This is a genomic window from Allobosea sp. TBD101, from assembly GCF_059817965.1.
Genome location: NZ_CM187543.1, coordinates 57672 through 113504, shown reverse-complemented (window position 1 = coordinate 113504; position 55833 = coordinate 57672). Strand labels below are relative to the sequence as shown.

The window sequence follows — 55833 nt, the reverse complement described above, 5'->3', positions numbered from 1 at the left end:
CGTCCTGAAGCGCACCCGCTTCGGCCTACGCATCCGTGCCGTCGGCGAGAATCCGGCAGCGGTCGATACCGCCGGCATCTCGGTCGCCGGCCTGCGCTATGGTGCCGTCGCGATCTGCGGCGTGCTCTGCGGCATCGGCGGCACCTATCTCGCGGTGGCGCAATCCGCCGGCTTCCTGCCGCATATGACGGCGGGGCGCGGCTTCATCGCGCTCGCCGCCGTGATCTTCGCCAATTGGCGGCCCTGGCCGGCGCTTGGAGCCTGCCTGCTCTTCGGCCTGCTCGATGCGGTCGCGATCCGGCTTCAGGGCGTGACGTTGCCCGGGATCGGACTGGTTCCAGTGGAAGCGATCCAGGCCTTGCCCTATCTGATGACCATCGTCCTGCTTGCCGGTTTCATCGGCAAGGCGACGCCGCCCAGGGCCTCCGGCCTGCCCTATGTCAAGGAACGCTGATTTGCCGGCCGATCCCGATTTCGAGGCCCTGTTCGCTGCCGCCGCCGCCATCCAGCCGCGCGCCTACGCGCCCTATTCGCGCTTCAAGGTCGGCGCCGCGCTGCTGGCCGATGACGGCGCGGTCCATGCCGGCTGCAATGTCGAGAACGCCGCCTATCCGGTCGGCTCCTGCGCCGAGGCCGGGGCGATCGCGGCGATGGTCGCGGCCGGTGGCCGGGCGATCCGCGCCGTGCTCGTCTTCGGCGAGGGCTCCGAGCTGGTCACGCCCTGCGGCGCCTGCCGCCAGCGCATCCGCGAATTCGCCGCGCCTGAGACGCGCATTGCGATCGCCGGCCCCGAAGGCATCCGGGCGCATTTCACGCTGGAGGAGCTGTTGCCAGCCTCCTTCGGACCGGCCAATTTGCCGCGGTGATTTGGGGCCGCCCGCTGCGGCCAGGGGAGAGCATGCATGGCGGCCGATCCGGCCCTTGACGCGGTGGCGTCCATCCTGACGGACCGCGGCGTCGATGCGATCGACTGCGCGATCGTGCTCGGCACCGGCCTTGGCGCCGTCGCCGAGGATATCGAGGATGCCGTGCGTATCCCCTATGCCGAATTGCCCGGCTTTCCGCGCGGCGAGGTCTCCGGCCATGCCCGCCAGCTCCGCTATGGCACGCTGCATGGCCGCAAGGTCCTGATCTACGAAGGCCGCGCGCATTATTACGAGGGCGGCGATTCCGCCGTGATGCGCGTGCCGCTCGGCGTACTCACCGCCTTCGGCTCGCCGCCGCTGATCCTGACCAATGCGGCCGGCTCGCTCTCGCCGGAGATGCGTCCGGGCAGCCTCGCGCTGATCACCGACCACATCAACCTGAACGGCCCCAATCCGCTGATCGGTGACACCGGCGACGGTCGCTTCGTGCCGATGGTCGACGCCTACGATCCGCATCTGCGCGGCCGCTTCAAGCGCGCGGCCCAGAGGGCGGCGATCCCGCTCGGCGAGGGCGTCTATATGTGGTTCACCGGACCGAGCTTCGAGACGCCGGCCGAGATCCGCATGGCGAAGATCCTCGGCGCCGATCTCGTGGGCATGTCGACCGTGCCGGAGGTGATCCTGGCGCGCCGTCACGGTCTGCGCGTCGCCGGCCTGTCGATCGTCACCAATATGGGTGCAGGCCTCCTTGGCGGCACGCCGCACCATGCCGAGACGCGCGATGTCGCGGGCCTCGCGGCGGGCGCGCTCAGGCGCCTGCTGCGCGCCTTCCTGTCGGAGTTGTAAGTCATGTCCGATGCCGATCTCGCCAGGCGCGCGCTCGCCCTGCTCGATCTCACCGATCTCGCCGACGATGCCACCGAGGAAGGCACGCGCGATCTCTGCCGCCGCGCCGTCTCCGGCCCCGTGCCGGTCGCTGCCGTGTGCCTGTGGCCGCGCTTCGTCGCGACAGCGCGAGCGGAACTCGGCGACGGCCCCGTCCGCATCGCGACGGTCGTTAACTTTCCCGATGGCGACACGCCGATCGCCCCGGCGATGCGCGAGACGGAAGAGGCACTCGCCGCCGGCGCCGACGAGATCGACCTCGTCCTGCCCTGGCGGGCCGTCCTTGCCGGCCAGACCACGGCGGCGGCAGCGATGATCCGCAACGTCAAGGGGCTTTGCGGCGAGCGGCGGCTGAAGGTGATCCTGGAGACCGGCGAGTATCCCGATCTCGACAAGGTCAGGACCACCTCGGAGCTGGCCATCGCTGCCGGCGCCGATTTCATCAAGACCTCGACCGGCAAGACCGCGCATTCGGCCAGCATCCCCGCCGTGCGCGTGATGCTGAGCGTCATCGCGGGAACTTCACGCCCCGTCGGGCTGAAGCCCTCGGGCGGCATCCGGACGCTCGCCGACGCCAGAAGCTACCTCGATCTCGCTGACGCGATCATGGGGCCCGACTGGGCCTCGCCGACAGCCTTCCGCTTCGGCGCCAGCGGCCTCTACGGCGCGCTCGTCGCGGCTATTGATGGCGCCGGGCCCGATGCCGCGCCGCGTGGGAGCTATTGATGCGCCTGACCCAGGAGATCATCGCCGCCAAGCGCGACGGGGCGGAACTGTCCGAGGCCGATATCCGCCAGCTCATCGCCGGTTTGCCGGACGGTTCGGTCAGCGAGGGCCAGGCCGCCGCCTTCGCCATGGCGGTCTATTTCAACGGCATGAACGAGCGCGAGCGCGTGGCGCTGACACTGGCCATGCGCGATTCCGGCACGGTGCTGCGCTGGGACGACCTGCCCGGTCCCGCCCTCGACAAGCATTCGACCGGCGGCGTCGGCGATACCGTGAGCCTGCCCTTGGCGGCGGCGGTCGCGGCCTGTGGCGGCTATGTCCCGATGATCTCAGGCCGCGGCCTCGGCCATACCGGCGGCACGCTCGACAAGCTCGACGCGGTCCCGGGCTACGTCACGCAACCGGGCATCGACCTCTTCCGCAAGGTGGTGCGGGAGGCGGGTTGCGCCATTATCGGCCAGACTGCCGATCTCGCCCCGGCCGACAAGCGCCTCTATGCCATTCGCGACGTCACCGCGACGGTCGAGACGATTCCCTTGCTGGTCTCCTCGATCCTGTCGAAGAAGCTCGCCGCCGGCCTGCACGGCCTCGCCATGGACGTGAAATTCGGCTCCGGCGCCTTCCTGCCGGATTACGGCAAGGCGCAGGCCCTGGCGCGGGCCCTGGTCGGCGTCGCCAACGGCGCGGGCCTGCCGACCACTGCGCTCCTCACCGATATGAGCGAGCCGCTCGCCTCCGCCGCCGGCAATGCGCTCGAGGTCGCCTATGCCCTCGACCATCTCACCGGGCGCCATCGCGAACCGCGCTTCCACGAGGTCACGGTCGCGCTCGCAGCCGAGATGCTGCTGCTCGGCAAGCTCGCGCCGGATCTCGACACCGCCCGCGCCAAGATCGAGCAGGCTTTCGCCTCCGGCGCCGCGGCCGAGCGCTTCGCCCGCATGATCGTGGCGCTCGGTGGCCCGGCGGACCTGCTGGAGGCGCCGCAGAAGCACCTCGTCGCCGCGCCGGTCGTGAAGCCGGTCCATCCCGAAACGGCCGGGACGGTCGCGTCCGTCGACACGCGCGCCGTCGGGCTTGCCGTCGTGGCGCTCGGCGGCGGCCGCGTGCGCCCGCAGGACCCGATCGACCATGCCGTCGGCATCGTCGGGCTGGCGGGGATCGGCGATGCGGTGGGGCCGGGTCGGCCACTCGGCATCGTCCATGCCCGCAATGAGGCCGGTTACCAAGCGGCGAGCGAGCGCTTGCGCAAGGCCTATCGGATCGGAGACGGTGCGGCGCGCGGCCCGCTGGTCGCGGAACGGGTTACGGAGAGGGTTACGGGATGAGTCTGCTTCTGGCCATGACGGGCTGGCATGTCGAGGATTGGCGCGCGCGCTTCCAGGCGCTGCTGCCGGATATGCCGATCGTCGTCCTCGGCGAGCCCTTCGACCGTCGCGCCGTCCACTACGTCGCGAGCTGGAAGCACCCGCCCGGCAGTCTGACGGGCCTGCCCAATCTCGCCGCGATCTTCTCGCTGGGCGCCGGCGTCGACTTCCTCTTCGCCGACGACAAGCTGCCCGAAGTGCCGATCGCGCGCATCGTCGACCCCGACCTGACGACGCGGATGAGCGAGTACATCGTCCTGCATTGCCTGAGCTACCTGCGCCAGCAGCGCCGCTACGATAGCCAACAGCGCGAAAAACGCTGGGACGACGACCGCAACCAGCCGGCCGCCCGCTCGGTCCGCGTCGGCATCATGGGTCTGGGCGAGCTCGGCCAGGACGCGGCGCGCAAGCTCGCCGTCATGGGTTTCGACGTCGCCGGCTGGAGCCGTTCGCCCAAGACGATCGAGGGTCTCCAGACCTTCTCCGGCGAGGACGGCATGAAGGCTTTCCTGGGCCGTACCGACATCCTCGTCAGCCTGTTGCCGCTGACCCCGGACACGCGCGGCATCATCAATGCCGGGATGCTCTCGGGCCTCGCGCAGGACGGGCGCCTCGGCGGGCCGTTCCTGATCAATGCCGGGCGCGGCGGCCTGCAGGTCGCGGACGATATCCTCGCCGCGCTCGATGCCGGCACGCTCAAGGGCGCGACGCTCGATGTCTTCGAGGTCGAGCCGCTGCCGGTGGAATCGCGGCTCTGGAGCCATCCGGGCGTGACGGTGACGCCGCATAACTCGGCGATGTCGGAACCCGCCGCGATCGCCACGGCGATTGCCATGCAGGTCGGACGTCTGGAAGCCGGAGAACCGCTGATCAACGTGGTCGATCCGGCGCGGGGCTACTGAGCGCTAGGGCATCGGCCCGAAAAGTGGGGCCCGGTTTTCGGAAAATGCCGATGCAAAAACGAAAAACCAGATCATCAGACTGAATATCTCATTCGGTCTGATGATCTGGTCCGGCAACCGTCACGGAACGGTCGCCGAGCTGTCGTCGCAGCGCAATCGAGACGGGCGAAGCGAAGGCTTCGCTTCATCCCGGAGTATTCCATGCGCCTGCCGATCATTGCCACCCTGTTGCTGTCCTCGACGATTCTCGCCGGAGCCGAGGCGCCCCAGAAGGAATTCCCCGCCAAGCTCGTCGGCCAGGCCCTGCTGCCGGCGAACACCATCATCCCGGCTCCGGCCGATGCGCCGGCCGATCTCAAGATCTCCGGCAAGTTCGTCACGCCCGGCAAGCGCGTCGAGGCGGTCGGCACCGTGATGGGCACCTCGGGCGGACGCCCGACCGGGCTCTCCACCCCCTTCGCCGGCCAGCCCGTGCAGGGTTTTTCCGGCATCCGCTCGCTGGGGAATGGCGAGTTCCTCGTGCTGACCGATAACGGCTTCGGCGCCAAGGCGAATTCGCCGGACGCGATGCTGTTCTTCCATCGCCTCAGGGCCGATTTCGGCAAGGGCGCGGTCGAGCGCCTCTCGACCACCTTCCTGCACGACCCCGACAAGAAGGTGCCGTTCCGCATCGTCCAGGAAGGCACGGAAAAGCGCTACCTGACCGGTGCCGATTTCGATCCTGAATCGATCCAGCCGATCGGCGGCAAGTTCTGGATCGGCGAGGAATTCGGCCCCTATCTCATCCGCGTCGACGCCACCGGCAAGGTCGAGGCGGTGTTCGAGACACAGGTCGACGGCAAGCCTGCCCGCTCGCCCGACCACTATGCCATCACCACGCCCGGCGCGCCCGACGCGCCGATGCCGGCTTTCAACGTGCGCCGTTCCAAGGGCTATGAGGGCATGGCGCAGTCGCCGGATGGCCGCTTCCTCTATCCGCTGCTCGAAGGCCCGCTCTGGAACGCCGAAACCAAGGGCAACGAGGAGGTCGATGGCAAGGAAGTGCTGCGCATCCTCGAATTCGATGTCGCGGGCGAGAAGTGGACCGGCCGCTCCTGGTTCTATCCCCTGGAGCAGAAGGGCAATGCCATCGGCGATTTCAACATGATCGACGGCTCTACAGCGCTGATCATCGAGCGCGATAACGGCGAGGGCACCGCCGACAAGGCTTGCGCTGCTGGCCAGAAGGGCTCCGACTGCTTCCACGACCTCGCCAAGTTCAAGCGCATCGTGAAGATCGAGTTGACCGAGGTGAATGTCGGCAAGCCCGTGCGCAAGATCGGCTTCATCGACCTCATGAAGATCGCCGATCCCGACGGCAAGGCGAAGCAGGGCGCCATCGACGGCGTGCTGCCCTTCCCGTTCTTCACCATCGAGAACGTCGACGTGGTCGATCGCGCCAATGGCATCATCGTCGTCGGCAACGACAACAACCTGCCCTTCTCCTCCTCGCGCGATCCGAAGAAGGCCGACGACAACGAACTGGTCCTGCTTTCGGTCAAGGACCTGCTCGACGCGAAGTGAATTCGCTCACCGCGGTTCGGTCGTGCCGCCGCGCAGAAGACATCGCTGGACAGGTGACGGGCTTCGGTCGGTCACCTGTCGTTCCCAATATGTTCTTGAAATATTATCGACCTGATCGTATAATAATCGGGACCTGGCGCCTCATGCGCGAGGCGTAGTGGTTGGATGATCGTCACCGATGGAGGTGATCATGATGACCTCGAATATGAAGACCGGACGGACGCAGGACTGGCTTAACCTGATCCTCGCCGCGCTGCTGTTCTTCTCACCCTGGTTCATGGGCTATACCGGCGATGTGATGCCGGCGCGCAATGCCTGGATCGTCGGCGCTGTGCTCGCATTGATCGCGATCGCCGCGATTTCGGCCTTTGCCGAATGGGAAGAGTGGCTGAACCTCGCGCTCGGGCTCTGGTTGGTGGCCTCGCCCTGGATGCTCGGCTTCACGACCCATCTCCACGCGTTCTGGAGCCATCTCGTGGTCGGTTTGCTGATCGCGGGGATTTCGGCCTGGGCAGTGTGGGATTATCGGCACGAGCCGCACGCGACGGCCTGAGGAGCACGCTCTGCTCCGATCCGAAGGTTCCCGGCGCGCCCGAACTCCGCTGTGCGCCGGGGGCTTTGTCTGCGCGGAAAGCTCAAGCGATCCGCTTGTCGGCGGAATCGCAGAGGTCGTTCTGAATGCAGCGCAGGCATTCCGGGCGCAGCGCCTTGCAGGTGTAGCGCCCGTGCAGGATGAGCCAATGATGGGCATGCCGTCCGAACTCGGGCGGCACGGCCTTTTCCAGCCCGAGTTCGACCTGCAGCACGTTCTTGCCCGGCGCGATGCGCAGGCGGTTGGCGATGCGGAAGACATGGGTGTCGACGGCGTGGGTGATCTCGCCGAAGGCGATGTTGAGCACGACATTGGCGGTCTTGCGGCCGACGCCGGGCAGGCTCTCCAACGCCTCGCGGGTCGCCGGCACCTCGCCGCCGAACTCGGCGATCAGCCTCTCGCAGAGCGCGATCACGTTCTTCGCCTTGGTGCGGAAGAGCCCGATCGTCTTGACGTACTCGCGCACGGCCTCCTCGCCGAGCGCGAGCATCTTCTCCGGCGTGTCGGCGATGGCGAAGAGGGCGCGGGTGGCCTTGTTGACGCCTGCATCGGTCGCCTGTGCCGAGAGCACGACGGCGACCAGCAGCGTGAAGGCGTTGGTGTGGTCGAGTTCGCCCTTGGGCTCGGGATTGGCGGCCTGGAAGCGGCTGAAGATCTCGCGGATCTCCGCCGGCTTGCGGGCGCGCGGCAACGTGATGCGCTTTGCCGGCGCAGCCATGCGAGGGGGCCTGTTCCGCTGATCCATGACGGCGTTATAATCGTCGCATGACCACCGGCAAGAGCCTTGGCAGCGAGATCGCGGACGCGTCGCAGCGGCCGGTCTTCGACGCCACGATCACGCCGCATCGCTCGCTCGGCCGGAACGGCTTCCGCATCGTGATGACGCTGGTCTGCCTGGCGAGCGTGATCTCCTCGATCCCCTTCGTCGTGCTCGGTGCCTGGCCGGTCGCCGGTTTCTTCGGGATCGATGTCGTCGCGCTCTTTGTCGCCTTCCACGTCAATTTCCGGCATGCGCGCGCCTTCGAGCGCATCGTGGTGACGCCGCTGGAGGTCTTCCTGCGCAAGGTTTCGCATCACGGGCGCGAGACGGTCTGGCGCTTCAATCCGATCTGGACAAGGCTCGAACGCCAGACCGACGAGGATTACGGCCTGCTCGGCCTGAAGCTGGTCTCGCGTGGGCAGAGCGTCGCGGTCGCCGCCGCGCTCTCGCCGCATGAGCGCGCCGGTTTCGCCGATGCGCTGGGTTCCGCCCTGTCGAGCGCCCGCCGCGGGCCGGATTACGGGGCGCCCTGAGCTGTCTCCGCCTTGGCGAGCCAGATCGTATGGCCGCCACAGCTCGGGTCCTCGACGACATGGTCGATGACCGCAAAGCCGTGCTCTGCCAGCAGTGACCGGTATTCCCTTGGATCGAGGCTGCCATGATAGAGCGCCTCGCCCTCGAAGCTGCCGATCGCTTCGCCATGCGCCGGACCGCTGGTGAACATCAGAGCCGCCCCTGGTGCGGCATGGTTCGCGAAGACCTTGAACATCCCGCGCTGATCATCGGGCGTCAGGTGGAAGAACGAATCCCAGGCGATCAGTCCGCCGAAACGGCGTCCAAGTGCGAGCTTGCGCATGTCGGTGACCTGCCAGTCGCCCTCGGGAAAACGCTCCCGGCACAGGGCGATCATCGCCGCGGCGGAATCGACGCCGGTGACGGCATGGCCCTGTTCGCTGAAATGGCGAGCGATCGGCTGGCCTGTGCCGCAGCCGATATCGAGAATCGCCGCGTCGGGTGCGAGCAGGGCCCGGAAACGCGCGAGCCAGGGGCCTTCCATCAGCAGCTTGCCGCGCAGGCCGTCATAGGTGGCGGCATGGCGCTGGTAGAGATCGATGATCGCGTCGGCGGGAGAAGTCATGGCCCTATCAGCCCTCATCCTGAGGAGGCCCGCAAGGGCCGTCTCGAAGGATGTTCCCGGAGGCTCCTGAACCATCTGGACCATCCTTCGAGACGCCGCTTCGCGGCTCCTCAGGATGAGGCTGATCAGTGAGGACGATGTGGAGGGCAACCCCGCCCTTGCCAGCTTTCGGGTGGGAACGGCATGGTGGAGACCCTAGATTCGCATCATGACGAATGATGCGAGGCTCCCATGAACGCTCATGCTTCCATGAAAACGGCGATGACCCCGACGCGCTTCTCCAATGCGGTGCTGGCGCGTGCCGCCGAGGCCATGCCGAGCGAGGCCGATTTCCCGGCCGTCGCGCCCGGCTCGGATTACGACACCGTCCGGCGTATCCTCTCCTTCATCACCCATAACTGGCGCGAGCAGCCGACGATCGAGGCGATCGCGGAGGCCGCCGGCGCGACGCCGACCGATGTCCATCATCTCTTCCGGCGCTGGTGTGGCCTGACGCCGAAGGCCTTCCTGCAGGCGATCACGCTCGATCATGCCAAGGGGCTGCTCTCCGCCTCGGCCAGCATCCTCGACACGGCGCTCGAGGTCGGCCTCTCCGGCCCCGGCCGCCTGCATGATCTCTTCGTGACGCATGAGGCGATGTCGCCCGGCGAATGGAAGACCGGTGGCGAGGGCTTGAAGCTCTCCTACGGCTTCCATGTCTCGCCCTTCGGCGAGGCGCTGGTGGTGATCACCGATCGCGGCCTCGCCGGCCTTGGCTGGGTCTCGAACAGCGCCGATGGCGGCAAGGTCGTCGGCGGCCGGGCCGAGGCGCTGGCCGACATGATGCGGCGCTGGCCCCATGCCGATTACCACTATGATCCCGCGCTGACCGCGCCCTATGCCGGCCGCATCTTCGAGCCCAAGGCCTGGTCGCCGGAGACTCCGCTGCGGGTCGTGCTGATCGGCACCGATTTCGAGGTCCGGGTCTGGGAGACGCTGCTGCGCATTCCCGTCGGCTGCGCCACCACCTATGGCGAGGTCGCCAGCCATATCGGCAAGCCCAGCGCGGCGCGGGCGGTTGGCATGGCGGTCGGCAAGAACCCGATCTCCTTCGTGGTCCCTTGCCACCGCGTCATCGGCAAGTCCGGCGCGTTGACCGGCTATCACTGGGGCCTGACGCGCAAGCGCGCCATCCTCGGCTGGGAAGCCGGGCAGACGGCGGCCGGCTGATATATAGAGCGTGCCCGTGTTTCTCCGAAACCCAGGCACACTCTAGTTCTTTGTTTTATCGCATTTTCTTCACGCGAGCCGGTATCCACTTCGCTCGAAAATGCTCTACCGCCTACTTCCTGAGATACATGTCCCAGCAGGGCGCGAGCGCGATCCGCTCGCGCCCTTCGAGCGCGGCGGCGAAATGGCTGCGGATCATCTCGCGCGGCGTCGTCACCGGGCATTTCGGCATCAGCATCGCATCCGTCTGCCGGAGGGCCTCGATGGTCCCCGGCTGGAGGTTCGGCGTGCTGCGGCCGGGGTCGACGCCGACGGGCACGACGCGCGGCGGTGAGCGCTCCAGCAGGCGGTTCAGCGGATCGACGAAATCGAAGGTGAAGAAGCCGTTGAGCTCGCGCTTGTTGGCGGCTTCCCAGGCCTTGATCGCGGTGATCGCCTGCTGGATCTCGAGCATCCAGGTCGCCTGATAGTCGATCTCCGAATAGAGGATATAGGAGGGCAGGATGTCGCGCTGGATCAGGTCGCGATAGCCTTCCGGCTGCGTCGCATAGTGGTCGAGCATCGCCGCGGCGCGCGCGGCGATGTCGCGCTTCACGCTGATGCGGCCGAGGGGGCCGAGATCGGGCACGTCGAGCGCGACATAGGTCGCCGCGCCCATCACCGCACGCATGCCCCGCTCCAGGCAGATCACGGCACTCGGCAGCGTAACCGCGAGCGTCAGGACGAGAACCACGGGCCGCATGCGGTCCTCGCGCCGCTCCCACCAGTCGAGCAGCAGCGGCAGCAGGATCGGCCACAGCCCGATGAATTCGAGCGAGCCGGTGTTCTGCGTCTCGAACAGGGCGAGCGCGAACAGGCCGGCCGCGAACCAGCCGATCGGTGCATCGGCCAGCGCCCGCCAGCTGGTGAGTGTCGCCGGCAAACCATCGCGCCAGGAGGCATAGGCCAGCACGGCGAGCAGCAGCAGCGACGGCCCGATCACGTTGAACTTGACCGAGGCCACGGTCAGGAAGCGCGGCAGCAGCGTATCGGTGTTGAGGCCGAGCAGGGTCAGGATATCGATGACATAGGCGGAGCTCAGCCCCGTCGCGAGCTCCAGCACGCCCAGCGCGAGGATGACGAAGCCGGCGGCGATGACCGCATCGCGGAAGCGCATCCGCCCGCTGAGCGTGGCATAGCCGACGAGCAGCGTGCCGGAGACCGCGCCGGTGATCTTGGTCAGGAACAGCGCCAGCATCAGCGCGGCCACGAGCCCGACCTGCAAGCCGCGCCGCTGCACGAAGATCAGCGTGGCGATCAGCAGGTAGAGCAGCAGGGCGACATGGCGGTTGTAGAAGCCGTAGCCGTCGAAACCGGGCGAGGGATAGAGCCCGTGCAGGTTGATCGGCAGCGCCGCGAACAGCAGGAAGGGCAGGACGAGCGCCAGCGCCTGCGGCCGGGAGCGCCGGGAGACCTCGCGGGCGATCAGGGCCAGCACCGGCAGCATGACCGGCAGCAGTGCCCAGTTGATCAGCAGCATCGGCTGCGCGTTGGGGAAGAGAATGTCGAGCGCCGCGGCCAGGTAGAAGCCGAGCGGGCCGATCGGCGCGAAGAAGTCGACAGTGGGGACCTGGCCGAGCTCGATGCGTTGGATCGCGTCGAGATAGACGACCGTGTCCCAGGCATTCGGCCCGAGCGGCAGGCGCAGGGGCAAGATCAGGCCGGCGATGGCCGCCAGCGCGAAAGCCATGATCCAGGCGAGAGGCGAGCCGGCCACGCGCACCCTCATCCCTTTGCCGTCGACAGGTTTGCTGTCGACCTGGGAGTTCTTCCTCCCGATCTCGCTCATCGCCACGCCGAACCCTCCTGGTCCAGCCCGCTCTGTGGCAGAAAAAACTTACCAGCTACCTGACGGAAAGGCAGGCTCTCGCCGGATTTCGGCAAGAACCTTGACCTAAAGGCCTCGGCTTCAAGACGTGGTTACGCTTTGGCTTACCCGTCCCGGCATTGGCTCAGAGCAACCCGCGCCCGGCGAGGTAACGCATCAGATGCGAGGCGCCATAGGTCCAGGGCGCGCAGGCGTCGGTGCGCTTCATCCGGTTGACGAGGCTGCCGAGCTCGAGCGCGGCGATGGTGACGATGTCCCCGTATTTATGGGTGAAGCCGCCGCCGGGCGCGTCGCGATCCTTGATCGGCGCGAACATGGTGCCGAGATAGAGCGCCGCCCCGTCCGGATACTGATGATGCGGGCCGATCATCTGCGCGGCGAGATCGGCCGGGTCGCGGCTAATTTTTGCGATCGAGGAGGAGCCTTCCAGCCGGAAGCCGTCTTCGCCCTCGACCGTCAGCGTCACCGTGGTCTGGCGGACATGGTCGAGCGTGAAGCCGGCATCGAACAGGCGGATGAAGGGGCCGACCGCGGCAGCGGCATTGTTGTCCTTGGCCTTGCCGAGCAGGAGCGCCGAGCGGCCCTCGACATCGCGCAGGTTGACGTCGTTGCCGAGCGTGGCGCCGACGATGCGTCCGTCCGAGGCGACGACCAGCACGATTTCGGGCTCGGGATTGTTCCAGCTCGAGGCCGGATGCAGGCCGGCATCCGCGCCGGTGCCGACCGTCGACATCGGCGGGGCCTTGGTGAAGATCTCGGCGTCCGGCCCGATGCCGACTTCGAGATATTGGCTCCAGGCGCCCTGCTTGATCAGCACCTCCTTGAGATGCATCGCCTCGGGCGAGCCGGGCTTGAGCTTCGACAGGTCGTCGCCGATCAGCTTGCCGATCTCGGTGCGGATCGTTGCAGCCGCGGCCGGGTTGCCGCGTGCCTTCTCCTCGATCACGCGCTCCAGCATCGAGACAGCGAAGGTGACGCCGGCCGCCTTCACCGCTTGCAGGTCGAGCGGGGAGAGCAGCCAGGGGCGCTGCGGATCGCGGCCATCCACAGGCGTGTTGGCGAGAATGTCGGCTAACGAACCGATCGCCTCGCCCTCGGCTGCGCGCAGGGCTGCGGCCGGGTCGGCGCTCTCGCAGAGATCCCGGCTGGTGGGGAAGCTCCGGGTCACGTCGACGACCTGTCCGCCGCGGAGCGTCACCACGGCCGGGCCGCCGAGATCGGGCCGCCAGACGCGGCCGGCCAGCGCCGCCGCATCGGCATCCGCGGGCAGGGTCGTGGTCATGGCGAGGTCGAGACTGGGCATGGCGGCATCCACGGGCGGATTCGGGTCGGGAGCGCAGATCAGCCGGTTATGCCGGAATGTGCAAGCGAGAGGCCGGCGCGATTCATGCCGGGCCGGACCCAGACCTAAGGCGGATTGCGCCGGTCGTCATCGATTTGTCATTGAAATGTCGCCTGCGCTTCATGCTAGCTTGCGCACCAACGACAAGAACCGCGGCGGCGCCCGCCTGCGGAAGGGAGACATTCCATGAGCATCAAATCGCGCATCCTGATGTCGGTCGCTGCCTTCGCGCTGGCCGGTGCCGCGCCGGCCCTGGCGCAGACCGAGATCCAGTGGTGGCACGCGCTGACCGGCGCCAACAACGACGTCGTCGTCAAGCTCTCCGAGGACTTCAACGCCTCGCAGAAGGACTACAAGGTCGTTCCCGTTTACAAGGGTTCCTATCCCGACACGCTGAACGCCGGCATCGCCGCCTTCCGCGCCGGCCAGGCCCCGCACATCCTGCAGGTCTTCGAGGTCGGCACCGGCACGATGATGTCGGCCAAGGGCGCGATCAAGCCGGTCCACGAGGTCATGAAGGAAGCCGGCGAGAAGTTCGACCCGACCGCCTATCTGCCCGCCATCACCGGCTATTACTCGACGGCCAAGGGCGACATGCTCTCGATGCCGTTCAACTCCTCGTCGATGGTGATGTGGTACAACAAGGACGCCTTCAAGAAGGCGGGCCTCGACCCCGAGAAGCCGCCGAAGACCTGGCCCGACACCTTCGCGGCCGCCAAGAAGCTGAAGGCCGCCGGCTACGACAAGTGCGGCGTCTCGAACGCCTGGGCGACCTGGGCCAATATCGAGCAGTTCGGCGCCTGGCATAACGTGGCGCTCTCGACCAAGGTCAACGGCATGGCCGGCTTCGACGCCGTGCTGAACTTCAACAAGAGCCCGGCTTTCCTCAAGCACTGGACCAATCTGGTCGAGCTGCAGAAGGACAAGACCTATGACTATTCCGGTCGCACCAACAATGGCGAAGGCCGCTTCACCTCGGGCGAATGCCCGATCTTCCTGACCTCCTCGGGCTTCTTCGGCAATGTCAGGGCGAACGCCAAGTTCGACTGGGGCAATGCCGCGATGCCGTATTATCCCGACGTGCAGGGCGCTCCGCAGAACTCGATCATCGGCGGCGCTTCGCTCTGGGTGATGGGTGGCAAGAAGGCCGACGAGTACAAGGGCGTCGCGAAGTTCTTCACCTTCCTCTCGAATGTCGATCGCCAGGTGAAGCTGCATACCGAGTCGGGCTACCTGCCGATCACCAAGGCGGCCTACGAGAAGGTCAAGGCGTCCGGCTTCTACAAGGACAAGCCCTATCTCGAGACCCCGATCCTCGAGCTGACCAACAAGGCTCCGACCGACAACTCGAAGGGCCTGCGCTACGGCAGCCTGGTCCAGATCCGCGACATCTGGTCGGAGGAGCTGGAGGCGGCGCTGAACGGCCAGAAGTCGCCGCAGGCGGCACTGGATGCGGCGGCCGAGCGCGGCAACCAGATGCTGCGCCAGTTCGAGCGCACCGCGGCCCGCTAAACGCTTAGCTCTTGAAAACCCAAGGCCATCCCGGACACTCTCCATCCGGGATGGCCGTCTCGTTCCAGGGAAGCCGATGCAGAAGAATGCATACTTCAAGGGGCTGACGATCCCCTTCCTGCTGCTTCTGCCGCAGCTCGCCATCACCGTCGTGTTCTTCTACTGGCCGGCGACCCAGGCGGTCTGGCAGAGCTTCCTGCTCGAGGATGCCTTCGGCACATCGACGGAATTCGTCTGGTTCGAAAACTACCAGATGCTCTTCGCCGATCCCGGCTACCTCAAGGCCTTCATCAACACGGCTGTCTTCTCGACCTTCGTCTGCGTGTTTTCGCTCTCGATCGCGCTGCTTTTCGCCGTGATGGCGGACCGCCAGATCCGGGGCGCCGAGGTCTACAAGACGCTGCTGATCTGGCCTTATGCGGTGGCGCCCGCGATCGCCGGCGTGCTCTGGATCTTCATGTTCGATCCCTCGCTCGGCATGCTCGCCCGCGGCCTGCAATCGCTTGGCGTCCCGTGGAATCCGCGGCTCAACGGCAACCACGCCATGCTGCTGGTCATCCTGGCCGCGACCTGGAAGCAGATCAGCTATAATTTCCTGTTCTTCCTCGCCGGCCTGCAATCGATTCCGAAAAGCGTGATCGAGGCGGCGGTGATCGACGGCGCCCGGCCGATGCGCCGGTTCTGGACCATCGTCTTCCCGCTGCTCTCGCCGACGACCTTTTTCCTGCTCGTCGTCAACATCGTCTACGTCTTCTTCGACACCTTCGGCATCATCGACACGGTGACCGGAGGCGGCCCCTCGGGCGCGACCGAGACGCTGGTCTACAAGGTCTTCTCGGACGGCAAGGGCGGCTCCAATCTCGGCGGCTCGGCGGCCCAGTCGGTGCTGCTGCTGATCATGGTGATCGGGCTGACGGCGGTGCAGTTCCGCTTCATCGAGCGCAAGGTCAGCTACTGATGTCCTCCGTGCTCTGGATGGACCTCACTGCCGAGGAGTTGCGCGCCAAGGCGGCGACCGACACGATCGTCGTCCTGCCGGTGGCTTCGATCGAGCAGCATGGTCCGCATCTGCCTGTCGGCGTCGACACGATCCTGTGCAGCGGCGTCTGCAAGGCGGCGGCCGAGCGCGCCGGCGATGTCGACGTCGTCGTCGCGCCGACGCTCTGGTGCGGCATGGCCGAGCATCACATGGCCTTCGGCGGCACCTTCACCTTCGACATCCCGACCTATCGCGCGGTGTTGCTCGCCTTCCTCAGGAGCATCGAGCGCCACGGCTTCCACCGCGTGCTGATCGTCAATGGCCATGGCGGCAACATCGCCGCGCTCACCGCCTTCCTGCCCGACTTCGCCCGCGAGACACGGCTGCATGTCGAGGCGACGACCTATTTCATGCTGGCGCAGGACGCGTTCCCGCCCTTGCTTGAAGACCAGAAGGGCGTCCAGCATGCCTGCGAGGTCGAGACCTCGATGATGATGGTGCTGGCGCCGGGCTCGGTGCGCGAGCCGCGCCTGGCCGAGGCCTTCGGCGCCCGCGACGGCCTGCCGGGGCGGCCGACCGTCTCGCGCCACCGCTCCTTCCGGGAGATGACCGAGACCGGTGTGATCGGCGATGCCCGCCGTGCCACGCCCGAGAAGGGGCAGGCCTGCCTCGATGCCTGTGCGGACGCGCTGGCCGGATTGCTGCGCGAAATGGGGAGGGCCGCCTGATGGTCGAAGACCGCCGCCTGGGCGACGCGATCGCCTATGTCATCCTGACGATCGGCGTGCTGATCGTCGCCTTCCCGGTCTGGCTGACCTTCGTCGCCTCGACCTGGGACGCCGCGACCGTGATCAACGGCCAGATGCCGCTCTATCCCGGCCCGTATTTCCTGGAGAACTACAAGCGCATCCTCTTCGTCGGCACCTCGAGCACGACGCGCGAGCCGGTGATCGGGATGATGGTGAACTCCTTCATCATGGCGATCACGATCGCGCTCGGAAAGATCTTCATCTCCGTGCTCTCGGCCTATGCGGTGGTCTATTACCGCTTCCCGTTCCGCATGGCGGCGTTCTGGATCATCTTCATCACGCTGATGCTCCCGGTCGAGGTTCGCATCTTCCCGACCTTCAAGATCGTCTCCGACCTGAACATGCTCGACACCTATCAGGGCCTCGCCATCCCGCTGATCGCCTCGGCGACGGGCACGCTGCTGTTCCGGCAGTTCTTCATGACGATCCCCGACGAATTGCTCGAAGCCTCGAAGATCGACGGTGCCGGCCCCTTCAGGTTCTTCAAGGACACGCTGCTCCCGCTCTCGATGACGACGATCGCCGCGCTCTTCGTCATCCAGTTTATCTATGGCTGGAACCAGTATCTCTGGCCGCTTCTGGTGACGACGAAGGATTCGATGCAGACCATCGTCATCGCCATCAAGAAGATGATCGTCACCGCCGACGCCCTGACGGAATGGCAGCTCGCCATGGCCACCGCCATGCTGGCGATGCTGCCGCCCGTCTTCGTCGTCATCGCCATGCAGAGGCTCTTCGTGAAGGGCCTGGTCGAAACCGAGAAGTAATCCGCGAATGGCCCAGGTCACTCTCAGCAACGTCAAGAAGGTCTATGCCGGCGGCGTCGAAGCCGTGAAAGGCGTCTCCTTCGACATCCCCGATGGCGGCTTCTGCGTCCTCGTCGGCCCCTCCGGCTGCGGCAAGTCCACGCTCCTGCGCATGGTCGCCGGGCTGGAGACGATCTCGTCCGGCGAGGTCGCGATCGGCGAGCGCGTCGTCAACCAGGTCGAGCCGGCCGACCGGGATATCGCCATGGTGTTCCAGAACTATGCGCTCTACCCGCATATGAACATCTACGACAACATGGCCTACGGACTGCGCAACCGCGGCACGCCGAAGGACGAGATCGACAAGCGCGTCAAGGAAGCCGCCCGCATCCTCGCGATCGAGCCCTTCCTGGAGCGCCGGCCGCGCCAGCTTTCCGGCGGCCAACGCCAGCGCGTCGCGATGGGCCGCGCCATCGTGCGCAAGCCGCAGGTCTTCCTCTTCGACGAGCCGCTCTCGAACCTCGACGCCAAGCTGCGTGTCCAGATGCGCGTCGAGATCAAGAAGCTGCAGCGCGCCCTCGGCGTCACCTCGATCTACGTCACCCACGATCAGGTCGAGGCGATGACGCTCTCCGACAAGCTTGTCGTGATGAATGCAGGCCAGGTCGAGCAGATCGGCCTGCCGGCCGAGGTCTATCGCAAGCCGGCGAGCAAGTTCGTCGCCACCTTCATCGGCTCGCCGCCGATGAACATCCTGCCCGGCCTCGTCGACGGCTCCGGCATCGTCGCGCTCGGCGACACCATCATCGAGGTTCGTGACCTCCGCGAGGACCTGGCGGCGCAGGCGCCGGTCGAGGTCGGCCTGCGCCCCGAGGATGTCGAGATCGCCTCGGAAGGGCAGGCGGGCTCGCTGCCCTTCGATGTCGAGTTCATCGAGGAACTGGGCGCGACCCAGCTCTTCCATGGCAAGCTCTCGGGCCACCCCTTCGTGATGCAGGCGGCGACCGGGGAGGTCGCGGCGCAGGAAGGCCGGCTCTGGATCACTGTCGATCCCGACAAGGTCCATGTCTTCGACCCGAAGACGGGCGCGCGGCTGGGGAAGGGCTGAGGGGCGCATTTCGCGCTCTTCGTCATGGTCGGGCTCGTCCCGACCATCCACGTCTTCATTCGTGTCATGCGGTGTTCAAGACGTGGATGCTCGCCACAAGGGCGAGCATGAAGCTGTAAGCTCGGCCTAGCTCAAGCCGCCAGATCAGCCACCAGCGCGTCGAGTAGCAGCGCGCCGTCGGGCGTCGCCGCGAGCCGCCCGCCCGCACGCTCCATCAGCAGCTTCTGCTCGATCAGGCTGGCAACGCGCTTGGCGTTGAGCGCACGTCCGGCCAGCGCCTTGAACACCTTGGGATCGATGCCCTCGACGAGGCGAAGCCCCATCAGCAGGTACTCGTCGCCCTGGGCTTCCGCGCTGAGGCGCTCGTCCTCGACCAGCGCATGGCCCTCGGCCTCGACGCGTTCGAGCCAGACTTCCGGCCGCTTCTCCGTCGAATGCGCCATGCGGCCTTCGCTCGTCACCAGCCGGCCGTGGGCGCCGGGGCCGATTCCGGCGTACTCGCCATAGTGCCAATAGACGAGGTTGTGCCGGCACTCTGCCCCCGGCCGGGCATGGTTCGATATCTCGTAGACCGGCAGGCCGTGCTTGGCCGTGATCTCCTGCGTCGTCTCGTAGAGCGCAGCGCCCGCATCATGGTCGGGAATGGCGAGCTTGCCGGAACGGAACAGCCGTTCGAAGGCGGTGCCGGGCTCGATCGTCAGCTGGTAGAGCGAGAGATGTTCGGCCGCATGGCTGATCGCCAGCTCCAGCTCGGCGCGCCACAGGGCGGGCGTCTGCAAGGGCGAGCGGGCATAGATCAGGTCGAAGGAGTAGCGCTCGAAATACTGGCGCGCGATCGCGACGGCGGCGAGCGCCTCCTCGGCCGAATGCATCCGGCCGAGCGCCTTGAGATCGGCATCGTTCAGCGCCTGCACCCCGAGCGAGACGCGGTTGACGCCGGCCGCCCGGAAATCGCGGAAGCGCCCGGCCTCGACGCTGGTCGGATTGGCCTCCAGCGAGACCTCGCAATTGGGGTCGACAGCCCAATGCTCGCCGATGGCGTCGAGGATCGCGCCGACCGTGCGGCCCTCCATCAGCGAGGGCGTGCCGCCACCGAAGAAGATCGAGGACACCGTGCGGCCCGGCACCAGCGCGGCCCGGTGCGCGATCTCGCGGCGGAAGGCGGCGATATAGCGCTGCTGGTCCGGCGGCTGCAGCCGGACATGGGAGTTGAAGTCGCAATAGGGGCATTTGGCCAGGCAGAACGGCCAATGCACATAGACGGCGAAGCCCGCATCCGCGGTCGGATGCAGGATGGAAGGCCGCGCTGCGAGGGCGGCCGGGGCGCTCACGCCGGTTTCCTCAGGCAGGCGGCTGCCAGCTCATGGAAGGCGCGCGCGCGATGCGACAGGCCGGGCGAGCCATCGGCCGGAATGCCGTGCTTCTCCTCGGCCGTCATTTCGCCGAAGGTCTTCTCGTGGCCCTCCGGCAGGAAGACCGGATCGTAGCCGAAGCCGCCGAGGCCCCGCGCCTGCTCGGTCACCGTGCCGAAGACGCGGCCCTCGAACAATTCCTGATGGCCGTCCGGCCAGGCGATCACCAGGGCCGAGACGAAATGCGCCTTGCGTTTCTCCGGCGTGATCGCGCCGCGCTTGGCGAGTTCCATCTGCACCCGCCCGATTGCCGGGGCGAAATCCTTGCCCGGTCCCGCCCAGTTGGCAGAGAACAGTCCGGGCGCGCCGTCGAGCGCGTCGATGCAGATGCCCGAGTCGTCGGAGAGCGCCGGCAGTCCGCTGGCGCTCGCGGCGGCAACCGCCTTGATCGCCGCGTTCTCCGAGAACATGGTGCCGTCCTCGACCGGCTCGGGCAGGCCGAGCTCCCCGGCCGAGACGAGCTCGATGCCATAGGGCGCCAGCAATTCGCGCATCTCGCGCAACTTGCCCTGGTTATGGGTCGCGATCACGACCTTGCCGGTGAGGAGGCGGTGCTCCGACATCTCTTCTTATCCTCTGGAACCACGCCGTCATCCCGGGCTTGACCCGGGATCCATCGAAGAGCGTCCCACTCTACAATGGATCTCGGATCTCCGCTTCGCTGCGTCCGGGATGACGCCGTGTTCTATGACGATGACTACGCCACCGCCGCCTTCTGCAGTGTGACGAGCTGGGAGACGCCGCCCTTGGCGAGCTTCAGCAGCGACAAAAGCTCCTCCTCGGAGAAGGGCGCGCCTTCGGCGGTGCCCTGCACCTCGACGATGCCGCCGGAGCCGGTGATGACGAAGTTCGCGTCTGTCTGCGCGCCGGAATCCTCGACATAGTCGAGATCGATCACCGGGTTGCCGGCGACGATGCCGCAGGAGATCGCGGCGACATGGTCCTTGAGCGGGTTCGTGCCCTTGAGCAGGCCGCGCCCTTCCATCCATTTCAGCGCATCGTGCAGCGCGACCCAGGCGCCGGTGATCGAGGCGGTGCGGGTGCCGCCATCGGCCTGGAGCACGTCGCAATCGACGACGATCTGGCGCTCGCCGATCGCGGTCAGGTCGACCACGGCGCGCAGGGAACGGCCGATCAGGCGCTGGATTTCCTGCGTGCGGCCGGAGGGCTTGCCGGAGGTGACCTCGCGGCGCGTGCGCTCATGCGTGGCGCGCGGCAGCATCGAATACTCGGCGGTGACCCAGCCCTTGCCGGTGCCGCGCAGCCACGGCGGCCCCTTTTCTTCGACGGTCGCGGCGCAGAGCACCTTGGTCTCGCCGAACGTCACCATGCAGGAACCCTCGGCATAGCGCACCACGCCGCGTTCGAGCGTGACCTTGCGCATCTCGTCGGCGGCGCGTTTGGAGGGTCGCATGAAATATTCCTGTCTTGCGGGGAAGTGGCGGCTTGTAGGCGTTTGCGCCGCACGCGGCAAGGTACGGAGCAGTTCTGCCCCTTGATCCCTGCGCCTTGCATGACGACAATAGGACGAGAACGACGGTTCGCCTGAAAAGGTTCATGAGCGCCCATACGCCCCGCCCCGAGACGATGAGCAGCCTGGTCGAGACCGACCAGCGCTCGCGCGAGATTTTTCGCCAGATCGTCGACGGCTATCTGACGACGGGGGAGCCCGTCGGCTCGCGCAATATCGCGCGCCTGCTGCCGAGGGCGCTGTCGCCCGCGACGGTGCGCAACGTCATGACCGACCTCGAAATGGCCGGCCTGATCTATGCGCCGCACACTTCCGCCGGGCGCTTGCCCACGGAGAGGGGCCTGCGCTTCTTTGTCGACGCGATGATGGAGGTCGGCAACCTCACGACCGAGGAGCGCTCGCGCATCGAGGCGCAGATCAGGGTCGCTGCCAGCAACCGCAATCTCGACCAGACCCTGACCGAAGCCTCGGCCCTGCTCTCCGGCCTGTCGCGCGGCGCCGGCGTCGTCGTCACCACCAAGGCCGATGTCCGGCTGAAGCATATCGAGTTCGTCCGGCTCGACCCTGCTCGCGCGCTGGTCGTGCTCGTCTCCGAGGACGGCACGGTCGAGAACCGCCTGCTGGCTTTGCCGCCCGGCCTCCCGGCCTCGGCACTGAGCGAGGCCGCGAATTTCCTCAACGCCCGTATCCTCGGCAAGACGCTGGCCGAACTGCGCGGCGAGATCGGCGGGCAGCGCGAACTGATGGAGCGCGAGCTCGACGTGCTGACGGCCCGCCTCGTCGAAAGCGGCATCGCGACCCAGGCCGGCCCCGGCAGCGACCGCCATCTCATCGTGCGCGGCCAGGCCAACCTGCTCGACGATCTCCGGGCGCAGGAGGACCTCGAGCGCATCCGCATGCTCTTCGGCGATCTGGAGACGCAGACCGACGTCATCGACCTCTTGACCCGGGCCGAGGATGGCGACGGTGTGCGCATCTTCATCGGCTCGGAGAACAAGCTGTTCTCGATGTCGGGGTCATCGATGGTCGCCGCGCCTTTCCGCGACGCCGAGCAGCGCATCGTCGGCGTCGTCGGCATTATCGGCCCGACGCGCCTGAACTATGCTCGCATCGTCCCGATGGTCGACTACACCGCCAAGGTCGTCGGCCGCCTGCTCGACGGCAGCCGCTAGGCCAGCCTCGAGGCCCTGAGTTGGCTTTGCGGGCGGAAGCGGCTATCGAGCGGGCAAATCATTCCTTTCCGCAATTCAGGTGCGAGCCATGTCCGAGCAGCTTCCCGACCGTCTTTCCGTCAATCCCGAGAGCCCCTTCTACAATGAAGAGGTGCTGGCCCGTGACATCGGCATCCGCTTCAAGGGCGTCGAGAAGACCAATGTCGAGGAATATTGCGTCTCCGAAGGCTGGGTGAAGGTCGCCGCCGGCACCGCCAAGGACCGCTTCGGCCGTCCGATGACGATCACGCTCAAAGGCCCGGTCGAGCCTTATGTCCGCGGCAACGCCGAGGGCTGAGCCTTCTTGTCATTCCGGGGCTTCGCGTAGCGAAGGACCCGGAAACCACGACTGGGCGAGCCGCTAGTCGTGGGATGTCAAATGCCTCACCCAGTCGTGGGTTCCGGGTTCACGCCTGCGGCGTGCCCCGGAATGACAACGGTGGCTCAAGCCAGGCTCTTGTAGAAAAACGTCGAGCCGCAATCGGCGCCATCCGGCATCAGCGCATAGCGCGGGATGGTGCCGGCCTCGGTCCAGCCCAATCGGTTGTAGAGTCGCCGCGCCGCGCCGTGCTCGTCCGTGTCGAGTACCAAGAGGTCGCGGCCTTTTTCCCGCGCGATCGCCTCGGCGCGCTGCATCAGCGCCTCGCCGATGCCTTGTCGGCGCGCACGCGAATGCACCAGCACCTTGGCGATCTCGGCGCGGTGCGGCTGGTTCGGCTTGCCGATCAGGTGGAGCTGGGCGGTGCCGACGAGGCCGTCGCCGTTTCGCGCAGCCAGCAGGATGATCTGCCCGCTCGCGACGCCTGCCGCGACATCGCGCCAGAAGCGCTCGTAATCGGCGGCCATATTCCAGTTCATGAAGCCGACCGAGGCGCCGTTGGCGACGCTGTCGCGCAGGATTTCCGCCAGCGCCGGGATGGCCCCCTCGGTAGCCTTGGCGTCGAGCGTTTCGATGGAAGCGGCGAGGCTGGTCGCGTTCATGCGATATGTCCCGGAAAGGCGCCGCTTCTCGCAGCGAGGATGACGGCGTAGCGGACGGGCGCGTCGCCCGGATTGCGGTAGATGATCGGGCCGCGCAGATGCATCTGCAGGCAGTCGCCCTCGGCGAGCTCGTGGCGGATGCCTTCGACGGTGAGGTCGAGCCGGCCGCGCAGCACCCAGATCTGCTGGTCGAGCGCGGCGGCGCCCGTCGCATTGTCGAGCCTCACCTCGGCTCCGGCCGGAAGCTCCACCTCGACGATCTCGAAGCCCGACCCCGTTCCACGCGGCGAAACGTTGCGGCGCAGATAACCGCTCGTCGGATCGCGCCAGACCGGCTGGGCGTCGTGGCGCGCCAGCGGCCCGCTTCCTGCATTCTCCTCCAGCAAGGCCGAGAGCGAGAGACCGAGCCCGGAGCCGAGCCGGACCAGCAGCGCCGCAGTCGGGCTCGATTCGCCGCGCTCGACGCGGGAGATCATCGCTCGGCTGACACCGCTGCGCTCGGCAAGCACGTCGAGCGTCAGGCCATGGCGCTGGCGGGCAGCCTTGAGGCGCTGCCCGAGCATGCGGTCGATCTCGGTATCGTGGTCGAACTCCATGGCTGAGAATAATTCTTAGATATTGGAATTTGCAAGTTGCATTTGGAGATTTCGAAACTCTCCGCCGTCATCCCGGACAAGCCGTGAAGCGGCGCCGATCCGGGATCCATGCCGGAACCTTCGTTGGATACGCTCAGGCATGGATCCCGGGTCTTCGCTGCGCTTCGCCCGGGATGACCGCAGAGTTTATGGTCACCGGGCGAGCTTCGAAACGCGCAACCGCTTGGCGCGACGCGGCATCACTGCTATGGCGCGCGCATGAGCACCCGTTCCATCGACAATATCCGCAACTTCTCGATCGTTGCCCATATCGACCACGGCAAGTCGACGCTGGCTGATCGCCTGATCCAGCAGACCGGCACTGTCGCGGCCCGCGACATGAGCGAGCAGATCCTCGACTCGATGGATATCGAGAAGGAGCGCGGCATCACCATCAAGGCGCAGACGGTGCGGCTGGACTACAAGGCCCAGGATGGCAAGGACTATGTCCTGAACCTGATGGACACCCCCGGCCATGTCGACTTCGCCTATGAGGTCTCGCGCTCGCTCGCGGCTTGCGAGGGTTCGCTGCTGGTGGTCGACGCCTCGCAGGGCGTCGAGGCGCAGACGCTCGCCAACGTCTATCAGGCGCTCGACGCCAACCACGAGATTGTAACGGTCCTCAACAAGATCGATCTGCCGGCCGCCGAGCCGGAGCGCATCAAGCAGCAGATCGAGGATGTGATCGGCCTCGATGCCTCCGAGGCGGTGCCGATCTCGGCCAAGACAGGTCTCAATATCGAGGGCGTGCTCGAGGCGATCGTCCAGAAGCTGCCGGCGCCGAAGGGCGATCCCGATGCGCCGCTCAAGTGCCTGCTGGTCGACTCATGGTACGACGCCTATCTCGGCGTCGTCGTGCTGGTGCGCGTCATCGACGGCGTGCTGAAGAAGGGCATGACGATCCGGATGATGCGGGCCAACGCCTCCTATGGTGTCGATCGCGTCGGCGTGTTCAAGCCCAAGATGACCGAGGTCAAGCAGCTCGGCCCCGGCGAGGTCGGTTTCTTCACCGCCTCGATCAAGGAGGTCGCGGATACCGCCGTCGGCGACACCATCACCGACGAGAAGAAGCCGATCGCGGAACCGCTGCCGGGCTTCAAGCCGGTGCAGCCGGTGGTGTTCTGCGGCATCTTCCCGGTCGACGCCGCCGATTTCGAGGTGCTGCGCGCCGCGATGAGCCGGCTGCGGCTGAACGATGCCTCGTTCTCCTACGAGATGGAGACCTCGGCCGCGCTCGGCTTCGGCTTCCGCTGCGGCTTCCTCGGCTTGCTGCATCTGGAGATCATCCAGGAGCGGCTGGAGCGCGAGTTCAACCTCAACCTGATCTCGACCGCGCCGTCCGTGGTCTACCGTCTCAAGCTGCGCGACGGCACCACGCTGGAACTGCACAACCCGGCCGACATGCCGGACGTGATGAAGATCGAATTCATCGAGGAGCCCTGGATCAAGGCGACGATCTTCACGCCCGACGAATATCTCGGTTCCGTGCTGAAGCTTTGCCAGGACCGCCGCGGCATCCAGACCGATCTGTCCTATGTCGGCTCGCGCGCCAAGGTCGTCTACGACCTGCCGCTGAACGAGGTGGTGTTCGACTTCTACGACCGGCTGAAGTCGATCTCGAAGGGCTATGCCTCCTTCGACTACGCGATCACCGATTATCGCGAGGGCGACCTCGTGCGCATGTCGATCCTGGTCAATGCCGAGCCGGTCGATGCGCTCTCGATGCTGGTCCACCGCTCGCGTGCCGACGCCCGCGGCCGCGCCATGTGCGAGAAGCTCAAGGAGCTGATCCCGCCGCACATGTTCCAGATCCCGGTCCAGGCCGCGATCGGCGGCAAGATCATCGCCCGCGAGACCATCCGCGCGCTGCGCAAGGACGTCACCGCCAAGTGCTATGGCGGCGACGCCACGCGTAAGCGCAAGCTTCTGGAGAAGCAGAAGGAAGGCAAGAAGAAGATGCGGCAGTTCGGCAAGGTCGAAATCCCGCAGGAAGCCTTCATCGCCGCCCTCAAGATGGACGATTGAGCCGGCACGGCCTGTACTTCGTTCTTTCAGGAAACACGCCGTCATCCCGGACAAGCAGCGAAGCTGCGCCGATCCGGGATCCATGCCTAAACCGTTCCGGAATGGATCCCGGGTCTTCGCTTCGCTACGCCCGGGATGACCAGCGTGGGTGGGGCAAGCTGCGATCGATCAGAGCGCCTCGGCTCCGAGCTTCGCCTGCCAATGGGCGAGGCGCTCCTTCAGCACGCGATCCAGCACATAGGCGATATCCTCGTCCTCCAGCCTTTCCAGTGCCTCGAAGCGGAAGGCCTCGGGGCCATGCGCGTTCCACGCCGCCTGCATGGAGCGTTGGCGGTGGCTGCCATGGCGGAGCGTGAAGCGCAGCCGGTTCTCGATCGTGGAAAGATCGGGCGCGCGGCCGACCCATGTCAGCCCGGCCGCCTCGCAATGGAAGGCGAAGATGCCCGCCACCGTCTTCCGTTCCTTGTAGGCGGCCGTCGCCGCCCTCCTGTCAGCCATCTGCATCGGTGCAACCCATCCTTCCGTGATGGGTGTTCTAATAGTACCCGGATTTTAATAAGGCAATATTTTATCCGGGTAATTTAATCCGGTCAGCTGGACGGCCGCGCCCGCACCGCCGCCATGATGAAATCGGTGGTCGCAGCGATATAGGTCTCGATCGATGTGCCGCGCTTCCGGTACTTGGCGCGCTTCACATACCATTCCTGCAGCAGCGGCTTGATCAGCGCGGCGACGAGATCGATATCCGCGATCGAGAAGACGCCGTCGGCCGTGCCGCGCCGCAGGACCTCGGCGATCATCGTCTCGGTCGCGGCCTCGCTGTCGATGGCCTGCCGGCGCTCAGCTGCAGGAAACGACTTCGCCTCCATGAAGGCGAAGACGAACCAGGGCTGCATGACCTCGGTCAGGCGGATATGGCTCTCGATCACCCAGGCGAGATGGCGCCGCGGATCGCCGGCGATAGCGGCAGGCGGCGTCCCGAGCGCTTCCTGCGCCGCGTGCGCGACCTCGCCGAGGATCATCGCCAGCAGCGTCGTCTTGTTGGGGAAATAGGCATAGAGCCCGCCCATGCTGAGGCCGGAGGCCTCTGCGAGATCGCGCAGGCTGGTGGCGTGAAAGCCCTGCCGGTTCGAGAGTTTGAGCGTGGCCTCGACGATGCGCGCGAGATTGGCGACGGCGACATGCGGCTTGCGCACGCGGATGGTGTCGCGATGCCGTTCGAAGATGCGCTGGCAGAGCGCCTCCATCGAGAAAGCGCTGGCGTCGTCCTTTTGATCCGCCGGCTGCACCCTGTCCGCGCCTCTGCCTGAGCCAAGCTTCCGCTGTCGAAGCAAGCCTATTGCAAGCGTGGGTGGATCGCCATAAAAATAGCGAGCGATCGCTCGATTTTTGGTGGAGGAATCGCCGCGATGTTCGAGGATCTTTCAGGCCGGACGGCTTTGGTGACGGGGGCGTCCGGCGGGCTGGGGCTGCATTTCGCCAGGCTGCTCGCGCGACACGGCGCCGATGTGACGCTGGCCGCGCGAAGGCAGTCTGCGCTGGATCAGGCGGGCGCCGAGATCGCCGCGGCGGGCGGCAGCGCGAAACATCTGGTTCTGGACGTGGCCGATGCCGCCTCGATCGCGGATGCGCTCGACGGTCGGCATTTCGACATCCTCGTCAACAATGCCGGGGTCAGCGGTGCCGGGCCGGCGGCCGATCTCTCGGAAGCAGCTTGGGATGCGGTGCTCGACACCAATCTGAAGGGCGTCTTCCTGGTCGCCCAGGCAGTGGCACGCGGCATGCGCGAAGCCGGCCGAGGCGGCACCATCGTCAATATCGCCTCGATCCTCGGCCATCGGGTTGCCGGTGGCGTCAGCGCCTATGCGGCCTCGAAGGCGGGCGTGATCCAATTGACCAAGGCGCTGGCGCTCGAATGGGCGCGCGATCGTATCCGCGTCAACGCGCTCTGCCCCGGCTATATCGAGACCGACATCAACCGCGATTTCTTCGCGACCGAAGCTGGCCTGAACCTGATCAAGCGCATCCCGCAGCGAAGGCTGGGCCAGCCGGAGGAGCTCGATGGCGCGCTATTGCTGCTCGCCTCCGCCGCCGGCAGCTACATTACTGGCTCTACCATCGAAGTCGATGGCGGCCATCTCGTTTCGTCCTTGTGAGCCTCGCCATGGATTTCGAAATCTCCCCCCGCATTGAGGATTACCGCGCGCGGATCGCCGCCTTTGTAGAGCGGGAGATCCTGCCGCTTGAAGCCGATCGGTCCTCCTACGACGCCCATGGCAATATCGCGCTGCCCTTGCTCGACACGATGCGGGCCAAGGCGCGTGCCGCGGGCCTCTGGTGCGTGCAGCTCAAGCCGGAAACCGGCGGTGCGGGCCTCGGCAAGATGGGCATGGCCGTCGCTTACGAGGAGATGAATCGCTCGATCTTCGGTCCCGTCGTGTTCAATTCGGCGGCACCCGACGACGGCAACATGATGGTGCTGGAGGCGCTCGGCACGCCCGAGCAGAAGGAGCGCTGGCTGAAGCCGATCGTCGAAGGCAGGGTGCGCTCCGCCTTCGCCATGACCGAGCCGCATCCGGGTGGCGGCTCCGACCCCTCGATGATCCAGACCAGGGCCGAGCGGCGCGGCGACAAGCACATCGTCAGCGGCCGGAAATGGTTCATCACCGGAGCGGAGGAGGCGAAGCACTTCATTCTGATCGCCCGCACCTCGGACGATCCGCGCAACGGCCTCACTGCCTTCCTCTTTCATGCCGATCAGCCGGGCTGGCGCATCCTGCGCCGCATCGAGATCATGGGGCCGGAGGAGCATGGCGGCCATTGCGAGCTGGAGTTCGACGGGCTCGAAATCCCCGCCGACAACGTGCTGGCCGGCGAGGGCAAGGGCATGAAGGTGACGCAGGTTCGCCTCGGCCCGGCCCGCCTCACCCATTGCATGCGCTGGCTCGGCCTCTCCAAGCGCTGCATCGAGATCGCGCAGGCCTATGCCGCCGAGCGTTACGGCTTCGGCCAGCGCCTCGCCGATCGCGAGAGCATCCAGCTCAAGCTTGGCGACCTCGCCATGCGCATCGAGATCGGCCGCCTCCTGGTGATGAAGGCGGCCTGGGAGCTCGATCGCGGCGGCTTCGCCCGCAAGGAGGTCTCGATGGCCAAGGTCCAGGTCGCCAATGTCCTGCACGATGCCGCCGATGTCGCGATCCAGGTCAATGGCGCACGCGGGTACTCCAAGGACACCGTGCTGGAATGGATTTATCGCTATGCTCGTCAGGCGCGTCTGGTCGACGGCGCCGACGAGGTCCACAAGATGGTGCTGAACCGCTTCCTGACGCAGGAGGGGCGTGATTTCTGGCACTGGCCTGTCGCTGGTGAAGCGCAGGGCTGAGGCGATGGCAGCCCCAGCGCCCGCCGCCATCGATTTCGATCCGGCCGCGCTGGTGAGCCTCCTGCGGGAGCGTTTTGGTGCCGGTGAGTTCGCGCTTGAACGCATCGGCGGCGGCCAGTCCAACCCGACCTATTTCGTCGATTTGGGCACGCGCCGCCTCGTGCTGCGCAAGCAGCCGGTGGGGCCGATCCTGCGCGGTGCCCATGCGATCGACCGCGAGTTCCGCGTGCTCGAAGCATTGTCGAAGACGGATGTGCCGGTGCCGCGCGCCGTCCTGTTCCATGCCGATCCCGCCCCGCTAGGCACGCCGTTCTATCTGATGGAGCGATTGGAAGGCCGCGTCTTCCATGATGCCGCCCTGCCCGGCCTTGCTCCGGAGGAGCGGCACGGCCTCTATCTCGGCATGGCCGAAGCGCTGGCGAAGCTTCATGCGGTGAAGCCCGATGAGGTCGGCCTCGGCGATTTCGGCCGCCCCGGAAACTATTTCGAGCGTCAGATCGCGCGCTGGACCAAACAGCTGCGGGAATCGCCGGGCGAGCGGATCGGCGAGCTGGAGGCGGTCGCCGACTGGCTGCCGGCGCATCTGCCTGCGGATGACGGCCATGTCGCGATCGCCCATGGCGATTTCCGGCTCGGCAACCTGCTCTTCCATCCGGACAAGCCGGAGGTGATCGGCATTCTCGACTGGGAATTGTCGACGCTCGGTCATCCCTTGGCCGATCTCGGCTATTGCGCCATGCCCTGGCACTCCGCGCCCGACGAATATGGCGGCATTCTCGGGCTCGACCGTGCGGCGCTGGGCATTCCAACCGAGGCCGAATTTCTCGCGCATTATTATGCCCATGCCGTGCCGACGGCGCCGCTCCTGCGCTTCCATCTCGTCTTCGCGCTGTTCCGTTTCGCGGTGATCTTCGTCGGTATCGCCGACCGGGTCCGCGCCGGGACGGCCGCTGCGGCCAACGCGGCCGAGGTCGCGCCTCTCGCCCGGCGTTTCGCCGTGCGGGCGCACGAAACAATGGTGGGAGCCGAGAGGCTGTCCTGAGAGTCTGCTGCGGAACCGCGCCGTCATTCCGGGCTTGACCCGGAAGCCATCGGAGGGCGCAACGCTCTATGATGGATCCCGGATCGGCGCTGCTGCGCAGCTTGTCCGGGGTGACACCCTGATCTGGCAGGACTTGATGAGATCAAGACAAGCTGTTTGCTTTCAAAATCTGTGGCTATTCTAAAATAGCTCCAATTTAGATCGATTCAAGACAGTTAGAATTGCTTTGCCGACCTGAGGCGGGCTGTGTTAGCGCGAGGGCATCTTTCCCGGCAGGATGTTGTCCGATGCCCGCTCCCCTTTGGCTTGCCCGTCTGTCTTCCGCCGTCCTGTTCGGCGCGTCCGTGCTGTTTGCCGGCGCAGCCAGCGCCGAGACGATCGAGGTCACCGATCTCGCCGGGCGCGTCGTCAATGTCACGCGCGACCCCCAGAAGATCGTCCTCAGCGAAGGCCGCCAGCTCTATACGCTCGCGATGCTCGACCGCGATGACCCGTTCAAGCGCGTCGTCGGCTGGGGCAACGACCTCATCGAGAACGATCCGGGCGCCTGGCAGAAGTATCTGGCCAAGTTCCCGAAGGCCAAGGACATCGCGAACATGGGCAACCCCTATGCCGCCGATGTCAGCATGGAGAAGATCGCCTCGCTCGGCACCGAGGTCTACATTCTCGACCTCTCCAACTACTTCAAGGCGCAGGAGACGGGCCTGCTCGGCAAGCTCGAGAAGGCCGGCATCACCACCATCTTCGTCGATTTCCGCCAGGACCCGACCCAGAACGTGCTGCCGAGCGTGCAGTTGCTCGGCCGCATCCTCGGCCGCGAGAAGGAAGCGAACGCCTTCGCCGACTACTACATGCGCCAGACCCGCAGCATCTATGCCCGTGTCGGCGCGATCCCCGACAAGCAGAAGCCGCTGGTCTTCGTCGAGCGCGCCGCTGGCCTGCTGCCCTGCTGCGCCACCTTCGGCCCGTTCAACTTCGGCCGCTTCATCGAGGAAGCCGGCGGGCGCAACTGGGGCAGCCAGTTCTTCTCCGCCTTCCAGGCGCAGGCCGCGCAGGAGAAGGTGCTCGCCGACAACCCGGACGTCTATTTCCTCACCGGCGCCAACTGGTACGGCAGCAATCCCGGCAGCAGCGCCGTCAGCCTCGGCTATGACGCGACGCCGGAGAAGGTGCAGAAGGAAATGGCGGCGCTGATGAGCCGCCCGGGCTTCCAGCAGCTTAAGGCCGTGCAGGCCAAGAAGGTGATGGCCTTCTACCACCAGTTCTACGACGCGCCCTATTACTTCATCGCCGAGCTCGCCATGGCGAAGGAGTTCTATCCGGACCGCTTCAAGGACGTCGACCCGGAGGCGGTCTTCAAGGAATTCCACGAAAAATTCCTGCCGATCCCCTATTCCGGCGTGTTCTGGGCCAAGCTCCAGTGACGGCGGCCTGAGCGACGATGGCCGCGACCCTGCCCATGACGGCAACCGCCACCGGGGATTATCGCCGGCGCAATGCGCGCCGGCTGAAGCTCGTCCTGCTCGGTGTCGTCGCGCTGGCGGTTGCGCTGGCGCTCGATGTCTCGATCGGACCCGGCAATCTCCCGCTTGGCGATGTCCTGCGCACGCTGGTCGATCCGCAATCGGCGACGCCGCGGCTCTCCGTCATCGTCTGGGACCTGCGCCTGCCGATCGCGCTGATGGCGATGGCCGTCGGCGCCATGCTGGGCCTGAGCGGAGCGGGCATGCAGACCATCCTCGCCAATCCGCTGGCCGACCCCTTCACGCTCGGCGTCTCCGCCGCCGCGACGGTCGGCGCCTCCGTCGCGATCGTCTTCGGCTGGAGCGTCATTCCCGGCGCCGGGCCCTATATCGTCACCGCCAATGCCTTCGTCTTCGCGCTGTCGGCCTCGCTCGTCCTGTTCTTCATGACCAAGCTGCGCGGCGTCAGCGCCGAGACGATGATCCTCGTCGGCATCGCCCTGCTCTTTACCTGCAACGCCATCACCGCCTTGCTGCAATACCGCTCCAACGAGGTGCAGCTCACCCAGATCGTGTTCTGGACGCTGGGCAGCCTGGCCCGCGCGAGCTGGGAGAAGGTCGGCGTCGCCGCGCTGCTGATCGCGCTCGCCTTACCGTTCTTCCTGATGCGCGGCTGGGCGCTGACGGCGCTGCGTCTCGGCGACGAACGGGCCGAGAGCCTCGGCGTCCGCGTCGACCGCCTGCGCCTGGAAATCCTCGTCGCAACCTCGCTGCTTGCCGCCGTCTCGGTCTCCTTCGTCGGCGGCATCGGCTTCATCGGCCTCGTCGGCCCGCATATCGCGCGGCTTCTGGTGGGCGAGGATCAGCGCTTCTTCCTGCCGACCGCGACGATTGCGAGTGCCGTGCTGCTCTCGCTCGCCTCCACCGTCTCGAAGGTGATCACACCCGGCGTGATCTACCCGATCGGCATCATCACGGCGCTGATCGGCGTGCCCTTCTTCATCAGCCTGGTCATGTCGATCCGTGGGCGGGGAGTCTGAGCGATGGCGTTGCTGATCCGCGATCTCGATTTCCGCTATGGCGCGACGCCGGTCCTGCAGGGGCTTGGCACGGAAGCGCTGCCGCGTGGCGAACTCGCCGCTTTGGTCGGCCCCAACGGCTCCGGCAAGTCGACCCTGTTCCGCTGCGCCGCCGGCCTGCTGCGGCCCGAGCGCGGCGCGGTGGCGCTCGATGGCCATGACCTTTCGCAGCTCTCGCAGCGCGAGCGGGCCCGCAAGGTCTTCTATCTCGCGCAGGATACCGGCGCGCGCGTCGCGCTCTCGGTCTTCGACATCATCCTGCTCGCCCGCAAGAGCCTGCACCGCGGCTATGCGCTCGCGGCTTCACCCGCGGATACCCATGCCGTCGAGGCGGTGATCGAGGAGCTGGGCTTGGCCCCCTTCGCCTCGCGCGATATCGCGACGCTCTCCGGCGGCCAGCGCCAGCTCGCTGCGATCGGCCAGGCGCTGGTGCGCGAGCCCGACGTGCTGTTGCTCGACGAGCCGACCAGCGCGCTCGACGTGCGCCGCCAGCTCGACGTCATGGCGACGATCCGCGAGGCGACGCGCCGGCGCGACATCGTCACCGTGGTGGCGATCCACGACCTCTCGCTCGCGGCGCGCTTCGCCGACCGGGTGCTGGTGATGAATGCGGGGCGCATCGCGCAGGCCGGCGCGCCGGCCGAGGTGCTTGCGCATGAGGCGGTCTCGGAGACATATGCGGTCGGCGTGCATCTGGAGCAGTCGGCCCGGGGCACACTTCTGGTCGAGCCCTATATCCAGGTTCACTGAAGCATTTTCGAGCGAAGCGGACGCCGGTTCGCGTGAAGAACCGAAGGTCCGCGTCAGCAAAAATGCGAGAAAGCAAAGTTTCCGACACATGTCCGCTCCCTCGACGCACGACAATTTCACCCTGAAGGAAGAGATCCGCGCCTACTGGTCGGCGCGGGCCGAGAGTTTCGATCTCTCCTTCGGCCACGCGATCAAGTCGGATCGCGAGCTCAAGGCCTTCCAGCGCCTGATCGGTGATTCCTTCGGCGCTCAGCCGCTCGACGTGCTCGACCTTGCCTGCGGCACCGGCGAGATCACCCGCGCCCTGCTCTCGCTGAATCACCGGGTCACCGCGCTCGACTTCTCCGAGGCGATGCTGGAGCGTGCCCGCGCCAAGCATGGCAAGGCTGCCCGCTTCCGGCTCGGCGATGCCGAGCGCCTGCTCGACGAGGATGAAAGCTACGACGCGGCGATCACCCGCCATCTCGTCTGGACGCTGACCGATCCGGAAGCCGCGCTCAGCGAATGGTTCCGTGTCCTGCGCCCCGGCGGTCGTCTGCTGGTGATCGACGGCGACTGGGTCAACCGCACGCGCTGGCAGGCGCTGGTCAACCGTTTCGGCAACTGGCTGCGCGAGAAGCGCGGCGCGGCCGTCCACCAGATCGACGCCGATACCCATGCCTCGATTACCAGCCGCTTCTACTTCAAGGACGGCCTGAGCCGGGAGCGTCTCGAAGCGATGCTGACCGCCGCCGGCTTCACCGATATCGTCCCGGCCGATTACCATCAGGTCGTGCGCGAGCAGCAGCGTGCGGCGCCGCTGCATGACGCGATCCGGCTGGCCTCCTCGACCCGTTTTGCCCTTCTCGCGCGCAAGCCTGCCGCTGTCGCCATTTCGCGCTAGCGCCTGCCGGCTACTCTTCGGAGCCCTCCGATGGATCCCGGATCGGCGCGGCTTCGCCGCTTGTCCGGGATGACGATATGTTTCCGTCAAGGGGCAGCATCCTCTACAGGAACGGACAGCGCGCCGCTTCTTCAGGCGGTGTCGCGGGACAGGAGCGAGCGATGAACGCCAAGCCGGATTGGGACGCCGCGCAGTATCTGCGCTTCGAGGACGAGCGCACGCGGCCCTCGATCGACCTGCTCGCCCGCGTCCCGCTGAGCGCTCCGAAGTGCTGCATCGATCTCGGCTGCGGCCCCGGCAACAGCACGGAGCTGGTCGCGGCCCGTTACCCCGACGCGGTCACTGAAGGCCTCGATTCCTCGCCGGACATGCTGGAGAAGGCGCGCAAGCGCCTGCCCGGTCTCTCCTTCATCCTCGGCGACGTGAACACCTGGTCCGATGCGGCGGGCTGCGACGTGATCTTCGCCAATGCCGTGCTGCAATGGCTGCCCGACCACGCCGCGCTATTCCCGCGGCTGGCAGGTTCGCTGACGTCAGGCGGCTGCCTCGCCGTGCAGATGCCGAACAACCTCAACGAGCCCTCCCATGTCGCGATGCGAGAGGTCGCGGCGGAAGGCCCCTGGGCCGAGAAGCTCGCGAATGCCAAGGCCGAGCGCGCGACGATCGGTAGCTTCGGCGACTATCGGCGCTGGCTGATCGAGGCTGGCTGCCGCGTCGATATCTGGCAGACGACCTATGTCCACGCGCTCGTCAATCTCGAAGCCATCGCCGAATGGTTCAAGGGCACCGGGCTGAAGCCCTATCTCGACCGGTTGACGGCAGAGGAGCAGAAGGACTTCCTCGCCCGCTATCTCGAACGCATCGCGCCGCATTACCCGGTCGAGAGCGACGGGAAGGTGCTGCTGCGCTTCCCGCGCCTGTTCGTGGTCGCCGTTAGAGAAGGTTAGGGCCTACAGCCTTTTGATTTGAAACGCGGAGTCATCCCGGACGCAGCGAAGCGGAGATCCGGGATCCATGCCTGAACCTCCATCGGAAGCGCTCCGGCATGGATCCCGGGTCAAGCCCGGGATGACCCGCGTGGTTCCGAGTCACATCAGAATGGCCAAGCTCCAAGCGGTCAGCTTCGGGCCGCTTCCGTCTTCTTGGCGGCGACATGCTCCTCGTCGGAGGCGCCAGCGCGCCAGTAGCTGACGACGAGGTTCTGGTCGCGCTCCGGCCTGAGCTTGCCGCGCGACGCCGCTCGGATCGCCTTGAACGCGGCATGTTCTGCTGCCGCCCAGAGATAGGTCGGGGGGCCGTCTTCCGGCCAGTCGATGGTGGCGAAGGCATCCTGCAGCAGCGGTAGGCTGCCCGGCGCGGCGTCCCCACGATGCAGCCAGGTCAGCGAGATGCCGGTAGGGTGGCGCAGGGGCTGTTCCTCGCTGGCATCGGCGACCTCGATGAAGACCTGGCCCACGGCCTCGGCCGGCAGGTTCTCCAGCATCCGTGCCACGGCCGGCATGCCGGTCTCGTCGGCGAGGAAGACATAGCGCTCGGCCGGCTTGAACCCGCGCCCGCCGGGGCCTGCCATGCCGATCCGGTCGCCGGCCTTGGCCCGGAAGGCGAAGGCCGAGCCCGGCCCGGCATCCTCGTGCAGTACGAAATCGAGCGCGAGCGTGCCCGCAGCGGTGTCGATCTCGCGGATCGTGTACTTCCGCACCAGCGGACGGGTTTCAGCCGGCGAGGGCAGCAGGAGCCCGTCATCGCCGACCATCGGCCAGCTCGGCTCGCTTACGCCTTCGGGCGGGATGAACAGGCGCACATGCAGTGCGTCAATATGGTCGTAGCGGGCGAGATCGTCGCCCTTGAAGCGGATGCGGGCCATGTGCGGCGTGATCCGCTCGACGCCGGTCACCGTCAGGATGCGGAACTCGGGCGGCAAAGCGGGGCCGGTGCCGTCGCCGATCCAGCGCATCTCGGGCGCTGTGTCCTTCGGTGCGAATTCGATGACATGGCTGGCGATCGCGCGCTTCATGCCCAGCAGCGTGGCCACATCCGGCGCCTCGACGGTGACGTCGAGCGCGTTGGCCGAAAGCGCGATCCGCGCCCGGCTGCCGTCGAGGGCGATGATCGTCGTGCCGTCCTGCTCGGTAATGACGGCCTCGTGCTCGACGAGATGCTCGCAGAGCGGCTTCAGGACGCCCGCGGGGTTGGCGAGCGCGATCCGAGTCGAGGTGGCCAGCATGAGGGTCTCCGTTAGGCTTTCGGTGGCGCCGCGATCCAGAGCGTCCCGTCGAGCGGGATCGCGGAGAAGCGGGCCCCCTCGGCAAGTGTCGCGGCGGGGTCGATATCGGCGAAGCGCTCCGGATGGAGCCATTTCGCGAGAACCTCGATCGCGACGACATGCAGCGGGGTGTCGTTGAACAGGTGCCAGAAGCCGAAGGCGCGGCGCTTCTCGATGGCGCTGAGCATCTTGAGCGACGGTGTGCCCAAGAGCTTGGCGAAGCTCGCCGCAGCATCCGTCTCGCTCACCCCGAGGCCGAGCACGAGCCCGCCGAGCTTGCTGAGATGCGTGCCGCCGCTCGCGATATAGACGTCAGGATCGGCACCGATGAGCTGTTCGAGGCCGATCTGCCCGGTCGCGCCCGGCAGCATCGCGGCGGCGATGTTGCGCCCGCCGGCCGCCTGGATGAACTCGTTGAACGTGCCCTGTCCGGCCGTCATGCAGCAATCGTAGCCGCCGGCATGGGCGTGGATGAAGACGGAGGGGCGCTTCGCGTCCGCGACGCGGCTCGCGATCCGCTTCATCCGCCCCTCGTAGAAGGCGATCAGGCGTTCGGTCTGTTCCTGCTGGCCGATGAGGATGCCGAGCGTCCTGAGGCTCGGCACGGTGTCGCGCAGCGGCTCCAGGTAGAAATCGACGACCGCGACGGGGACGCCGGCGGCTTCCAGCTTCTCGACGAAGTCGCCGGGACCACGGCGCGTGCCGGCGAGCGATTTGCTGAGCACGACGAGATCGGGGCCGAGCGCGATTGCCCGTTCCAGCGAGAAGCCGGTGGCGGTCCCGCCATCGCCGACGAGGGGCAGCGCATTGATCGCCGGGAAGCGCGCCCGGTAGCGGGAAAGCCCGTCGGGATTCTGGCGTTCGAGGTCGCTGCCCCAGCCGGCGAGGATGCTGACGGGATTGGGATGGATCAGGCCGAGCGCGTTGAGTTGCCGGCCCTGCGCCAGCACGATGCGCTTGGCCGGCGCCGCGAGCCTGACGGTGCGGCCGAGGATATCGGTCGCGACGACCGGATCGGCCGCCATGGCCGGCAGCACCGGCAGGCTCAAGCCCCCCAGGATCAGCGAACGCCTGTCGAGCATCATGCGGCTGCTGCCTTGTCCTGGGCCGTGCCGGCAAGTGCGAAGGCCACGGTGCGCGCGAGCATCGCTGGGATCACCGAGACGTGGTTCTCGCCGGGGAATTCGGTGAAGCTGCAATCGAGGCGGCCTGACGCGGTCAGGCGCGCCGCCATCTCGGCCGCGTTGTCGCGCATCCTTGCCCGCGCGAGACGCTCGGCCCGTTGCGGGGTGACGGCGAGGACTGGGTCCTGCTCATGGCTGCCAACCGTGATCAGGAGCCGTCCGGCCGAAGCCGAACCACCGCGCCGGAACATGTCCTCGCTCGCGAGGATGGCGCGGTCCTGCCACCAGATCGACGGGCTGCCGGCGGCGAGGGACTCGAACAGTCCGGGCCGGGTGAACAGCGTGTGCAGCACGAAGAGCCCGCCATAGGAATGGCCGGCGAGCGCGCGCCTTGCCGGGTCGAGTGGAGCGATCCGCGCGACGGCCGGCAGTATCTCCTCGACGATCATGTCGAGGAAGCGATCGGCGCCGCCGGGGACGGGCAGGAGATCGCGCTGGCGCCGCTCGGCATCGAAGGGCCGCTCATGGGGATAGCCGATCCCGATGACGACGGCGGGGCCGACGCTGGTCGCTTCCGGGCGTTGCGCCTGCAGGCGGGCGGCCGTGGCCGCCACCGGAAACAGCGCGTGGCCGTCGACCAGCACGAGGGTCGGGAAGCCGCATGCCGGAGCGGGCTGTTCCGGCACGGAGATCAGCAGCCGGTAGCGTGAGCCGTCCCGCGCCTCGAACTCGCGCTGCCAGGCCTGCGGCAGCGCGACGGGGGCGAATGCGGGGTCGGAAAGGCTGCCTGGCTGCATCGGCGACATCACCAGCGATAGGACAGTGTCGCGAGCACCGTGCGGCGCAGGCCGAAGGAACACTGCGTCGTGCCGTAGCAGCCGGAGATATACTCCTTGTCGAACAGGTTCTGGGCGTTGACCTGCACCTTCCAGCCCTTGAGTGCGGGGTTCGCTGCTGCGAGGTCGTAGCTGATCGCGGCATCGACCAGCGTGTAGTCCGGTGTGGAGAAGGTGTTGCCGGGATCGCCCGCGCCGCCGCCGACATAGCGCACGCCGGCGCCGAGCCCGAGGCCCGAGAGCGTCCCCGTCCGGAAGGTGTAATGCGCCCAGAGCGCCGCGGTGTGGCGCGGCACGACCGGCGGGCGTTTGCCGAGGTCGACGCCGTTGCTCTTCGTCACCTCGGCATCGGTATAGGTATAGGCTGCGACGAGGTCGAGATTGTCGAGCACGGTTGCCCGAGCCTCGACCTCGACGCCGCGCGCCCGGATCTCGCCGGTCTGGATCTGGAAGGTCGGGTGGGCGAGGTCGGTCGTCGTGACGTTGCTCTGGGTCAGCTGGTAGACCGACGCCTGCAGGAAGGCGTTGGTCCCCGGTACTTCGTATTTGAAGCCGGCTTCGTATTGCTCGCCTTCGGTCGGCTTGAACGGCGTGCCGCCGAAGGCCGTGCCGGCCACCGGCTCGAACGAGGTCGAGTAGCTGGCATAGGGCGCGAAGCCGTTGTCGAAATTGTACATCAGCGCGACGCGGCCGGTGCGGGCCGTGTCGTCCTGCTTGGTCAGGACGCCGGTGGACAGCGCGCGGGTGCGGGCCTCGGCCCGGTCGAAGCGGCCGCCGACCAGCAGCGAGAGCCGGTCGAGCTTGATCTGGTCCTGCAGGTAGATGCCGTACTGAGCCGTCGTCTGGGTGGTGCTCGGCACGGTCGGCAGGACGAAGGGCAGGCGCCCGTAGATCGGGTTGGTGAAGTCGAGCATCTGCACCGTGCCGCCTGCGCCGGTCGCGGCCTTGGCATCGGTCCAGTAGCCGTCGACGCCGAACAGCATCTTGTGCGTCAGCGGGCCCGTGCGGAAATCGGCCTGGAGCTGGTTGTCGATGCCGGCGGTGCGGGCACGCTCGTTCGAGATCGTGGCGCGGCGCGTCAGCGTCTTCTGGTCGGCCGCGATGCCGCCGACCGCGACGGTGCGGTTGCGCGACTCGAGGTCGGAGATGCGGAGGTTCTGGCGGAAGGTGAAGACGTCGTTGAAGCGGTGCTCGAAGGCGTAGCCGAGATTGGCCTGATTACGGCTATAGCCCTCGAAATTCGGCTCGCCCGGGAAGAACTCGCTGCGGATGCGGCCGGCGCGGCTTGGCAGCACGGTGCCGACCGCTGGGATAAAGCCGTAGAAGCCGGTTTCCGGGTCGCGCTGGAACGAGGCCATCAGGGTGAAGTTCGTCGCGCCGCTCGGCCGGTAGGTCAGCGAAGGCGCGATGAAGATGCGCTCCTCGCGGGTGTAGTCGACCTGCGTGTCGGCTGCCCGGCCGAGGCCGACGACCCGGTAGAGCCAGGTCTTCTGCGGGTCGATCGGTCCGCCGAAATCGAACGCCATCTGGGCGCGCTCATGGCTGCCGAACTGGAGCTGAACCTCGCCGTGCCGCTCCTCCTTCGGGCGCTTGCTGACCATGTTGACGATACCGCCGGGCTTCACCTGCCCGAACACCACCGAGGACGGGCCGCGCAGCACCTCGACCCGCTCCAGCCCCCAGGATTCGTAGGTCGGAACCAGGAAGTTGACGCCGCGCTGATAGCGCAGGCCGTCGAGATTGTTGACGAAGCCGGCACCGGACCCCGAGCCGCCGAACCCGCGGATGAAGACGCTGTCATAGCGCCCCATCGACAGGCGGGTCTCGCCGACCACACCGGCGGTATAGCGCAGAGCCTGGCTGACATTCTGCGCGCCCTGGTCGTCCATCTGGTCGCGCGTGACGACCGTGATCGACTGCGGCGTCTCCATGATCGGCGTATCGGTCTTGGTCGCGGTGTCGCTGCGGCGGGCGACATAGCCGTTGACCGGGCCGCCGGCGCGCTCGCCCTGGACCTCGATCGTATCGAGGCCGATCGCGGTGCCTGCCGGCTGCGGTTGGGCGCCTTGCGCCAGCGCCGTGCCCGCTCCGCCGGCGAGAAGCGCGACCAGTGCCACGCCGGCCCGTCCCATCGCGCGATTGCTGCTGTTGATCCCGATCATACCCGTAATCCTGCCCCTGGCGCCTGCGCGCCCTCGTCTCCGGGGTTCTTTCAGGAAGGCTGCCGGGCCGGCAACGCGCTTGGCTTTCGATCGCGGCAGTATTTCTTTCGGTCGCGTTTCGAACGCGTCCAAGCAAGAACGGGAGGGCAGATTCATGGCCTGGATCAGCGCAGCGAGCTCGGCGCGACGCCGAAACGCTTGCGGAACAGCCCGGAGAAATGCGCCGGGCTATAGCCGACCTGGAAAGCGGCGACGGCGACGGTTGTCTCCCCGCTGGCAATCATCGCATAGGCCTGCTGCAGGCGCTGCTCCTGCAGGTATTCGAAGACGCTGGCGCCGAATTCCGTGCGGAAGGCCGAGGTGAGCTTGGTCGGGTTGAGCCCGCTTTCGCGCGCCAGTTCCGCCAGGCTGAGGGGTTCCTGCAAGGTTTCGAGCAGCCGGTCGCGGGCCGCATGAACCTGCTCGCGCAGGCGCGGGTTGAGCCTCGCCGGGCGGACGGGCCGCTCGCCGAGCATCCGGTCCAGGACCAGCGCGCCGAGTTCGAGCGCCTTGCCGGCGAGATAGAGCGGGCGCAGTGCCTCGCCGACCGGGCATTCCGCCATCTGCAGCGCCAGCGAGCGGATCGGGGCATCGGCCGGGCGCACCCAGACGCCGGCATCGTCGGAGCAGGCGAGGCGCGCGGCCTTGGCGACATCCGGCCCGAACTCGCGGGCGACGAAATCGAAGTCGAACTGCATCAGCGCGCAGCGCAGCGCGCCGTCCGCGAGGCCGGTGCGCTGCTGCATATGCTCGCCGCCATTGGCGGCGACGAGCACTGTCGGCCCGTCGAGGACGACGGCGGGGCGGTCGTCGAGCTCCAGCGCCTGCCGGCCTTCGAGCATGACCGCGACCTTGAGACCTGGCCGCATCGGGCCGACGATCCGCTCGCCTTCCTGGATCAGAAACGTGCCGGCGGAGAGCGAGAGATTGCGCGAGAACAGCTCCAGGCTCGTGGCAGATTTCTGTACGGGGCTGGAACCGGCGTGCATCGCGACCTCTGTGAGGAGGTGACGTCTATCCGAAGCTGGAGTAAAAAACAAATAATATCAATAGTTTAAATGAATTCTAAGGTGCGCTCACCGCCCTCCGGCGTCATTCCGGACAAGCGGCGAAGCCGCGCCGATCCGGAATCCATCGAAGGGCGCTTACGCCCGCGATGGCTTCCGGGTCTCCGCTTCGCTCCGCCCGGAATGACGGCGTCTTCTGGTCGAGCGTCGTGAGCCTTGAGCGTTCGTTGATCAGCGAAGGGGTAGGGGCGGATGTCGGGCTGGCGCCTCAGAGATAGGGCGGCGTGCAGGCGCTGACGACGATGCAGCGTTCCGTCCCGATATTGCGGTAGCGATGCGGGATGCGGCTGTCGAAGAGATAGGCATCGCCGGGCTTCAGCACCTTGATCTGATCGCCGACGGTGATCTCGAGCTCGCCGGCCAGCACCACGCCGCCTTCATGGGATTCGTGCTTGAGCATGGCGGCGCCGGTATCGGCGCCGGGATCGTAGGATTCGTGCAGGATCTGCAGGTTATGGGCCTGCGCGTCCCCGACCTGGCGGAAGGACATCTGGCCCCGGCTCTCGCCGCCATTGACCTGGTGCAGGCGCGAGGTCAGGTCCAGCAGGTCCGAGGCCTCGAAGAACACCTTGTCGCGCGGCGTCCGTTCCTCGTCAAAAAAACTCACCATCGTCATCGGAATGCCGCCGAGAATCTTGCGCAGCGACGCGACGGAGGGACTGTTCCGGTTCTGCTCGATCAGCGAGATCAGGCTATGGGTCACGCCTGAGCGCGCCGCGAGTTCGCGCTGGGAAAGCCCGGCCGCCAACCTGATTTCCTTTAGCCTGCCGCCGACGTCAAAGCTCATGGTTGTTCCGTTCCCCCATCCTGCGCGCCTTGTCGTTCCTGCGCGTCATGCAGGGGCCGCCTGCTCGACGGCCCTTGCCATGTTCAATATTCTGAGCAATGCTGCCGGAAAGCCAATAAGAAAATAGTGTCATGGGGAACCGGCGGAGTGGAATAGTTTTCGCGTTCAAAGCACACCGTCCAGACTAAAAACCCCATTCGATACGAGAGGGCTGCCGGCTCGCGGATGATCGCGCGCATGGCACGGGAGATGCTTGCCGAAGACTATCGCCTCGCCAATGCCTCGCGGCGAGAATTCAACAGGGAAAGCAGGGTAATCCGGGCCGATGACGCAAGCCGAGACCGTTTTGTTGAATGGCCGCATCTTCTGCGGCTTGGCGGAAGGCTTCGTCGAAGCCCTGGCGATTGGCGGGGGGAAGGTTCTGGCCGCCGGCCCGGCCGCCGATGTCGCCACCCTGCAGGGGCCGGCTACCCAGGTCATCGACCTCGCAGGCCGTGTCGCCATTCCCGGCCTGAACGATGCGCATATGCATCTGCTGCCGCTCGGTCTCGCGATGAGCGAGGTCAATCTGCGCCCCGAGGAGGGCGTCAACAGCATCGACGAGATCCTGCGCCGCATCGCCGCCGCGGTGAAGGGCAAGAAGCCCGGCGAATGGGTCACCGGCCGCGGCTATGACCATAACGAGCTGGCTGAGGCCCGCCATCCCACAGCCGAGGAACTCGACCGCGTCGCGCCCGACAACCCCGTCTATATCAAGCGCACCTGCGGCCATGTCGGCGTCGTCAACGGCCGCGCCATGGCGGCGGCCGGGATCGGCCACAACACGCCGAGCCCCGATGGCGGCCTGATCGAGCGTCGCGACAACAAGCTGACCGGCCTGCTGGCCGAGAGCGCCATGCGCCTGATCGTCGAGGCGATGCCGAAGCCGAGCGCCGCCGAACTCAAGGCCGCGATCGAGAAGGCCGGGCATTACATGCTCGCGCAGGGCTTCACCAGCGTGATGGATGCCGGCGTCGGCATGCTCGCCGGCATGGCCGAGATCGAGGCCTATGAGGAGGTCGCGCGCGCCGGCACCCTGCCGGTCCGCACCTGGGTCTGCATTTACGGCAATGCCGACGGTATCGGCGACGAAGCCCATGCGGCGGGCTATCGCTTCGGCCGCGAGACGGGCCTGCTGCGCTACGGCGCGATGAAGGTCTTCGGCGACGGTAGTGCCGGCGGTCTGACCGCGGCAATGACCGAGCCCTACCTCGTCGGCGACCCCGATAATCGCGGCATCTTCATCTATTCCGATGCCGACATGCATCGCTATCTCCGGCACTACCACGAGCTCGGCTACCAACTCGCGATCCACGCGATCGGCGACGCCGCGATCGAGCAGGTGCTCTCCGGCATGGAGAAGGCCGACAGCCCCGCGCATCCGATCAAGGGCCGCCGCCACCGCATCGAGCATTGCGGCTTCCTGACCGACGGCCAGCTCGCCCGCATGGCTGCCTCCGGCATCGACCCGGTGCCGCAGCCGGCCTTCATCTACGAGTTCGGCGATCTCTACGTGATCAATCTGGGCGAAGAGCGCGCCGGCGCCTCCTATCCGATGCGCAAATGGCTCGATGGCGGCCTGCATGCGGCGGCAAGCTCCGATGCGCCGGTCTGCGCCACCGACCCGTTCAAGAACCTCTTCACGATGGTCACCCGCCAGACCAAGCGCCATACCGAGATCGGCGGGGCCGAGAAGCTGAGCATGGAAGAGGCAGTCCATGCCTATACCTTGCTCGGCGCCTACACTCAGTTCGCCGAGGACAAGCTCGGCCGGCTGGTGCCCGGCCAGCTCGCCGACATCGCCGTGCTCTCGCACGACATCTTCGCGGTTCCCGTCGGTGAGGTCGAGAACGAGGTGCGCTGCGACCTGACCCTGCTCGGCGGCGAGGTCGTCTTCGACCGGCATGGCCAGCTCGCGGCTGCCGCGCAATAGGCCGGGGACCTCCGCGATGCTCAAACATACGCTGCAAAGGCTGCTGCTGGTCCTGCCGGTGATGCTCGGCGTGCTGCTGATCGGCTTCCTGCTGATGCAGGTCGTGCCGACCGATCCGGCCCAGGTCCGCGCCGGCCCGACCGCGACCCAGGACGTGGTGGAGGCGATCCGCCAGGAACTCGGGTTGAACCAGCCGCTCTGGAAGCAGTTCGCGATCTATATCGGGCGCCTGGCACAGGGTGATCTCGGCGTCTCCATCATCAACAACGTTCCGGTGACGCAGGAGCTCGGCAACACCATCGGCCCGACGCTGGAGTTGATGCTGGCCTCGCTGGTCTGGGCGATCCCGCTCGGCATGTTCCTCGGCACGGTCGGCGCCTATTACCGGGGCTCGCTGATCGACCGGGCGATCATGGCTTTCTCGGTTGCCGGTGTCTCGCTGCCGGTCTTCTTCCTCGGCCTCGGGCTGATCTGGCTCTTCGGCTTCTATTACCCGATCCTGCCCTTCACCGGCCGCACCGGCCCGCTCTGGACCTGGGAGGGCATCCAGGGGATCATCCTGCCGGCGATCACGCTGGGCGGCGTCTTCGTCGGTCCGGTCGCGCGCATGACCCGCACCTCGGTGCTGGACGAGCTTGGCGCCGACCATGTCCGCACCGCCCGCGCCAAGGGTCTCGGCGAGGCCACGGTCGTGCTGCGCCACACCCTGCGCAATGCGCTCGTTCCGGTCGTCACGTTGATCGGCCTGCAGATCGGCTTTCTGCTCGGCGGCGCCGTCGTCACCGAGACCGTCTTCTCATGGCCGGGTATCGGCCGGCTCGCGGTGGGTGCCATCCTGTCGAGCGACCTGCCGATGGCGCAGGGCACGATCATCATGCTCTCGCTCGGCTTCATTCTGGTCAATCTCGCGGTGGACGTTCTCTATGCCGTGCTCGACCCGCGCGTGAGGGGCACCTGATGAACTCCCCCATGAAGCTCGATCGCAACGCGCTCCAGCCCGGCGCCAAGACGGTGGAAGCGGCCGTCAGCGTCGCCGCCGCAACGCCCGTCCGCCGCAAGACCGTGTTTCGGATGCTGATTTCCGATGTCGGCTCCTGCATCGCGCTGACCCTCGTCGTTCTCGCCATCCTCGGTGCAATCTTCGCGCCCTGGCTCGCACCGACCGACCCCTTCGGCAACGACCTCGCCAACACGCTGAAGCCGCCCGGCGAGATGGGCCTGCTCGGTACGGACGGGCAGGGGCGGAATATGATCACGCGCCTGCTCTACGGCTTGCGCACGACCTTGCTGATGGGCTTCGCCTCGGTTGTCTTCGGTTGCGCGATCGGCGGCGTCATCGGCTTTGCCGCCGCCTACTATCCGAAACTGTCCGGCGTGCTGATGCGGTTCATGGACGTACTCTTGTCCTTTCCCGCGATCCTGTTCGGCCTCGCCATCGCCGCGATCTTCGGCCCTGGCCTGCTCGCGGTCATCATCGCGCTCTCGATCGCGACCGTCCCGCTGATGGCGCGCGTCGTGCGCGGCTCGGCGCTGGTCGTTCTCCAGCAGGGCTATATCGAGGCGGCGCGCTCGCTGGGCCTGAGCGACCTGCGCATCATCCTGCGCTATGTCCTGCCGAACTGCCTCTCGGCCATCTTCGTCTTCGTCACCTTGCGCTTCGGACAGGTCATCCTGCTCGGCGCGGCGCTGTCGTTCCTGGGCCTCGGCGCCCAGCCGCCGACCGCCGAGCTCGGCGCCATGGCGGCGGACGGGCGCAACTTCCTGTTCTTCGCGCCACATGTCTCGGTCCTGCCGAGCCTGGTGATCTTCGCGGTGGTGTTGGCCTTCAACGTGCTTGGCGACTCCCTGCGGGACGCCCTCGATCCCAAGCTGCGCAAATAGCGCCGTCATCAACCAAGAAGCGTCAAAAAGGGGACTTGCTCGATGCTGAAACTTTCAACTCTGCTTCTCGCCGGCGCCGCCGCCGCAAGTTTCGCGGCTCTGCCCGCGGTCGCCCAGCAGAAGGCGCCGCTCTCGATCCTGCGCGTCATCGATGCCGACAACTACGACCCGATCCGCACCACCGCGACCGCGGCGGCCGAGGTCATGTACATGCTGGCCGACACGCTGGTGACGGTCGATTTCGACATGAAGACGATCAAGCCAGGCCTCGCCGAGAGCTGGACGGTCTCGCCCGACGGCACGACCTACACCTTCAAGATCCGCAAGGACGTGAAGTTCTGCGACGGCCGGCCGATGACGATCGACGACGTCGTCTACTCGCTGAAGCGCTGGACCGACCCGGCCAACAAGTCGCCGGTGTCGTTCCGCGCCGGGCCGGTCAAGGACATCCGCGCCGATGGTGATTCCACGCTGATCTACGAGCTGAAGGAGCCCTATAGCGACCTGATGTTCCAGCTCGCTTTGTCCTTCGCCTCGGTGGTCGACAAGGCGACCGTCGAGAAGCTCGGGCCGAATTTCGGCGTCCAGGGCTTCAACGGCACCGGCCCCTATTGCTGGTCGAAATGGACCCCGCGCCAGGAGCTCGTGCTCAAGAAGAACCCGCATTATTCCTGGGGCCCGCCGATCTACAAGGACCCGAAGCCGCAGATCGACGAGATCGTCTGGAAGGTCATTCCCGAGTCGAATACGCTGATGGCTGCGATCCAGGCCAAGCAGGCCGACGTGACCTATTACATGCCCTATATCGCGCTCGATACGATGCAGCGCATCCCTGGCATGACGGTGCAGCGGCAGGAAAACTACATCTACGACGTCTTCATGGGCTTCAAGGTCGACAAGCCCGTGGCGAGCGACAAGGTCATCCGCCAGGCCGCGAACATGGCGACCAACAAGGAAGCGATCGCCAAGGCGATCTTCTTCGGCAAGGGCCAGACCCTGCCCTCGCTGCTCAACCCGGCGGTGGTCGACTACGACAAGTCCTCGGCCGACAAGATGCCGAAATACGACCCGGCCGGCGCGACCAAGCTGCTCGACGAGGCCGGCTGGAAGCCGGGCGCCGACGGCATCCGCGAGAAGGATGGCCAGAAGGCCAGCTTCACGGTCTACGGCATCCGCAACGACTCGAATCCGCGGATCTCCGAGGCGATGCAGGCGGATCTGCGCAAGGTCGGCATCGACATGAAGATCCAGCTCTGGGACGCGACCGTCGCCTGGGGCAAGCTGGCGACGCAGGAGTTCGACGCCTTCCTGATGTCCTACCCCTATGTGACGGCGACGGAGGCGATGAGCCTCTATTTCCGCAGCCAGCAGGCTCCGACGCCCAACCGGATGAACTGGAAGAACCCCAAGACGGACGAACTGCTCAAGGCTGCCTCGATGGCGACCGATGCGGACAAGCGCAAGCAGGCCCTGGCCGAGGTCCAGACCCAGCTCACCGAGGCGAATGTCTGGGTGCCGCTGGTCTCGCAGCCGCTCTGGGTCGTCGCGACCGATCGGGTCGAAGGCGCGCGCGCCCACGGTCTCTACGGAGCCGGCCTCTACAAGGGGCTCGACCTCAAACTGAAGCGCTGAACTTCTTCGGCGCCGCGCGGCGAGAACCGCGCGGCGCTTTTTCTATGTCTGGCCGCTAGGGAGGAAATGTCATGACGATCACGGTCATCAAGAACGCCGAAGTCGTTGTCGCCTGGGATGCGGAAGCCTCCCGGCACGTTTATCTGCACAATGCCGATGTCGCCTTCGAGGACGGCACGCTGCGCTATGTCGGGCCGCGTTACGAGGGCCAGGCCGACGAGACCGTCGACGGCAGCGGGCGCATGGTCATGCCCGGCCTCGTCAACATCCATTCGCATCCCTCGAGCGAGGCGCTGAACAAGGGCTTCCTCGACGAGCTCGGCTCGCCTGCGCTCTACAATTCCTCGCTCTACGAATTCATGCCGATCCTGCGGCCCGATGCCGAGACGGTGCCGGATTGCGTGCAGGTCGCCTATTCCGAGCTGTTGCTCTCCGGCGTCACCACGCTCGCCGATCTCTCGGTCGCCCATCCCGGCTGGATCGATCTTGCGGCCAATAGCGGCCTGCGCGTCTGCGTCTCGCCGATGTTCCGTTCGGCGCGCTGGTACACCAAGAACGGCCATGTCGTCGAATACGAGTGGGACGAGAAGGCTGGCGAGGCGGCCATGGAGACCGCCTTCGATGTCATCGAGCAGGCGCAGAAACACCCTTCAGGGCGCCTCTTCGGCATGGTCTGCCCGGCGCAGATCGACACCTGCAGCGAGGGCCTGATCAAGGACAGCCACGCCGAAGCGAAGCGTCGCGGCCTGCCCTGGCAGATCCACGCGGCCCAGTCGACGGTCGAGTTCCACGAGATCACCCGCCGCCATGGCGTGACGCCGGTCCAGTGGCTGGAGAAGCTCGGCGTGCTCGGCAAGACCAGCATCGTCGGCCACGGCATCTTCCTCGACGATTACCCGCGCGTCGGCTGGCACAGCCGCCGCGATCTCGCCCTGCTGGCCGAGACCGACACGGTGGTCGCCCATTGCCCGACGGTGTTCATGCGCCGCGGCATCGCGCTCGACGATTTCGGGCGCTATCGCCGCGCCGGTATCCGCATCGGCATGGGTACCGATACCTATCCGCACAACATGCTCGAGGAGATGCGCCATGTCGGCTACGTCGCCCGCATGATGGCGGAGAACCCGCGCACGCTCACCACCACCGATATCTTCGAAGCCGCGACCACGGCGGGCGCCGCCGCGCTCGGCCGCGACGACATCGGCCGCCTCGAAGCGGGCTGCAAGGCCGACCTCGTCATGGTCGACCTCAAGCACCCGATGATGCAGCCGCGTCGCGACCCCGTGCGCAGCATGGTCTATGCCGCCGCCGAGCGCGCCGTCGACCGCGTCTATGTCGACGGCAAGCTGGTCGTCCGCGACGGCACCGTGCTGACCATGGACTATCCGGCTGCGGCCCTGCGCCTCCACGAAGGCCAGAAGCGGACGGAGGCGGCCGCGCCCGGCAACGACTGGATCAAGCGCCCGGTGACGGATTATTCGCCGCTGACCTTCCCGGTGAAGTGAACGGGAGCGGCCCCATTTTGCGCGGAAACACGGCGTCATCCCGGATCTCCGCTTCGCTGCGTCCGGGATGACCCGCGCTTGATGAGACGCAACATGCTGGCGCATCGCTGCATCGTGAGGCCCCTGCGTCACGCCGCCCGCTTTCGGACGGCGCGATCCCGCGATAGGTTGTGCCCATGTCGCAGGCAGACGAGACAACGCAGACGGAGGCCGGCTCGTCGAGCCGTCTTGGCCTTATGCTGATCGGCGGAGGCTTCTTCGCCCTGTTCCTCACCGGCCTGCTGCTCTGGTGGCGCGAAGGCGATCGGCTCTTCACCGACGGTCTGATCGCCGCCATCGTCGCATGCTTCTAGGCATCGGCCCGAAAAGTGGGAGCCGGTTTTCGAATCCGGCCGATGCATGGAAAAATCGCTGTCTAGCGGCTATCGCCGCCTGCCCGGGAAATTCTCCGTGAACCGCCGTCTCGTCCTGCCCCTCGTCGTCTTCCTGGTCGGGGCGCTCGCGCTCGCCGCAGCCGCGATCCTGACCTTCTCGCCCGGCCGCCAGGGCAGTGGCAGCGGCGTCGCCAGCGTCGGCGGCCCGTTCACGCTGACGACGCAGGAGGGCAAGCCGCTCTCCGATACCGACCTGAAGGGCTCGCCCTTCCTGGTCTTCTTCGGCTTCACCCATTGCCCGGACATCTGCCCGACCAAACTCTTCGAGATTTCCGAGGCTTTGCGCGCGGCCGGTGACGGCGCCAAGGCGAAGGGGCTCAAAGCGCTCTTCATCACGGTCGATCCCGAGCGCGATACCCCGGACGCGATGAAGAGCTATCTCGGCTCCTTCGACCCTCGTATCGTCGGCCTGAGCGGCGACCGGCCGGCGATCGACGCGGTGGTCAAGGCCTATCGCGCCTATGCCAAGAAGGTGCCGCTGAAGGATGGCGACTATACGATGGACCATACCGCCTTGGTCTATCTGATGGGCAAGGACGGCAAGTTCGTCGGCGCCTTCAATATCGAGCAGCCTCCGGCGCAGGCGGCCGCGGAATGGCTGCGTCACTCCTAGATCATCGCGCGTCCGACCGGACGCGATCACGATGATCGATCTCATTGGTGCTGCATCGGATTTGTCCGAAAAGTGGATTCCACTTTTCGGTCCGATGCAGGAGTCGGTTCGATCGGCGCGCGCTGGCGCGCCAGTCCGTGCTCGGTCTTGTTCCAGACGAAGCGGCGATTGAAGTACTCGTAGAACGCCATCCAGGCGGCGACCGAGACCAGCGCGTAATAGAGCGGCAGCAGCGGCACGAGCAGCAGCAGGCCCGGTGAGCCCCGGCGCAGCGCGCCGACGATCGGCGGCACGAACAGCGCGACGCTGCCGAGCAGCCAGACGCCGAGCGCGATGATCGAGGTCAGGGTCGCGGCGGTGCCGACTGGTTCGAACAGCGATCCGTCCCAATAGGCGATCAGGGCGGCTATCGCGAAAGCAGGATAGCCCAGCGCCGTCGCGACGGTGCCGAAGACCAGCGACAGGAAGGCCAAGGTCGCGGCGATCCCGGCTTCGCGTACCAACTGGAAAGGCGCGCGCGAATGCGTCACCAGGGTCTGGATGTAGCCCTTGATCCAGCGCGAGCGCTGCTTGAGCCAGGCGGGGATCGAGACCGGCGCCTCCTCGCGGGTGTTGGAGGGCAGGTCCCCGATGCGATAGCCCGCGCGCACCAGCCGGAAGCCGAGATCGGCATCCTCTGTCACGTTCCAGGCGTCCCAGCCGCCGACCACGCGCAGCGCCTCCGTCCGGAAATGGTTCGAGGTGCCGCCCAGCATGATCGGCAGCTGGAACTGCAGCAGGCCGGGATTGAGCACCTCGAACAGCCCGGCATATTCGAGCGCGAACAGGCCGGGCAGCACGCCTTCCTCGGCATGGTCGATCACCAGTCTCGCCTGCAGGCAACCAAGCTCCCTCGGGCCGCGGAGGAAGCGCGCCGCCGCCATCCGCAACTGCTGCGGGTCGGGAATGTCCTCGGCATCGTAGATCGTGAAAAGCGTGCCGCGCGCTTCGAGCAGGGCGAGGTTCAGCGCGCGGGGTTTGGTGCGCGGAAAGCCGGGTGGAACGACGGTCACGCAGAAATGCGGCGGCAGCGCCATCTGCGCCAGCGCGCCGCTCATGGCGGTGTCGTCGGCTTCGATCAGCAGGCGGATGTCGAGCTTGGCTGCGGGATAGTCGAGCGCACTGAGCGCATCCGTCAATTGCCGGAGCACGGCAAGCTCGCGATAGAGCGGCACTGCGACCGTGTAGACGGGCAGGCGGGCATCGTCGATCCGCCAGCGATGGCTGCGCCAGAGATCGGGCGCCGTGCGCTCGAGCGAGGCCGCAAGCCGCAGCAGGATCAGGCCGAGGAAGAGCGGGCCGAGCAGCAGCGCGAGCCCGAAGAAGGTTTCGAGCGGGGCGAAGACGGCGCCGATCGCGGCAGCGGAGACGCCGCAGCCGGCGGCGATCCCCTGGCCCCGGCTGGCGCCGGTCCGGGCGCTGTCGCGTTCGAGCCCGGCGGGATCGAGCCCGGCCGCGTGCTCGGCCAGTCCCTCGGCATTGCTGCGGCGCAGGGCGTCGCCGAAATCGCGTGGCGTCGTCACCGCGATGTCGTCTCGGTCGCGCGGCCCGGCCTCGAGCATCCGCCTGAGCGACGGCCCCTCGGGCGCGAGAATGAAGCGGAAGCGCGCATCGCCGTCGGTCGGCGCGATGCCCTGGCGCAGGATGGCGTCGTGCCCACCGCCGGGCTTGAGCGGCGGAGGCTGCGCCAGGAAGGCGAGCCCCATCTCGGCGGCCAGCGCCCGGTAGAAGCCGCTCTCGTCGATCAAGCCCTGCGCGATCGTTTCGCGGGCCGGTTCGGTGTGGTTCCGCCGGGCTTTCTCCGCGACATCCGTGAGACGCGAGGGCGGCAGGCCATGCCGCGTCAGGAAGGCGAGTTCGATCGGCAGGCCTGCGGAGGCAGGCCCGGACACATCCGGACTGTCGTCGTTACCGCTGCCCCCCACTGGCCCCGGTCCCGCTCCACGCAACGATGCCCGGTGCGGAGGCACCGGGCGCAACCGATGGTTGCTGTTGACGCAACGGAAGTCGAGGGGCCGCGCCTAGAACTTTGGGCGGGGCCTTCAGGCGTCAGCGCGCCGCCAGGATCTCCGCGACCTGCGGGATGTCCTTGTCGCCGCGGCCGGAGAGATTGACCACCATCAGGTGATCCTGCGGCTTCTGCGGGGCGAGATCGGCGACGCGAGCGAGCGCATGCGCGGATTCCAGCGCGGGGATGATACCTTCCAGCCGGGAGATCAGCTGGAACGCCTCCAGCGCCTCTTCGTCGGTGGCGGAGAGATAGGTCGCCCGGCCGACATCGTGCAGCCAGGAATGCTCAGGGCCGATGCCGGGATAGTCGAGCCCGGCCGAGATCGAATGGGCGTCCTTGATCTGCCCGTCATCGTCCATCAGCAGGAAGGTGCGGTTGCCGTGCAGCACGCCGGGGCGCCCGCCGGTGAGCGAGGCCGCATGCAGGCCGCTCGGAATGCCGTGGCCGGCGGCCTCGACGCCATAGATCTCGACGCTGGAATCGTCGAGGAAGGGGTGGAACAGCCCCATCGCATTCGAACCGCCGCCGATGCAGGCAATCAGCGAATCGGGAAGACGGCCTTCGGCCTCTTGCATCTGCTCGCGGGTCTCCTTGCCGATGATCGACTGGAAGTCGCGCACCATCGCCGGATAGGGATGGGGGCCGGCAACCGTGCCGATGCAGTAGAAGGTCGTCGCGACATTGGTCACCCAGTCGCGCAGCGCCTCGTTCATCGCGTCCTTCAGCGTCTTGGTGCCGGATTCGACCGGCACCACGGTGGCGCCGAGCATCTGCATCCGGAAGACGTTCGGCGCCTGCCGGGCGACGTCGACAGCACCCATGTAGACGATGCATTCGAGGCCGTAGCGGGCGCAGAGCGTCGCGGTGGCGACGCCGTGCTGGCCGGCGCCGGTCTCGGCGATGATGCGCTTTTTGCCCATGCGCCGCGCCAGCAGAATCTGGCCGAGCACGTTGTTCACCTTGTGCGAGCCGGTATGGTTCAGCTCCTCGCGCTTCAGATAGATCTTGGCGCCACCGAAATGGTCCGTCAGGCGCTCGGCGAGATAGAGCGGCGAGGGCCGGCCGACATAGTGCTTCAGCCCGCTGGTCATCTCGGCGTGATAGGCCGGGTCGGCCTTGGCGGCCTTGTAGGCCTCTTCCAGCTCGAGGATCAGCGGCATCAGCGTCTCGGCGACGAAGCGGCCGCCGAACAGGCCGAAGCGGCCGTTCTCGTCCGGGCCGTTGCGATAGCTGTTCGGGGTCGAGGGGGCGTTCATGCCGTCAAACCTTCTTGCACTGGCATCGGACCGAAAAGTGGATCGCACTTTTCGGGAGAATCCGATGCAACGACCAAATTATGGATCACCGTTGTCGCGTCCGCTAGGACGCACGGCGATCCAGCGCCGCGGCCTTGCGGGCCGATGCGATGAATTTCGCGATCCGGTCGGGATCCTTGATCCCCGGCGCGCTTTCGACGCCCGAGGAGACATCGACGCCCGCCGGCCTGGCGATGCCGATGGCCTCGGCGACATTCGCCGGATCGAGCCCGCCCGATAGCATGAAGCGCTGGGAAGGGTCGAGGCCGGCGAGCAGGCCCCAGTCGAAGGGTCTGCCATGCCCGCCGGGAAAGGCCGCATCCTTCGGCGGCTTGGCGTCGAGCAGGATGAGGTCGGCGGCATCGCGATAGCCCGCGACGGCCCTGAGGTCTTCCGCCGTCGCGATGCCGAGCGCCTTCATCACCGGCCGGTCGACGGCGCGGCGCAGCGCGGCGGTCTGTTCCGGGGTCTCGCGGCCATGGAACTGGAACCAGTCGGGCTTCAGCACTTCCGCGAGCTCCGCCGCCTGCGGCTCGCTCCAGTCGACGACGAGTGCGACGATCTCCGTCTTGCCGCGGGCGATCGCCGCCAATTCCCTGGCGCGCTCCAGCGTGACGTAGCGTGGGCTTTTCGGGTGGAAATTCAACCCGATCATGTCCGCCCCGGCCGCGAGCGCAGCTTCCAGCGTCTCGGGCGTCGAGAGGCCGCAGATCTTGATCAGGAAGGGCGAACCAGTGGACATGGCCCGGCGTTTAGCACGGTCCGTTCGCGGGCGCATGCCGTACTTGCGACATGATGACGAAGGAAGCCATGTTCGGACAAGGCAAAGAGGGGGACGGGTTGATCCGGCTGGGCATGGGCAGACGCGGGCTGACGATGATGGCGGGCCTGCTCGCTATCACCGGACTTGTCGTGGCCGTGTTCTACTATGTCGGCCAGCCGCGGACCCTGCGCCTTGCGGTCGGGCCGCTTGGCTCCGAGGATGCCCGGATGGCGGCGGCTTTCGTGCAGGGCCTCAACCGCGACAAGGCTTCCATCCGCCTGCGCCTCGTCCTGACCGAGGGTTCCGAGGACAGCGCCAGGAAGATCGATGCGGGCCAGGCCGATCTCGCCATGCTGCGCGCCGACATCGCGATGCCCTCGACCGCCGACACGGTGCTGATCACCCGCCGGACCTTTCCGTTCTTCATCACCAGAGCCGAGACCGCGATCGGCCGCATTGCCGAGTTGCGTGGCCGCAAGATCGGAGTCGGGCGCAATCCGGCCGGCAATGCCGCGCTGTTGAAGCGGGTGCTGGCGCAATACGAGGTCAGGCCGGAAGAGGTCGAGATCGTCAAGCTCAGCCAGGAGGAGATCGTGCCGGCGGCGAAGGAGAAGCGCATCGATGTCTTCTTCTCGATCAATGCAGTGGGCTCGCACACCAATAATGACGCCTTGCGCCGCCTGCGCGAGGCCTGGGGCAACGACCCCG

Annotated in this window: 54 protein-coding genes (2 of these 54 running past the window's edge); 34 read left to right on the top strand and 20 right to left on the bottom strand. The window is 66.7% G+C overall.

The genetic code is table 11. The features are described 5' to 3' along the window. From AC6RIC_RS00540 to AC6RIC_RS00505, 8 genes are all read left to right on the top strand, one after another. Window positions 1-454: the 3' portion of an ABC transporter permease gene (locus AC6RIC_RS00540; RefSeq protein ID WP_499734705.1), read on the top strand. The gene continues 521 nt to the left of window position 1, outside the view; 454 of the gene's 975 nt are visible here — the last part of the coding sequence; the start codon falls outside the window, past its left edge; it ends in the stop codon at window positions 452-454. A gap of 1 nt (window position 455) precedes the next feature. Then, entirely contained in the window at window positions 456-866 is a 411-nt protein-coding gene (locus AC6RIC_RS00535; protein WP_499734704.1) for a cytidine deaminase, read from the top strand. Between the two features lie 36 nt (window positions 867-902). Continuing rightward, a complete protein-coding gene (locus AC6RIC_RS00530) occupies window positions 903-1712 on the top strand; it encodes a purine-nucleoside phosphorylase (protein ID WP_499734703.1) in 810 nt (269 codons plus the stop codon). Window positions 1713-1715: 3 nt separating this feature from the next. Next, window positions 1716-2477 carry a deoxyribose-phosphate aldolase gene (deoC, locus tag AC6RIC_RS00525; RefSeq protein WP_499734702.1) on the top strand — a complete coding sequence of 254 codons (762 nt, stop codon included), beginning with the start codon at window positions 1716-1718 and terminating at the stop codon, window positions 2475-2477. After that, window positions 2477-3802, top strand: a complete 1326-nt coding sequence (gene deoA, locus AC6RIC_RS00520; RefSeq protein ID WP_499734701.1) for a thymidine phosphorylase — start codon at window positions 2477-2479, stop codon at window positions 3800-3802. The genes deoC and deoA overlap by 1 nt, the downstream gene beginning before the upstream one ends. After that, window positions 3799-4743 (top strand): 2-hydroxyacid dehydrogenase, encoded by a 945-nt coding sequence (locus tag AC6RIC_RS00515; protein ID WP_499734700.1) that lies wholly within the window; start codon window positions 3799-3801, stop codon window positions 4741-4743. The genes deoA and AC6RIC_RS00515 overlap by 4 nt, the downstream gene beginning before the upstream one ends. A gap of 201 nt (window positions 4744-4944) precedes the next feature. Beyond that, on the top strand, window positions 4945-6306 hold the full coding sequence (locus tag AC6RIC_RS00510) for an esterase-like activity of phytase family protein (protein ID WP_499734699.1): 1362 nt from the start codon (window positions 4945-4947) through the stop codon (window positions 6304-6306). Window positions 6307-6496: 190 nt separating this feature from the next. Then, window positions 6497-6859: an SPW repeat protein gene (locus AC6RIC_RS00505; protein ID WP_499734698.1), complete on the top strand. Its 363-nt coding sequence runs from the start codon at window positions 6497-6499 to the stop codon at window positions 6857-6859. 82 nt (window positions 6860-6941) lie between these two features. Here AC6RIC_RS00505 and nth read toward each other — a convergent pair whose 3' ends face one another. Continuing rightward, window positions 6942-7616, bottom strand: coding sequence for an endonuclease III (nth, locus tag AC6RIC_RS00500; RefSeq protein ID WP_454654218.1), 675 nt, complete (start codon window positions 7614-7616; stop codon window positions 6942-6944). Between the two features lie 47 nt (window positions 7617-7663). Here nth and AC6RIC_RS00495 point away from each other — a divergent pair, with 47 nt between their 5' ends. Next, a complete protein-coding gene (locus tag AC6RIC_RS00495) occupies window positions 7664-8191 on the top strand; it encodes a DUF2244 domain-containing protein (protein ID WP_454654217.1) in 528 nt (175 codons plus the stop codon). On the opposite strand, the gene AC6RIC_RS00490 is transcribed toward AC6RIC_RS00495, so the two are convergent. Further along, window positions 8176-8796, bottom strand: a complete 621-nt coding sequence (locus AC6RIC_RS00490; protein ID WP_499734697.1) for a class I SAM-dependent DNA methyltransferase — start codon at window positions 8794-8796, stop codon at window positions 8176-8178. The two genes, AC6RIC_RS00495 and AC6RIC_RS00490, sit on opposite strands and share 16 nt — an antisense overlap. A 312-nt stretch (window positions 8797-9108) precedes the next feature. Between AC6RIC_RS00490 and AC6RIC_RS00485 the strand changes: the two genes are divergently transcribed. Continuing rightward, a complete protein-coding gene (locus AC6RIC_RS00485; RefSeq protein ID WP_499736669.1) occupies window positions 9109-10005 on the top strand; it encodes a methylated-DNA--[protein]-cysteine S-methyltransferase in 897 nt (298 codons plus the stop codon). Window positions 10006-10117: 112 nt separating this feature from the next. Here the strand turns inward: AC6RIC_RS00485 and AC6RIC_RS00480 are convergent, their stop codons facing one another. Continuing rightward, window positions 10118-11761 (bottom strand): hypothetical protein, encoded by a 1644-nt coding sequence (locus tag AC6RIC_RS00480; protein ID WP_499734696.1) that lies wholly within the window; start codon window positions 11759-11761, stop codon window positions 10118-10120. Window positions 11762-11996: 235 nt separating this feature from the next. Further along, a complete protein-coding gene (locus AC6RIC_RS00475) occupies window positions 11997-13175 on the bottom strand; it encodes a fumarylacetoacetate hydrolase family protein (protein ID WP_499734695.1) in 1179 nt (392 codons plus the stop codon). A gap of 225 nt (window positions 13176-13400) precedes the next feature. Between AC6RIC_RS00475 and ugpB the strand changes: the two genes are divergently transcribed. From ugpB to AC6RIC_RS00450, 5 genes are all read left to right on the top strand, one after another. Further along, window positions 13401-14726, top strand: coding sequence for a sn-glycerol-3-phosphate ABC transporter substrate-binding protein UgpB (gene ugpB, locus AC6RIC_RS00470; protein ID WP_454654213.1), 1326 nt, complete (start codon window positions 13401-13403; stop codon window positions 14724-14726). A 76-nt stretch (window positions 14727-14802) separates the two neighbouring features. Next, a complete protein-coding gene (gene ugpA / locus AC6RIC_RS00465) occupies window positions 14803-15684 on the top strand; it encodes a sn-glycerol-3-phosphate ABC transporter permease UgpA (RefSeq protein WP_454654211.1) in 882 nt (293 codons plus the stop codon). Beyond that, the gene (locus tag AC6RIC_RS00460) at window positions 15684-16433 is read left to right on the top strand and encodes a creatininase family protein (RefSeq protein ID WP_454654210.1); all 750 of its coding nucleotides are present in this window, start codon (window positions 15684-15686) and stop codon (window positions 16431-16433) included. The genes ugpA and AC6RIC_RS00460 overlap by 1 nt, the downstream gene beginning before the upstream one ends. Then, window positions 16433-17281, top strand: coding sequence for a sn-glycerol-3-phosphate ABC transporter permease UgpE (ugpE, locus tag AC6RIC_RS00455; RefSeq protein WP_454654208.1), 849 nt, complete (start codon window positions 16433-16435; stop codon window positions 17279-17281). Before AC6RIC_RS00460 ends, ugpE begins: the two co-directional genes overlap by 1 nt. 7 nt (window positions 17282-17288) lie before the next feature. After that, on the top strand, window positions 17289-18368 hold the full coding sequence (locus AC6RIC_RS00450) for a sn-glycerol-3-phosphate import ATP-binding protein UgpC (RefSeq protein ID WP_499734694.1): 1080 nt from the start codon (window positions 17289-17291) through the stop codon (window positions 18366-18368). Window positions 18369-18499: 131 nt separating this feature from the next. Here the strand turns inward: AC6RIC_RS00450 and hemW are convergent, their stop codons facing one another. The 3 genes from hemW to rph all read right to left on the bottom strand — a co-directional run bounded on the left by hemW (window position 18500) and on the right by rph (window position 21194). Then, entirely contained in the window at window positions 18500-19699 is a 1200-nt protein-coding gene (gene hemW / locus AC6RIC_RS00445) for a radical SAM family heme chaperone HemW (RefSeq protein ID WP_499734693.1), read from the bottom strand. After that, window positions 19696-20343, bottom strand: coding sequence for an RdgB/HAM1 family non-canonical purine NTP pyrophosphatase (gene rdgB / locus AC6RIC_RS00440; protein WP_499734692.1), 648 nt, complete (start codon window positions 20341-20343; stop codon window positions 19696-19698). Before rdgB ends, hemW begins: the two co-directional genes overlap by 4 nt. Window positions 20344-20477: 134 nt before the next feature. After that, window positions 20478-21194 (bottom strand): ribonuclease PH, encoded by a 717-nt coding sequence (gene rph, locus AC6RIC_RS00435; protein ID WP_454654203.1) that lies wholly within the window; start codon window positions 21192-21194, stop codon window positions 20478-20480. Window positions 21195-21337: 143 nt separating this feature from the next. Between rph and hrcA the strand changes: the two genes are divergently transcribed. Together hrcA and AC6RIC_RS00425 are read left to right on the top strand one after the other, a co-directional pair. Beyond that, window positions 21338-22423, top strand: coding sequence for a heat-inducible transcriptional repressor HrcA (gene hrcA / locus AC6RIC_RS00430; protein ID WP_499734691.1), 1086 nt, complete (start codon window positions 21338-21340; stop codon window positions 22421-22423). 88 nt (window positions 22424-22511) lie between these two features. After that, window positions 22512-22760 (top strand): DUF3297 family protein, encoded by a 249-nt coding sequence (locus AC6RIC_RS00425; protein WP_454654201.1) that lies wholly within the window; start codon window positions 22512-22514, stop codon window positions 22758-22760. A gap of 146 nt (window positions 22761-22906) precedes the next feature. On the opposite strand, the gene AC6RIC_RS00420 is transcribed toward AC6RIC_RS00425, so the two are convergent. Both AC6RIC_RS00420 and AC6RIC_RS00415 read right to left on the bottom strand, forming a co-directional pair. Further along, the gene (locus tag AC6RIC_RS00420; RefSeq protein ID WP_499734690.1) at window positions 22907-23443 is read right to left on the bottom strand and encodes a GNAT family N-acetyltransferase; all 537 of its coding nucleotides are present in this window, start codon (window positions 23441-23443) and stop codon (window positions 22907-22909) included. Continuing rightward, window positions 23440-24039: a helix-turn-helix domain-containing protein gene (locus AC6RIC_RS00415; protein WP_499734689.1), complete on the bottom strand. Its 600-nt coding sequence runs from the start codon at window positions 24037-24039 to the stop codon at window positions 23440-23442. Before AC6RIC_RS00415 ends, AC6RIC_RS00420 begins: the two co-directional genes overlap by 4 nt. 258 nt (window positions 24040-24297) lie before the next feature. Between AC6RIC_RS00415 and lepA the strand changes: the two genes are divergently transcribed. Then, window positions 24298-26103 carry a translation elongation factor 4 gene (gene lepA, locus AC6RIC_RS00410; RefSeq protein WP_454654196.1) on the top strand — a complete coding sequence of 602 codons (1806 nt, stop codon included), beginning with the start codon at window positions 24298-24300 and terminating at the stop codon, window positions 26101-26103. 168 nt (window positions 26104-26271) lie between these two features. Here lepA and AC6RIC_RS00405 read toward each other — a convergent pair whose 3' ends face one another. Together AC6RIC_RS00405 and AC6RIC_RS00400 are read right to left on the bottom strand one after the other, a co-directional pair. Further along, a complete protein-coding gene (locus AC6RIC_RS00405) occupies window positions 26272-26607 on the bottom strand; it encodes a GIY-YIG nuclease family protein (protein WP_454654195.1) in 336 nt (111 codons plus the stop codon). Window positions 26608-26693: 86 nt separating this feature from the next. Beyond that, window positions 26694-27350, bottom strand: a complete 657-nt coding sequence (locus tag AC6RIC_RS00400; RefSeq protein WP_499736668.1) for a TetR/AcrR family transcriptional regulator — start codon at window positions 27348-27350, stop codon at window positions 26694-26696. Window positions 27351-27512: 162 nt separating this feature from the next. On the opposite strand from AC6RIC_RS00400, the gene AC6RIC_RS00395 reads away from it, so the two are divergent. The 8 genes from AC6RIC_RS00395 (at window position 27513) to tam (ending at window position 35649) form a co-directional block, all read left to right on the top strand. Then, window positions 27513-28259, top strand: coding sequence for an SDR family NAD(P)-dependent oxidoreductase (locus AC6RIC_RS00395; RefSeq protein ID WP_499734688.1), 747 nt, complete (start codon window positions 27513-27515; stop codon window positions 28257-28259). Window positions 28260-28267: 8 nt separating this feature from the next. Then, entirely contained in the window at window positions 28268-29485 is a 1218-nt protein-coding gene (locus AC6RIC_RS00390) for an acyl-CoA dehydrogenase family protein (RefSeq protein ID WP_499734687.1), read from the top strand. Window positions 29486-29489: 4 nt separating this feature from the next. Then, a complete protein-coding gene (locus AC6RIC_RS00385; protein ID WP_499736667.1) occupies window positions 29490-30527 on the top strand; it encodes a phosphotransferase family protein in 1038 nt (345 codons plus the stop codon). Window positions 30528-30814: 287 nt separating this feature from the next. Then, on the top strand, window positions 30815-31951 hold the full coding sequence (locus tag AC6RIC_RS00380; RefSeq protein WP_499734686.1) for an ABC transporter substrate-binding protein: 1137 nt from the start codon (window positions 30815-30817) through the stop codon (window positions 31949-31951). Window positions 31952-31986: 35 nt separating this feature from the next. Continuing rightward, window positions 31987-33030 carry a FecCD family ABC transporter permease gene (locus AC6RIC_RS00375; RefSeq protein ID WP_499734685.1) on the top strand — a complete coding sequence of 348 codons (1044 nt, stop codon included), beginning with the start codon at window positions 31987-31989 and terminating at the stop codon, window positions 33028-33030. 3 nt (window positions 33031-33033) lie between these two features. Then, on the top strand, window positions 33034-33819 hold the full coding sequence (locus AC6RIC_RS00370) for an ABC transporter ATP-binding protein (protein WP_499734684.1): 786 nt from the start codon (window positions 33034-33036) through the stop codon (window positions 33817-33819). A gap of 88 nt (window positions 33820-33907) precedes the next feature. After that, window positions 33908-34702, top strand: a complete 795-nt coding sequence (locus AC6RIC_RS00365; protein ID WP_499734683.1) for a class I SAM-dependent methyltransferase — start codon at window positions 33908-33910, stop codon at window positions 34700-34702. A 161-nt stretch (window positions 34703-34863) separates the two neighbouring features. Next, the gene (tam, locus tag AC6RIC_RS00360) at window positions 34864-35649 is read left to right on the top strand and encodes a trans-aconitate 2-methyltransferase (RefSeq protein WP_499734682.1); all 786 of its coding nucleotides are present in this window, start codon (window positions 34864-34866) and stop codon (window positions 35647-35649) included. Window positions 35650-35819: 170 nt separating this feature from the next. Here tam and AC6RIC_RS00355 read toward each other — a convergent pair whose 3' ends face one another. The 6 genes from AC6RIC_RS00355 to AC6RIC_RS00330 all read right to left on the bottom strand — a co-directional run bounded on the left by AC6RIC_RS00355 (window position 35820) and on the right by AC6RIC_RS00330 (window position 42980). After that, window positions 35820-36926: a DUF2218 domain-containing protein gene (locus AC6RIC_RS00355; protein ID WP_499734681.1), complete on the bottom strand. Its 1107-nt coding sequence runs from the start codon at window positions 36924-36926 to the stop codon at window positions 35820-35822. An 11-nt stretch (window positions 36927-36937) separates the two neighbouring features. Further along, a complete protein-coding gene (locus AC6RIC_RS00350) occupies window positions 36938-38050 on the bottom strand; it encodes an ABC transporter substrate-binding protein (RefSeq protein WP_499734680.1) in 1113 nt (370 codons plus the stop codon). Beyond that, window positions 38047-38886 (bottom strand): alpha/beta hydrolase, encoded by an 840-nt coding sequence (locus tag AC6RIC_RS00345; RefSeq protein ID WP_499734679.1) that lies wholly within the window; start codon window positions 38884-38886, stop codon window positions 38047-38049. Before AC6RIC_RS00345 ends, AC6RIC_RS00350 begins: the two co-directional genes overlap by 4 nt. An 8-nt stretch (window positions 38887-38894) precedes the next feature. Next, window positions 38895-41087, bottom strand: a complete 2193-nt coding sequence (locus AC6RIC_RS00340) for a TonB-dependent siderophore receptor (protein ID WP_499734678.1) — start codon at window positions 41085-41087, stop codon at window positions 38895-38897. Between the two features lie 164 nt (window positions 41088-41251). Then, complete coding sequence (locus tag AC6RIC_RS00335; protein WP_499734677.1) at window positions 41252-42115, bottom strand: helix-turn-helix transcriptional regulator; 864 nt, start codon at window positions 42113-42115, stop codon at window positions 41252-41254. Window positions 42116-42401: 286 nt separating this feature from the next. After that, on the bottom strand, window positions 42402-42980 hold the full coding sequence (locus tag AC6RIC_RS00330) for a cupin domain-containing protein (protein WP_454654175.1): 579 nt from the start codon (window positions 42978-42980) through the stop codon (window positions 42402-42404). A 325-nt stretch (window positions 42981-43305) separates the two neighbouring features. Here AC6RIC_RS00330 and AC6RIC_RS00325 point away from each other — a divergent pair, with 325 nt between their 5' ends. The 7 genes from AC6RIC_RS00325 (at window position 43306) to AC6RIC_RS00295 (ending at window position 51017) form a co-directional block, all read left to right on the top strand. After that, window positions 43306-44952 (top strand): amidohydrolase, encoded by a 1647-nt coding sequence (locus AC6RIC_RS00325; RefSeq protein WP_499734676.1) that lies wholly within the window; start codon window positions 43306-43308, stop codon window positions 44950-44952. A 16-nt stretch (window positions 44953-44968) separates the two neighbouring features. Then, entirely contained in the window at window positions 44969-45910 is a 942-nt protein-coding gene (locus AC6RIC_RS00320; protein WP_499734675.1) for an ABC transporter permease, read from the top strand. Next, entirely contained in the window at window positions 45910-46833 is a 924-nt protein-coding gene (locus AC6RIC_RS00315) for an ABC transporter permease (RefSeq protein ID WP_499734674.1), read from the top strand. Before AC6RIC_RS00320 ends, AC6RIC_RS00315 begins: the two co-directional genes overlap by 1 nt. Before the next feature lie 42 nt (window positions 46834-46875). Next, entirely contained in the window at window positions 46876-48465 is a 1590-nt protein-coding gene (locus AC6RIC_RS00310; protein ID WP_499734673.1) for an ABC transporter substrate-binding protein, read from the top strand. 71 nt (window positions 48466-48536) lie between these two features. Then, window positions 48537-49970: an amidohydrolase family protein gene (locus AC6RIC_RS00305; protein ID WP_499734672.1), complete on the top strand. Its 1434-nt coding sequence runs from the start codon at window positions 48537-48539 to the stop codon at window positions 49968-49970. A gap of 176 nt (window positions 49971-50146) precedes the next feature. Beyond that, a complete protein-coding gene (locus AC6RIC_RS00300) occupies window positions 50147-50323 on the top strand; it encodes a hypothetical protein (protein ID WP_156367053.1) in 177 nt (58 codons plus the stop codon). A 46-nt stretch (window positions 50324-50369) separates the two neighbouring features. Further along, complete coding sequence (locus AC6RIC_RS00295; protein ID WP_454654165.1) at window positions 50370-51017, top strand: SCO family protein; 648 nt, start codon at window positions 50370-50372, stop codon at window positions 51015-51017. A gap of 41 nt (window positions 51018-51058) precedes the next feature. On the opposite strand, the gene AC6RIC_RS00290 is transcribed toward AC6RIC_RS00295, so the two are convergent. From AC6RIC_RS00290 to AC6RIC_RS00280, 3 genes are all read right to left on the bottom strand, one after another. After that, on the bottom strand, window positions 51059-52948 hold the full coding sequence (locus AC6RIC_RS00290) for a glycosyltransferase family 2 protein (protein ID WP_499734671.1): 1890 nt from the start codon (window positions 52946-52948) through the stop codon (window positions 51059-51061). A 157-nt stretch (window positions 52949-53105) separates the two neighbouring features. Continuing rightward, a complete protein-coding gene (trpB, locus tag AC6RIC_RS00285; RefSeq protein WP_499734670.1) occupies window positions 53106-54323 on the bottom strand; it encodes a tryptophan synthase subunit beta in 1218 nt (405 codons plus the stop codon). A gap of 103 nt (window positions 54324-54426) precedes the next feature. After that, complete coding sequence (locus AC6RIC_RS00280; protein ID WP_499734669.1) at window positions 54427-55104, bottom strand: phosphoribosylanthranilate isomerase; 678 nt, start codon at window positions 55102-55104, stop codon at window positions 54427-54429. Window positions 55105-55172: 68 nt separating this feature from the next. Between AC6RIC_RS00280 and AC6RIC_RS00275 the strand changes: the two genes are divergently transcribed. Next, window positions 55173-55833, top strand: partial view of a TAXI family TRAP transporter solute-binding subunit gene (locus tag AC6RIC_RS00275; protein WP_499734668.1) — the 5' portion only. 671 nt of this gene lie beyond the right edge of the window; the window shows 661 of its 1332 coding nt (coding positions 1-661); its start codon is at window positions 55173-55175; its stop codon lies off the right edge, out of view.

Coding starts and splice junctions, on each gene's coding strand:
- AC6RIC_RS00530 (WP_499734703.1), top strand. CDS start 903: ATGGCGGCCGATCCGGCCCTTGACGCGGTGGCGTCCATCCTGACGGAC.
- deoC (WP_499734702.1), top strand. CDS start 1,716: ATGTCCGATGCCGATCTCGCCAGGCGCGCGCTCGCCCTGCTCGATCTC.
- deoA (WP_499734701.1), top strand. CDS start 2,477: ATGCGCCTGACCCAGGAGATCATCGCCGCCAAGCGCGACGGGGCGGAA.
- AC6RIC_RS00515 (WP_499734700.1), top strand. CDS start 3,799: ATGAGTCTGCTTCTGGCCATGACGGGCTGGCATGTCGAGGATTGGCGC.
- AC6RIC_RS00510 (WP_499734699.1), top strand. CDS start 4,945: ATGCGCCTGCCGATCATTGCCACCCTGTTGCTGTCCTCGACGATTCTC.
- AC6RIC_RS00505 (WP_499734698.1), top strand. CDS start 6,497: ATGATGACCTCGAATATGAAGACCGGACGGACGCAGGACTGGCTTAAC.
- nth (WP_454654218.1), bottom strand. CDS start 7,616: ATGGCTGCGCCGGCAAAGCGCATCACGTTGCCGCGCGCCCGCAAGCCG.
- AC6RIC_RS00495 (WP_454654217.1), top strand. CDS start 7,664: ATGACCACCGGCAAGAGCCTTGGCAGCGAGATCGCGGACGCGTCGCAG.
- AC6RIC_RS00490 (WP_499734697.1), bottom strand. CDS start 8,796: ATGACTTCTCCCGCCGACGCGATCATCGATCTCTACCAGCGCCATGCC.
- AC6RIC_RS00485 (WP_499736669.1), top strand. CDS start 9,109: ATGCCGAGCGAGGCCGATTTCCCGGCCGTCGCGCCCGGCTCGGATTAC.
- AC6RIC_RS00475 (WP_499734695.1), bottom strand. CDS start 13,175: ATGCCCAGTCTCGACCTCGCCATGACCACGACCCTGCCCGCGGATGCC.
- ugpB (WP_454654213.1), top strand. CDS start 13,401: ATGAGCATCAAATCGCGCATCCTGATGTCGGTCGCTGCCTTCGCGCTG.
- ugpA (WP_454654211.1), top strand. CDS start 14,803: ATGCAGAAGAATGCATACTTCAAGGGGCTGACGATCCCCTTCCTGCTG.
- AC6RIC_RS00460 (WP_454654210.1), top strand. CDS start 15,684: ATGTCCTCCGTGCTCTGGATGGACCTCACTGCCGAGGAGTTGCGCGCC.
- ugpE (WP_454654208.1), top strand. CDS start 16,433: ATGGTCGAAGACCGCCGCCTGGGCGACGCGATCGCCTATGTCATCCTG.
- AC6RIC_RS00450 (WP_499734694.1), top strand. CDS start 17,289: ATGGCCCAGGTCACTCTCAGCAACGTCAAGAAGGTCTATGCCGGCGGC.
- rdgB (WP_499734692.1), bottom strand. CDS start 20,343: ATGTCGGAGCACCGCCTCCTCACCGGCAAGGTCGTGATCGCGACCCAT.
- rph (WP_454654203.1), bottom strand. CDS start 21,194: ATGCGACCCTCCAAACGCGCCGCCGACGAGATGCGCAAGGTCACGCTC.
- hrcA (WP_499734691.1), top strand. CDS start 21,338: ATGAGCGCCCATACGCCCCGCCCCGAGACGATGAGCAGCCTGGTCGAG.
- AC6RIC_RS00425 (WP_454654201.1), top strand. CDS start 22,512: ATGTCCGAGCAGCTTCCCGACCGTCTTTCCGTCAATCCCGAGAGCCCC.
- AC6RIC_RS00420 (WP_499734690.1), bottom strand. CDS start 23,443: ATGAACGCGACCAGCCTCGCCGCTTCCATCGAAACGCTCGACGCCAAG.
- AC6RIC_RS00415 (WP_499734689.1), bottom strand. CDS start 24,039: ATGGAGTTCGACCACGATACCGAGATCGACCGCATGCTCGGGCAGCGC.
- lepA (WP_454654196.1), top strand. CDS start 24,298: ATGAGCACCCGTTCCATCGACAATATCCGCAACTTCTCGATCGTTGCC.
- AC6RIC_RS00405 (WP_454654195.1), bottom strand. CDS start 26,607: ATGCAGATGGCTGACAGGAGGGCGGCGACGGCCGCCTACAAGGAACGG.
- AC6RIC_RS00400 (WP_499736668.1), bottom strand. CDS start 27,350: ATGGAGGCGCTCTGCCAGCGCATCTTCGAACGGCATCGCGACACCATC.
- AC6RIC_RS00395 (WP_499734688.1), top strand. CDS start 27,513: ATGTTCGAGGATCTTTCAGGCCGGACGGCTTTGGTGACGGGGGCGTCC.
- AC6RIC_RS00390 (WP_499734687.1), top strand. CDS start 28,268: ATGGATTTCGAAATCTCCCCCCGCATTGAGGATTACCGCGCGCGGATC.
- AC6RIC_RS00385 (WP_499736667.1), top strand. CDS start 29,490: ATGGCAGCCCCAGCGCCCGCCGCCATCGATTTCGATCCGGCCGCGCTG.
- AC6RIC_RS00380 (WP_499734686.1), top strand. CDS start 30,815: ATGCCCGCTCCCCTTTGGCTTGCCCGTCTGTCTTCCGCCGTCCTGTTC.
- AC6RIC_RS00375 (WP_499734685.1), top strand. CDS start 31,987: ATGACGGCAACCGCCACCGGGGATTATCGCCGGCGCAATGCGCGCCGG.
- AC6RIC_RS00370 (WP_499734684.1), top strand. CDS start 33,034: ATGGCGTTGCTGATCCGCGATCTCGATTTCCGCTATGGCGCGACGCCG.
- AC6RIC_RS00365 (WP_499734683.1), top strand. CDS start 33,908: ATGTCCGCTCCCTCGACGCACGACAATTTCACCCTGAAGGAAGAGATC.
- tam (WP_499734682.1), top strand. CDS start 34,864: ATGAACGCCAAGCCGGATTGGGACGCCGCGCAGTATCTGCGCTTCGAG.
- AC6RIC_RS00355 (WP_499734681.1), bottom strand. CDS start 36,926: ATGCTGGCCACCTCGACTCGGATCGCGCTCGCCAACCCCGCGGGCGTC.
- AC6RIC_RS00350 (WP_499734680.1), bottom strand. CDS start 38,050: ATGATGCTCGACAGGCGTTCGCTGATCCTGGGGGGCTTGAGCCTGCCG.
- AC6RIC_RS00345 (WP_499734679.1), bottom strand. CDS start 38,886: ATGCAGCCAGGCAGCCTTTCCGACCCCGCATTCGCCCCCGTCGCGCTG.
- AC6RIC_RS00340 (WP_499734678.1), bottom strand. CDS start 41,087: ATGATCGGGATCAACAGCAGCAATCGCGCGATGGGACGGGCCGGCGTG.
- AC6RIC_RS00335 (WP_499734677.1), bottom strand. CDS start 42,115: ATGCACGCCGGTTCCAGCCCCGTACAGAAATCTGCCACGAGCCTGGAG.
- AC6RIC_RS00330 (WP_454654175.1), bottom strand. CDS start 42,980: ATGAGCTTTGACGTCGGCGGCAGGCTAAAGGAAATCAGGTTGGCGGCC.
- AC6RIC_RS00325 (WP_499734676.1), top strand. CDS start 43,306: ATGACGCAAGCCGAGACCGTTTTGTTGAATGGCCGCATCTTCTGCGGC.
- AC6RIC_RS00320 (WP_499734675.1), top strand. CDS start 44,969: ATGCTCAAACATACGCTGCAAAGGCTGCTGCTGGTCCTGCCGGTGATG.
- AC6RIC_RS00315 (WP_499734674.1), top strand. CDS start 45,910: ATGAACTCCCCCATGAAGCTCGATCGCAACGCGCTCCAGCCCGGCGCC.
- AC6RIC_RS00310 (WP_499734673.1), top strand. CDS start 46,876: ATGCTGAAACTTTCAACTCTGCTTCTCGCCGGCGCCGCCGCCGCAAGT.
- AC6RIC_RS00305 (WP_499734672.1), top strand. CDS start 48,537: ATGACGATCACGGTCATCAAGAACGCCGAAGTCGTTGTCGCCTGGGAT.
- AC6RIC_RS00300 (WP_156367053.1), top strand. CDS start 50,147: ATGTCGCAGGCAGACGAGACAACGCAGACGGAGGCCGGCTCGTCGAGC.
- AC6RIC_RS00295 (WP_454654165.1), top strand. CDS start 50,370: ATGGAAAAATCGCTGTCTAGCGGCTATCGCCGCCTGCCCGGGAAATTC.
- trpB (WP_499734670.1), bottom strand. CDS start 54,323: ATGAACGCCCCCTCGACCCCGAACAGCTATCGCAACGGCCCGGACGAG.
- AC6RIC_RS00280 (WP_499734669.1), bottom strand. CDS start 55,104: ATGTCCACTGGTTCGCCCTTCCTGATCAAGATCTGCGGCCTCTCGACG.